The organism is Shewanella sp. 10N.286.54.B9 (assembly GCF_041468565.1).
GTDB lineage: Bacteria > Pseudomonadota > Gammaproteobacteria > Enterobacterales > Shewanellaceae > Shewanella.
The window spans coordinates 110,190-167,860 of the sequence record NZ_JBFRIY010000036.1; the positions used below are offsets into that span (position 1 = coordinate 110,190).

The window sequence follows — 57,671 nt, forward strand, 5'->3', positions numbered from 1 at the left end:
CAGAGCCAGAGCCAGAGCCAAAAGCCGGCACTACGGATTTAACTTGGGCTAACGCTAAGTTATCTAAAGCCGTTTCCGACACCGCTGAAGCTACAGATACCCTTGCTGAATATACCGCAATGTCTGCCGCAGTTGCTGAGTGTTATAAGCAGCGTAAACAGAGTGAGTACGTTGCATATGGCGCCAGTCTTGCTGAACAATACGTTAGTCTGTTTACTCGCTACCTCGCTGAAGCCAAAACTGACGTGAAAGGTATAGGGCTAATGCATATGTCGACACTCCTAAATGACAATGGCGAATTCGATGCGGCTATCGCCATTTGTAATACGGCAATAAAACAGGGCGTGAGTGACGGAACGGTTACCGGCTTTGAAGGACGTATTACGCGTATTGAAAAGGCAAAAGCCAAAGCAAATAAATAATGTAATCACAGTAAAGTTCATCAATTATCACCGAAGCGGTGTAGAATGGGCTTAAGTTGCTTACTAAAAGGCGAACATCTGTTCGCCTTTTTTATTGATAGGATCTTTGGTATGAAATTACGCTTAGTATGCTTGATTACTTTTATAACTCTTGGCTTAACAGCTTGTACCGATTCTCCCGAGTGGACATTACTTTACTATCCTGATGCAGCCACTAAACCGAGTGCCGAGCAATCAGGAGATTTCATTAGTGGCTACTATGCGTCAATTGAGCAGTGCCATGCCAAGGGCAAAGGTTTACTGCGATTGAGCGATGACAGTCATCCAGATTACCTTTGTGGTCACCTATGTGTGGCTGAAGGCAAGAGCTTAATCTGTCAAAATTTAGTCTCGCCTAAGCAATAAGTGAGTGCCATCGCTAGCAGCAAAAATGCAGGACAAGAGTGTAATAGATGAAATTAAATGCTATTAAATTAGATCGACCAACCTTAAGTTTATCGGTGCAGGCCGATATCGATTTTGAACAGTTTGATCAATTTGCAGAGCCATTTGCGCAAGCGATTGATTGCCGAGTGGTTGAGAAACAGTGGGGTGCAGACAGGCATCAATGGTTATTGGAGTTTGAAGGCTCACACTTGCAGCTGCATTATGAATTTTATGGTGATATTTGTTGGCTATCTACCGACCGAGAAGATGAGTTTGATGTATTAGTCTATTTAGCCGAATTGATGAAGCCATATTTAGCGCTGTAACTCTGCCTTGTTTTAGTAGCCAATAAACTGCGGCAATAACAACCGCCCAAGATCTACAGTCCCTAATCGTTAGAGCATAGAAAATGAACCGAGAACAACCCAGTAAAATAATCATCACAGCAGCAGATGAAGAATCGGCATTTCACTACCAAGCATTAACGCCCGATCTAATATTAACTGCTATCGAAACCTTAGGTATTTATCCTGAAACAGGTTTACTCGCACTCAATAGTTACGAAAACCGTGTCTATCAATTTCGCTGTGATAGAGGGCAACGCTATGTGGTTAAGTTTTATCGCCCTGAGCGCTGGAGTAATCAGCAGATCCAAGAGGAGCATGATTTCTCTGCTGCATTGACTGAACAAGAAGTGCCTATTGCGACCCCAGTGATCATTGATGGGCGTTCATTACATGAGTATCAAGGATTTCGGTTTGCGCTGTTTCCCTCAATCGGCGGTCGTGCTTTTGAGGTTGATAATTTAGATCAGTTAGAATCTGTAGGGCGATTCATCGGCCGTATCCATCAGTTCTCTAAGCAAGCTGATTTTATCTACCGTGATACTTTGTCACCACAACTATTGGGTGATGAGTCATTAAAATGGCTAAAAGAATCGGGTCATATACCCTCTGGTTTGGCGTTGCCTTATTTTACAGTAGTAGAGCAGATCCTCGAAAAAGCCAGTGCAATGTGGCAGCCTGAAGATTACACCAATATCCGACTGCATGGTGATCTACATCCGAGCAATATATTGTGGACACCAGATGGCCCTGGTTTTGTTGATTTGGACGACGCCAAGATGGGACCTGCAGTGCAGGATCTATGGATGATGCTTGCGGGAGATAGGCCACAGCAGATTTTACAGTTAGAAGTACTGCTAGAAGCTTATGAGGAGTTTTGTGAGTTCGATACTCGTGAGTTACAACTTATCGAACCTTTACGTGCTATGCGCATGCTGCATTACAACGCATGGTTAAGTCGACGCTGGGCAGACCCAGCATTTCCAATGAATTTCCCATGGTTTGCAGAAGATAAATATTGGGAGCAGCAAATACTTGCCTTCAAAGAACAGTTGGCTGCACTTGATGAGCCGCCACTGAGCTTAATACCCCAGTATTAGTTTGAAACTGGATAGTTGAGAGTATCTAAAAATTCTGTGATGACTCTCATTTTGTAACAGAAAAATGAACTTATGCGCTTGAGGTCGACTCAAAAGGGCATTATGTTATGGTGAAATTATTAAAGGTGCGTGAAGCATCATCAAGGAATTTACATGAAAAAAGCATTACTGGTCGCATTAGCATTTTTAGTTGCCCCTATGGCTGCAATGGCTGCAGATTATAAAGAAGGCGTGCATTACACGGTAGTTAATCAAGGCCCTGCAACTGCTAAGCCTGAAATTACTGAGTTTTTCTCTTTCTATTGCCCTCATTGCTACAACTTCGCTAAATCAGAAGTGCCAAAAATTAAAGCAGGTTTGCCTGAAGGTGTGACTTTTAAACAAAACCACGTTGATTTTATTAATGGCAATATGGGTGTGGAGATGTCTCGTGCTTTTGCTGTTGCGCATCAACTAAAAGTTGATGAGAAAATGGAAACAGCAATTTTCTCAGCGATCCACGACAAGAAGCAGCACTTCACTAACCGTGATGATGTCAAAGCGATATTTGTGGCGAATGGCGTAGATGGTAAAGCATTTGACGCTGCAGCTAACTCTTTCATGGTCAATGCACAAATGTCGCAAATGAAGCGTGCAACCCAAAATGCTAAGATCTCAGGTGTTCCAGCGCTTGTGGTAAATGGCAAGTACCGCGTAGAAACGGGTGCTATCAAGTCTTACGACGAATTACTCGATATTGCTTACTACCTCACTACAATGAAGTAAGTTTAGTCGCGTCACCATCAAGGAGCCTAACGGCTCCTTTTTTATGTCTTTTTTCAGGCATAAAAAAACCGCGCTTCCTGGTCGCAAGAAGCACGGCTACGGAGCTATATAGCTCAACGTTACCCTGAGTAACTATTAAACGGTAACAGGGTGTCAAAAAATTGGCAAGTGGCAATTTATTATTGTTTCTATTTAGGTGACTGATTGGCAAAAAGAATTTACAACTTGTATAAAATTGATTCAAATATTTACAATTTTATTTTCGATCTCATGAAACTCTCATGGTAAAACACCTGTCCAACTAAAACATATAACAACAATCAAAAGTTGTCGGGAGGTCTTGTGAGAGTTTTTCCTGTCTATGCACCTAAACTCATTGTAAAGCATGCGCGCATTTTTCTAACTGGGGTGATCTGGGTTAAAGACCTAGGTCGAATTGAATTTGATAAAGGACGATTTTTATTGCCAAGGAAGAGCTTACCTAAAGTTAAGCAAGCTATATTGGAGCTCAATGAATTAATTGAGTCGCAAAATAGTGAAATGGAAACCGCATAGCCTGAGTGGCTGCACCAATTAGTCGGTTAAAGTTTTATATGATTTTTTGTAAGGCCTAAAGATTGAGGCTGAGCGGCACAACTCTACTTAGTTAATCTCAGTAATCATTTTCGCAGGTGTCGCTATGTACATTAGCGACACGACTGCAAAAATAACGATTACGTCAACTTACCGAAGAGGTTAGCTAACCTCTTCGTTAAGTAAACCTACTAAACCTGTTACTTTTTCATTCCAAGAATTCAATTCTTGCTGTAAGTGTTGGTTTTGTTCTGTCAAACTCGTACTCGTCTGTTTCTCTTCTTCAAGCTCCATTTTTAGTAGCTCGATGGTTTCAAGTGCAGCTTGGATTTTTGTTTCCAATTTCGACAATAGTTCAAGGCTCATGAGGAGTCCCTTTGGTAGCATGATGATAGCCCGATTCTAGCAGTGACGGGGTCTTAGTGAATAGTTAATTATGCTAAATGGACCAAAATCTTATGATAAAAGTCGTGAGATTGGCTTTTTTTTGTACTTGTTACTAAGTCGTTAGTATTCTTCTCATTATTTCTATAGGAATTGCAGCCATGCTGGCCAATATCTTAATGCTTACCCCATTGTTATTAACTTTAGTGTTGGCTTTGGTTTTAAGGCGTACCTTGGTTGCTTTAGGCGTAGGTATTGTTTCAGGTGCGCTTATTCTCAGCGAATTTAATCCACTTAATACGGCGGAGTATTTAGCGGATACAGCCTGGATGCAGCTTTATGCTGATGGGCAGTGGCAAGCTTGGCATTTAAACGTATTGGCTGCGATGGTTTTACTCGGCATGATGACTCAGCTACTAGCCAGAGGTGGTGCGGTAAAATCATTTGCTGACTGGCTATATCATCGAATTCAGAGTGGCCGTCAGGCGCGTGTCGGGGTGGTACTGCTGGGGTGGGTGGTGTTTATTGACGGCATCTTTAGTTGCTTGGCAGTTGGCCATGTTTGTCAGCCTTTGAGTCAGCGCTATAACATGAGTAAAGAGCAGATTGCTTATCTTGTTGATTCAAACGCATCACCCTTATGCGCGCTGTTGCCTTTTTCAAGCTGGGGTCCGTATGTGATGGCTATTCTGGCTGGAATAGCCCTATTGCCAATGTCGCCACTGGAATCCTTTATCGAAATAGCAAAGCTCAATTTTTATGCCATTACCGTTATTGTGTTGTCGTTACTCATTGCCTGGTTTGGTATTGGCTTTGGTTATACCGCAGAAGAAGATCAAGCAATAGAGGAAGTGGACGCTGGCAGCCCATGGCTATTAGGTGTGCCGATGGCAAGTCTGCTGTTAGCGTCGGTCGGCTTTACTTTATGGTCAGGTGCGTCTAATTCGCCATCAATGGATATCACCGACTGGATCACCTCTGCTGATATTGGTACAGCGATGCGCGATGCCTGTATTCTAGCTACAAGCATAGCCTTGCTGATGCTCAAATTATCGGGACGAACGGCAGCATTACTGGCTGTAGATATGCTGGCAGGGGTTAGGGTTATTAGCTTTGCAATTGCCATTTTGCTGTTTACCTGGATGATAGGCGCTGTTATCGGCGACTTAGGTGTAGCCAAGCTGCTGGCGAGTTGGGCAGAGCAGTTTATTTCTAGCAATGTAGTCGTTGCTGGTACCTTTTTGCTCTGTGCAATCATGGCATTTACTACAGGCTCAAGCTGGGGCACCTTTGCGATTATGATCCCTATCGGTGCTGAAATCGCTGTGGCTGTGGATCAGGCTTTGATGTTACCGGTATTGAGTGCGGTGATGGCGGGCTCAGTCTTTGGCGACCATTGTTCACCAATATCCGATACCAGCGTCATCAGTGCGACCAGTTCTGGTTGTCAGCCTCACGCTCATGTTGTCACTCAACTTCCATTTGCAATAATTGCTGCGTTAAGTGCCCTTGTCGGTTTTCAGTTAATTAACCTAGGTATAGCAACTTTGTGGAGTTGGTTAGCAGTACTGCTTTGTGCGTTATTGATGTTAGGGCTTTATCATAAAACTAGCCCGAAACAGCTGCCAGTTGCAGCTAACTAGCAATCTTAACACGCTGGAAACTAGCGCCACTGTCGGTTGGTGTTATGGCAACTATCTGATCTAACCGAATGCTCTCTTGTGTACCGTTATTATCAACAATTAGCCATTCGGTTTTGTCGCTGTGAGTTTCAAGCGTAATGGCTATAGCGGTCAGATCCGCGCGCTGCTTTAGCTCTAACAGCAAACAATAACCTCGCATACAAGCAAGTTCTAAATAGTCATGACAATGACAATTTATAAGTTGATATTGCTGCATACAGCCTCCTTGGTTGATGAATGATTTTTTGGCTTAGTAGGGTCTATTTTAAAAAGCCCACTCGGTATCAGTTTATGTTAGCCAAATTTATACGCTTTACGATGCTCTGTTTTTTGCTGTTTTCAGTCAACGTCTATGCACAAACCATCACTGACTTTGACAAACAAAGCACAGTCAACAAGCCCTACTTTATTGAGCTATATACTTCTCAAGGTTGTAGCAGCTGTCCACCGGCCGAAACTTGGCTATCAGCCTTTAGTAAACAGACCGAGCTTTGGGACAAATACTTTCCGTTAGCGTTTCATGTGACTTATTGGAACTATATAGGCTGGAAAGACCCCTACGGCAAACATGCTTTTAGCCAACGGCAATATGATCACCTCAATGCCAAACATACAGGCCAAGTTTATACCCCTCAGTTTGTGATTAATGGCCAAGAGTGGCGTGGATGGTTTGAGCGTAAACTCGGTGATGTACTTAGCAAACCACAAGCTGAGGTTGGCATTTTGTCGGTTAACATAAAAGATAATCAGCTCAAGGCTCATTTTAACAACCAAACCGGCAATGATGTGCCACTGAGTCTACACCTAGCGTTAGTCGCTGCAGGGCTACAAACCAAAGTCACTCGAGGGGAGAATCGCAATAAGCTGCTAGAGCATGACTTTACCGTGCTTGAGCATCAAGAATTTGAGCCTGAAAAGCAGCATCCACAATCTTTTGTTGGTGAAGTTGTCATTGAAAGCAAGTATATCAACAGCGCAAAAAAACTCGCCTGGGTGGCATGGGTAGAGCAGAGGCATCAACCAATACAAGCTGTTGGAGATTGGTTGCAACCTATCGTTGATTAGTATTGATATTGGGCTCTAGACTCGTCTTAACGTAATTTAGCCGTAGATAAACAAAAGCCCAGCAGTGCTGGGCTTAATTGCAAACAGGAGGTGATTATTCAACGTTTTGGATCTGAATGTGGTTTGATTGTGAATAATCTATATTAATAAGTGCCTTACTGTTTAAAATAGTTATCGATTAAAATTAATGGTACCATTTCTGGTACCATTAATTTTACGTTGTGCAGCTTTAATCAAGGGTGATAGTGTCACCTCTATTAGATTGGTATTTAATCTAAATAGACCGATAAGAGTAAAGCTGAAATATAAACTGCGCTTTAATCTTATCTTCTTATCTACATAACCAAGCGCTTTAAATCATCGTAGTTTTTGACTACATCATACTTAACTTTATCTTTGGCGAACTTTTTGTTCACGGTTTCAAAAAAGCGTTTAGCACAGTCGATTTTTGCCAGTTCAGTGCCTTTTAATTGCATTGACTGCATCGAGCCTTTAGTTTCAGCTACGAAGTAGACATGCTTAACTGACCCCTCTACAAATGCGATGGCCCAGTCGGGGTTGTAGTTGCCAACAGGGGTTGGGATAAAGAAGCCACTTGGTAGCTTGGCATATACGCTGATTTTATCTTTTGCAGTATCTAACTCTTGAACAAACTTTCGTTCAGTTTTTGAGTCTGTAACCACATAGTCGTAAATATGCCGCTCTAATGGATAGCCTGCATTTGAGAAGTCTTGCTTTTGATTCACAGTGAATATATCTGCATTGAACTTATCTTCGAGCGTGTCATATGCAAGGTGCTCAATGACCATAGCCGCTTTTTGCTCATTAATCAGTGATACTGTTCTGGCAATAAAGTCTTCTGGGTTATGCTGAAATTGCTCGAATACATGAGCACCAATGCCAGCTAAAATCTGCGCAACTGTATGTCGTTTTAGCTTTGTATCTTCAGCAACTTTGCCTAGTAGATCATAAGTAACGCTGGAGTTGATAGAAGCTGTATATTCTGGCGTTTCCGATTCTTTAATTTTGAAGCTTTGACCAGACTTAACCTGCTCAGCATCCACATTATCAACTTGTTCACCGCGCACAATATCAAACTGCAGCCGTTCTACCCTTAACTTTTCGTCTAGGACAGGAATCGCATTCTTTATCAGCTCTTGTGAGTCAAATTCAACGTTATAAATAGCTTTGTGATTTATTCTGGCCCATAACTCCTGAAACTCCTTTTTGTCGAAGTTTTGGTTTAATGAGTTAAGCTTAGCTTTTCGGTCATCATTAATCTCAGGCATCTGCGCACTAGAGTAAACGGAGTCAATAAGCTGAAATACCTGTTCAGCATAGGGCTGCAAACCGTCAGGTAGGCTTGCTAATTGATCATCGCGTTTAGCTTGATGATATTCATCAGTAATACGGTCGTTATCATCGCTATAATCATTTTTAAGCAAGTAACGGTAGATCTGCTTAGCTAAGTCTGCAGTAACCTCTACATCGCCATCAGTGGTTACAAAAACTTTTCCAGTGAAATATTTCTCATCAGCCACTTTTGGTCGTGCTGATAATGATTCACTAATATCTCGCTGAAGGGCGCTAACGAAATCTTTATAGCTCTCACTCGCAACAACCGTTAAATGGTTAACCTCATGGACAATTGATGGATGGTCGATACGCTCGCCCGTTTGGTCAACGGCCAAACGTAACCCACGGCCAACTTCTTGGCGTCTTGAGATGGTGTTGTCACTGTGCTTGAGCGTACAAATTACAAATACGTTAGGGTTATCCCAACCCTCTCGTAGGGCTGAGTGGGAGAAGATAAACCGTGTTGGCTCTTCAAAGCTCAATAAGCGTTCTTTATGCTTTAAGATTAAGTCATAGGCGGCGGTAGCGTTTTCATCATTGGCTAAGCCAGCATCATCGCCACGAGTCTTAAATTTAGGGTCGATTAATCGGTTAGATTTTTTATCAATCGAAAAGTAGCCCTTATGAACTTGTGTAGCTGCATCACGTTTGAGGTACTTAGCATAGGGTGTATCACCGTGCTCAGTTGCTAGCGGCATATACTCCTGCACTAAATTGTTGTACTCCTCTTCAAATACACGTGCATATTCACCTTTTTCATCTTCAGCGCTGTAATCTCTGTACTTGGCCACTTCATCAATAAAAAACAGACTCAGTACTTTGATGCCCTTATCAAATAAGCGTATCTCTTTATCTAGGTGTGCTTTAACTGCTTCACGGATTTGCATTCTACGTAGAGCTGCTTCATTTACATCACCACAGGCTTCACCAACATGTAACTCTGTGCCATTTAAGAAGCTAATAGTGTCGGTATTTGCATTGATGTCAGAGATGACAAAGTTGTCTTTATATTGCTCTAGGCCATCAGAAAGGTCATACAAGTTATCCCCTTTGCTCATCTTACGCATGATGCGTTTGATAGCTCCAGATTTAAGCTTTAGCTCAAAGTCGAGGCGAGCTATGGGGGGCTTACTTGGTGATATTTCAATGTTTTCAAGGTATAGGTAGGCATTAGTACCTGACAAACCTTTAGTTGTAATGCCGCGGACGCCAATTTTTTTAACAAGCTTCTGGTTGTAGGCATCGAGTGCATCTAAACGATACACCTTGTTGTGATCGGTTTTATGCGTAGCAGAATAACGAATGATAAACAGTGGATTAAACTCAGCAAAAGACTCAAGGGTCTTTTTACCCTCCATTTTTTGTGGTTCATCCAAAATCATTACTGGGCGGTTAGCCTTAATGACATCGATAGGGCGACGACTTTGAAAGTCATCTAGTTCTTCATAAATACGACGTGCATCTTTACCACGAGCATTAAACGCCTGAACGTTAATGATCATCACATTAATGCCGCCGTCGGATGAAAAGCTTTCTAGCTGGTGCAGTTGTTTAGAGTTATAGGTAAAAAAGCGTGCACGTTTACCGTAATCCTCTAAAAAGTGTTCAGCGGTGATCTCAAGTGATTTATGTACACCTTCACGAATCGCAATGCTTGGCACCACAATGATGAACTTGCTCCAGCCATACAGTTTGTTTAACTCAAAGATAGACTTTACATAGCAGTAGGTTTTACCTGTACCCGTTTCCATCTCAATGTCTAGATTAAGCGCTGCCCCTGGTTGGTAGGTTTTCGGTAGAACTTTACCTTTAAGATCTAGAAACTGACTAAGAGATGGTTTCGTCTCAATATTTTGATGGCGCTGCACCTGATGAAGGTTCGTTAATAGCTGCTCCGCTGAGAGCTGGATATCAGCGTTTTTAAAGGCATTTTCATCGAACGCTGCACTTTGCTGGCGCGCACCAGCATGATCTTGTTTAGCAAGGCCTGGGTCCATCTTATAGCGGCTAGCAGAATCATTAGGGAGCTGTCCCTTAAAGCAATCAACGACTGCTTGAACAGAATCCGCTTGGTAAGCTTGATGTTTAAACTTAAGCTTCATTGGATACCTCTCTGTATCCAACCCTTCGGGCGCACTAATGTGCGTGCAAATTTGAGTCCGATAAAATTTGTCATTATCCCCACTCCTATATTGATTTCACATCTGTATGTGGGGAAAGCTGCTTAAGCACTTGCTCAACATTGATCTTGGCGCTGTCTGAGGCAAAGCCTGCATCACGGAAGACAAGGCGCATAGGTGCATTTTTAGCAAGTGTTTTTACAAAGGCTTCAGTGATACCTGCATTTTTGTCGAAGCAGGCAACTAAGGCGTTGTCTGCAACATAAAATACTGCTTTACCGTCAATGGTTTCACGTTTAATGGGCAGGCTTAAATCGACACCCCAGTCTAACATCACTTGGAAAAGTAGGTCTTCTTCGGTGCGATCCTCTTTGACATTATCCACTTGAGAAAATAGATCTGTTTGAGATATAGCATCAGGCTTGTAGTAAACCTCGGCCATGTTGGAGCTATCGACTTTTAATACCCTAAAGCCAACGTCTAACTGCTCAATACCGTCTTTATCTGCATTGTCAGTTAGGATTTTTTGACCTGCACGGCGAATACGCTCTTTTGATATATCTGATATTGCGAAATATCCCTCTTTAAACTCAGATGATTTCTTATCTGTTTCTTCACGTAATTGCACACATATAAATCGATTTGAGCAACTGTTATCAATGGCATATTCTATGGATGCATGTGCTGTCGTGCCTGAGCCTGCAAAGAAGTCTAATACGATGTCATCATTATCAATGGAAACTAACGTCATTAAATATTTTATTAAGCTTGTCGGTTTAGGGAAGTCAAAGGGGATCCCAAGATCTTTTAACTCTGCAGAGCTGTGTCTACTCTGAAATTTTTCAGTAATATTTCCTGGTAGCTGACCATCTCTCATTCGATCTTTTAGCCAAATACGATAGTACACATTCCAGTTGGCTTTTGTCCCTTCACTAGTCATTAAGGATGTTCTGTCAGATTTAATAAATTCTACATTGCCAGCAGCTCTTTCTTTAGCAAAGCGTTCATGCGTCCACCTCCATACACCATCGCCATCTAATGGAGTAATCTTAGCTCCATCAATTGAAGATGTAGGCATTGAATCACCCGGTGGTATGACAAAAGTACCGTCAGGGCACTCGATAAAATATCGTTGATTAGCTCGCTTATCTAGCATGGCCTGATACAACCCCATAGAACGGTACTTTTCTCCTTTTCTAGGCCCATCAGTACATTCTTTAGTGTATACCTTATCAATTACATTCTGACTTATCTCTTCTCTGAATTGATTTAGCTTTTCAATCTCTTTTGCATAAACAAGTATATAATCAACACATGGAGAGAAATGAACTCCCTTTTGTCCGCCAGTTTTCATTACTCTAGAAATGATAGTTATGAAATTATTTTCACCAAAAATTTCATTTAATAATTGGCAAGAAGTCGAAACCTCTTCCTGTCCAATTGACATAAACAAAACACCGTCTTCGGATAATAAATTGTGTGCTAGTTTCAGTCTTGAGAAAATCATTGATGTCCAATCTGAATGAAATCGCCCATTCGATTCAGTATTTGCGATTAAACGATTCCCCTCTTCATCTTTTTGATTGGAACGTTCAGCGTATGAGTCGATATTCTCCGCGAAATCATCTTTATAAATAAAGTCATTGCCAGTATTGTAAGGTGGATCGATATAGATCATCTTCACCTTGCCAAGGTAGGTCTCTTGCAGCAATTTCAATGCATCTAGGTTGTCACCTTCGAGAAACAGGTTCTCTGTGGTATCAAAGTCAACACTCTCTTCGCGGCAGGGGCGTAGGGTTTTAGCAATAGGGGCATTGGCTGTTAGCAGGGCTTCGCGCTTTCCTGGCCAGTTAAGCTGATAACGCTCTTGCGGGCCTTCGACTATGTTACGAGATAGTTCTTGCTTGAGTAAGTCAAAATCGATGGCTTTCTTTAGCTTGCCATCCTCTCCACGGGACTCGGTTACACAACTTGGAAACAGCTGAGCTAACTTGTCAATATTCTGGTCAACCAGGTTTGGGCTATGCATTTTTAGTTGGTCCATCTGTTGTTCTGCCTCTTTCTCTTAAGCTTTAAGAGTTTCTTAATTCGTTTTAAATTCTGTTATTAAGCTGCCTGTATCGGGGGCAAGCCTAGATTGTTTGATATTGCTTTAGTCGCTTTAAAAGCTATTGCCAGATTTGACGTTGTTGCCAGTCTGCAGGGAACCCCATTTTACTAGTATCTATTTGGTGGTTCTGGATTAGATCAATTAGCCTTTGCTTCCAGTGGTGACCTGGGTTCATGACGTTCATCAGGTGAATCAACATCACTAAAGTGTTGTAGATCTTTCGTTGGGCACGACCTTGTTGTTGAGAGCTATCCAGCCCTGCAACTAAGTCTTTTGGTCCTCGCCGAGGAACTGTCATTGTTAAGGTGAAGCCACGGTTCCATAATCTGGCATGGTGAGCGCTATAGTTACGTACGTGTGTTAAATGCTGGCAGAATGAGGTCAAAATTTTTTCATCGATTTGGTAAACGTTTGCGATGCTTCTTCTATCCGCTCTTGACTCAATATTGCTATACCATTTTGAAAGTTGTCCCATTGTCATCAGCTCGACAGATGCCCAGATTGGAGGTAAAAGCTCTTCATAACAAGATGTTAGGTGTTTAATGAAATCTTCTTTACTATACTTTACATCACTAGCCAGTTTATTAACTGAAGCACCGTATGTCAGTGGATTATGAAATAGCATAGGGTTCAAATGTGGATGAGCAGTATTGTGATTATGACTTAGATGATATGCCATTTGAGTTCTTATAGAGACCTCAAAACGCTCAATAGCGTCTAGTACCAAGAGTCTTAGCTCACGGTCAAAAATGTATAAGTTAAGAACATCATCAAAACTGGTACCTTGGCACAGAGTATGAGTCGCATGATTTTGTTCAAACGGTAAACAGTAGGCAGCAAATCGGTAATAATTTAGCTGGCTTAAATAAAATTCTGCCTTTTGTATATCTGGCACCAACATACCATGCAGTTGTAACTTCTGAACTTGAGCAGCGAAACTTAATGGTGGTTTATTAAAGGGAATTGATGGTGCTTTAGCCAACACACACCTCCATGCTTAAGTTAGTGTGTAGGTCGCACAATGTTACCTGATTAAAGTATTTTCCAGAGGCCCAGAAACGAGTAACCCCTCGCGGTGCGCTGTATCCATTCTCGAAAGAAAGGCAGGAAGCGGGAGGGGTATTGTTAGAGCTGATTATAGGCATTTTTATGGGTTTTTCAAGTGAAAGCGCCGATGTTTTACTATTTATTGTGTAATATTGCTTTGTACATTCACTTCCATATATAGCCATAGATCTTCCTTGGGAACTAACTCTACTCACCCTTGATACATCAGTAGCAATAGGTTTTCGGCTATTGTGTATCACTCCAAGCTGACTAGTAAGTTGAGTCATTTTTTTGCTCCAATTTTGCGTCATGCGACCTTAGGGCTGTGACTTGAGTTTTTAGCTGATTAGCTTGCTTGTTTAGCTCAACTTTACGGTTAAATTGCTTCTCTTTCCTTAATCGAGTGTGAAGTTTTTCTAGTTTTGCTGATAATAATCGAATCTGCTCAATACGAGAAAGTTGCTCTTGAAAGCTTTCATTTTCAAGCGCAGGCTCTGTGACTAGGTTCCGGATAAGAGCTGTATATAGCCCCTTAATATCCAACACCATTGGCAGTGAGCAAGCTTTGTCTGGTGTACTTGCTACCCAGTTTGACTGGAAATACTGCTCTACTACCATAGTCTCGCTGTCACGCTTATTACTGCGTTTGTATGCCATTACATATTTGATCTTTGGGCGACTGTTATTAGAGTCGAATACCCGATAAAGCAAAGGAGAGGGTATTGCTTTATCAAGGGTTTCAAAGATCTGCTGGTCGGGCTCTGGTACATCTTGCTTCAGGTAGATATCGAATACTTGTATTTCGGAAACATCTTCATGCGCAGCTAAGTTTAATGTGTCACTAGATAGCTTATAACGCCATACGATCTGTTCTATCTGTTTTACAAATAGCTGTTTGACTATTGTTGTTGGCTGGACTTGCTGGTAGATCGTCTCTTTTGGGAGTTTCTGACCATTTTTGTCACTGCCTAGTGCACAGCTGCTTGGGAATGTAAAAAGCTGAAAGCTCACTTTAAGGCCCTTCAGTTTTGCTACTTGCAGGGGAGCTATTTGCTCTTACTACAATGAAGTTTATGAGCTCAAAGTCATCTAATCCTGAGATATCATTAGTTAACGCCGTTGTTGAAGTGTTACCAAAGAGGCTTGTTAAATCACCACTGGCTTTAACTTCCACCATAGAGGCAATTGCTTGATCTAGTAGGTCTGAATAGAAGTGCATATTGCGGCCGTCTTGAGTTGCATGATTAAACTGCTCACACACTGTAGCCTCAGGTTCTGTTTTGCCCTTACAGGCTGCTCTGATGCGATCTAACAGTGGTTTTACCTGCATGTGATTGATAATCACCTCGCCACTATCAGCCATATAGATAAGATAATATGGGTGCAGTCGGTTGAGCTGGTTAATGTTGACACTGTGATTACGGTTACGGAGTGCAAAGATTGCTCCAGGTGCTAGCCCTATCTCTGGATTTGCTGCAACTACAGTATGCATGCCATTGGGCTGTGAGCTTAAGTCACCATTATTTTTGATGTAATTAAGCAAGTCCATGCGAAATTCATTAAGACCCAGATCTGTAATAGATACACCGGTTTTTACATCTTCAAGATCGATGACTTCTTCTTGCAACTTGGCTAATTGCTCTTTGCGATATGCGACATCATTTGCTTCAGCGCTTAGGACATTATCATCACCTGTGGCAGTGATATCTGATATCACCATACGATTTTCTACACGTTCTTTGAGGTTAATGTATTCATCTAGGCTGATATCGGGCCAATAGTTAACAAGCTGGATTGCCGCATTTGTTGAGCCAATACGGTCCACTCGACCAAAGCGCTGAATAATACGAACGGGGTTCCAATGGATATCGTAGTTAATTAAGTAGTCGCAATCTTGTAAGTTTTGGCCTTCGGAAATGCAGTCGGTGCCGATTAGCAGATCTAGCTCTAGAGCTTCATTAGGTAAAACCTGAGTTTTCTCTTTTGATTTTGGTGAAAACAGCGTTAGCAAACTCTGAAAGTCGTAACCTTTACCTATGGTTGATTTAGCCGCACTACTCCCTGTTACTTTTCCTGTATGAATATCAAAGTCTGTTTGAAACTCGTTAGCCAAGTTGTCGTATAGGTAGTCTGCTGTATCGGCAAAGGCTGTAAAGATAAGTATTTTTTTATTGCCAGGGTTTAACGGTGTACGCCACTTATCTTTTATATGCTGTTTTAAGTGTTGTAGTTTAGCGTCATGCTCTGGTGTGAGTTTTTGCATCTCATTGAGTAATGCTGAAATGACTTCGAGATCATTGCTTAGATGATGCTCCCATGCTGGAAGATCCATATCAGCTAAGTTGATTTTTACCTTTCCACCCGTTGAGAACGGTTCGTCAACATCAGCTAAGTCCTCATCCCAATCGGCGCCATCATATTGATTAGCATTGTCATTAAAGCCTTGATCTAATCCACTTCGCTTAAATGAATCAATATTAGATAACGCAGTAGCTAACGTTTTATGCAAGCCTTTAAGGGTTAGCTTAAAAGCATGAACAGAGCTTTCTAACCGTTTTAACAAGTTGATTGTCATAAGACGCTGCAGCGCTTTTTCACGATCGACTTGACGTAGAGTGCTTTTACCGCCACTTACGGAGGTATCGTACATCTCTTCATACTTTGTTATTCGGCTTGGCAGTATGTAGCTAATAGGAGCGTACACAGCCATTTTTAGCTTGGAAAGCTCTTCAAATATGTCATTAAACCCAATAACATCGGTGCGCATTGTCAGTGGTGGGTGAAATGATTTTGGTTTCATTCTTTCTGGGAATGGACCTATATCGGAAGTATCGTAAAAAGTCTGAATGTGCTTTCTTGAGCGAGCAATCGTTACGCTATCAAGTAGCTGAAAGAAGTCAAAATCAAGTGAGTCAAGTAATCGAGATGCCGTTCTATCTTCTGGTGCTAAGTCTGCCCAGTCATTAAATGATTTTTGAGCACGTTTAAAGATCTGCTCGATACTGTACTGGGTACCAACCTGCTCTTGCAGAACGTGAGATTCTCCTTCGTAAGCCAGTGCAAGCTGGTTTCTTAGGTCTGCAAACTTATTATTCACGGGAGTTGCTGAAAGCATCAAAACCTTGGTTTTTACTCCGGCACGGATAACCTTATTCATCAATGCCTGATAACGTGTTTCTTTGTCCTTATACACTTGGTTATTTCTGAAGTTGTGGGACTCATCAATAACAACTAGATCATAGTTGCCCCAATTGATGCGGTTCATTGGAATACCAAATGATTCACCAGATGTTCTTTGAAGGTCTGTATGGCAAAGCACGTCAAAGTTAAATCGATCTTTTACAAAGGGGTTAGTGACTAAGTTACGGTTATAGTTTAACCAGTTATCGGCGAGTTTTTTAGGGCATAAAACAAGTACTGATTTATTACGGAGCTCGTAGTACTTTACTACAGCCAATGCAGTAAAAGTTTTACCTAAACCTACGCTGTCTGCCAAGATGCAGCCACTGAAAGTCTCAAGTTTATTTATGATGCCTGTGGCAGCATCTCTTTGATAGTTGAATAACTTGTTCCAAATAAGGCTGTCTTGGTAGCCCGTTCTATCATTGGGTAGTACGTCTTCATTGATGTCTTCTAGGAACTCATTAAAAATATTATAAAGCAGCTGAAAGTAGATGCGTTCGGGTGAGTTTTCTTGGTAGACGGAAGAGATATGATCAATTAGCCGCTGCGTGACATCTTCAACTTTGTCTTGATCGCTCCATATTTGATTAAATAGCCCCAAAAATGTGCTGGTTGTAGCTGGTTCATCCATGCAGTTAACGATATTAGATACGGCATTACCTTGCTGATAGCCTAGATCAACGGCGGTAAAACCTTGCAAAGGCATATAGATAGACTCTTTAGCGTTATTCTCAACACCAGCGAATTGTTGCATAGGTGAGCCCGTGGTATTGGAGCTAAACTTTGCTTTTCTAATAATCCAGTTAGAACACTCTTTAGCGATGGCTTTTTGAGTTAGCTTATTTTTTAGCTGAATCTCGAATTCAGTACCATAAAAGCTACGCTCCCGTTGCTCTTTAGGTATATGAAACTCACGCTTCTCTTTTTTAAACTTGTCAGAGACTTCAGACTCAACAAAGGTTGGAGAAGTGAAGATAAATTCTAAAGAGTCGAGCTGTTCAAGTTCTTCCTTTAATGCCTCATAGGCATATATTGAGAAACAAGAGGCTGCTACTTTCAGTTTTGCACCAGGCTTTAAGGTTGATTTTAAATCGTCACCGAGAAGGTTATTTAAATTATCAATAATATGCATAGTTAGCCCCATACCTTTTGCCAACGGGCAAAAGCACTGCGGTGGCGGTCTGTCCATTGAGTGCAAATCACGTAAACCTGACCGTTAACTCTTGCGACTCTAGTCGTTGAGTATCGGTTTCTACCTTTTGAGTCTTTTACTGCGATACGTATATCTTCTAAAGATTCGCTTTTGGCTTTTTTGATCACAGGAAATGAAATACCAAAGGTGTGTTTGCTGTACTCTAATTGAGCTAGGTTATGCAGTTCTTTAGCAGGGAGCTCAGACTGAATGATACTTCTGATGGACTCTGTAATTTGTGAGTTGGTTATGTCACTTTGAATGTCATCTGGTTCCCCTTCTAGGGATACAGCGAATGGAAAGCCCTTTTGCTCAATAGATTTTGCCAAGAAAACGTTAATAGCAACATCAATGGGAACTTGTAGTTCCTCATAAGTTTTTGCGGCCTTTTCAAGTAACTCTTTATCTAGTTGAGTGAGCATTCTTCACCATACAAATTTACAAATAGTAAGTGTTGTAACTTAGCATGATTTTTCACCGTATCACATTGAGTAGATCAATACTTATTATAAAAAGGCTCAGTTATTACGATTTAAGGCATTAATATGAGGCAAATTTATCACAGCCGCGTTCATCACATAGATCTTGCCATGTTTGTACTGAAATCAGTTTACTTGCCCAGCCGTAATAGCCCCATGTCTTAGCTAAGTCTTCTTGCCAACATGCGTCACAGGTTAATGCATGATAATGGACTTTGTTGCTGATGATGTCCTTGTAGATCTCATGAAGACTCTTGGGGTTATTACAGTAGCACTTAAACTTTTTATCTCTAATTCTTGCGTTCAGTGGTCCCACAAGGCGCTGATAGGTTTTTGGAAAGCATTTTTTTAGACGCTGGTTTACCGCATCGAGAACATCTTTTCTCTTTCTGTCGAGTGCATTATCACGCAAGGTTAGTAATTGCTTTTCAGTGTCGTAGCGTCCTTGGTGTATTTTTGAGACAATGTTGTTCATAGCTGCTCTTATGTAGTTAGCTGAGTTCTCTAACCTTTATTGGGTGAACTACTTAGTAGTTATAAGGCATACCTGATTATTAGTTAAACAGTTCTGTTCATTGGGTAGATATAATTGAGATGTTGATCAACACATTTGTAGATATATCGCTCTCATTTAATATAGTAACAGCCTTTTTGCATAAGGCTGTTAACATAGGAAAGCAGCGAAATTTTTCGCTACCTGAAAAGGACTAAGACTTACCTTATTAAAGCCTAGCTCTAAAGTATCCGATGAGTATTACTGCAGAAACCCATCTCCTCCCATATTTTGAATATCCCTGATAATGTCGCTGAGTAAGTGTTTTTCTCCCTGATTAGCCTGCTTCTCTAGTGCATCAGCTTGGAGCTTCCTTAGTCTTATTTCTTGCTCTAGTTTCCCCTCTTTAAATATGGATAAGCGATGACTTTCTATCTGCTGTTGGATCTTTAGTAAGTGGGACTCAGCTGTAACGAGTCGTTTGTCGTTAGCAATGAGTAACTGAGATAGCTCTTCGATGCTATCGTTAGAGGCCCTTATTCGAGTTTCAATCTGGGTGATTTCTTGTTTTATATGGTGCCTATACTCAAGGCATTCAAAGTACAGTGCTTGTAAAGCAAATAGCTCCTGCTCACGTTGCAGACCCTCTACAGCATCTAAGAACTCTGGGTTAATATAGCGTGAGTAGAAACCATGGGTTCGAGCGTTTTGATTGCCTAATGGGGCTCCACCTGGATGTTTTACAGGTAGTTGTTTCTCATTATTTTGATTTCTTGATTTTAGTTTCTGTCTTATTAGTATTTGATAATCAGGATTAATTTCTATTTGCGCAGCGGCGTAATCTGCTGCGTATTGCGCAGTTAGATGCCTTCTTGCTGTGTTATAGTTAATGTGCTTTTTCTTGCAAAAGTCTTTAATTGTTATACCCGTTTTCAAATGTTCATCAGCCCACTTTGCTTTGGTCTTAGGCCAGTTAGTTCTATTCTTTTTAATCATAACGCCCTCTCAAAGACACATAATCGTGACTAAGATATGTTAATTTATAAAAGTGTGGTTCAACCCCTACAGCCCCACCATTCCCTACTGAATTATGCTGACAGCAGCCTTAGGAAGGTGGGAATGAAATTTTGGGTTACGATTGCATCCATTCAGGTTGGGAATCGGTGTTTGTGTGGATAGCTACGCCTTTAAAAATAGACTTACCATTTATTTTACTCCTACAGACTTTACCGAACCTCTTCGCTGCTACTTCAAATGCAGAGCTAAACGTTCTCTGAGTAATTCGCGTTTCATAGTTATAAAACTCACAGTATCTCAGGTAAGCATGAAACAGGTATCGCTGTGGTGATGATGGTTGTTTAGCATTAGGGACTCCACCAACTTGGCATTTCGCCTCATCAGAGTAATGGAGATCTTTTGCAAAACCTGTCATAGGATCAGAATCTATCAATATATCTCTAGCATCTTCACCATTGGTTGCGTCTATCAGGATTTTCCTGACTTCAGCAATTCCACCTATCTCTTGTGTCCATGCATTCAGGTACTGAATTATGGCGGGTACCTCTTTTCTTAATTTTGAGCTGAAATTAGGATCTTGTTTATTACTAGGTACTATCTGCCCTAAATGTATTAAAACTCTTCTGCGTGATATAGCGCCACCCTGATCAGTAAAGCGCATTGGACTGTTATTTACTGCGAGTATGATGGCTCTGATATGCGCAGAAAATGATGGCCCGTATAGCCGCCTACAAGATACTGGATCTCCACCGGTGATCTTTTTAAGGCCTGAGCCATCGCCTTGGTAGGTTTCCATATCAGGTAAATACAGAAGCGCAGCATTTAGAATATCTACACGACGCTCGGGTACCTCCAGGTCTTTAGCTTCAATGGTTTTTACACTTGATAGCCCCACCAGCAGACTAATCATGGTTGCAAATGTGCTTTTACCAGTGCCACCAGGACCAACTACTTCTACAAAAAGTTGCCAGTCATACTTCCTTAGTAAAACCATGACCAGAACAGCTTTCAGTACTCTAACCCTATTCGCTGAACGCTGTTGTAAAGTGTTAGGGTCGTCACTACCACTAATAAAATTAATGTAGTCGATGAATACAGGACAAAAATCGGCACTACCGTCCGTTTCAATGTAGTCAACACCAGTGCTGTACCTTGCATATAGGTTCTTTACTAAGCGAGGAGTAAACGTTCCACTAACAGGTTCTAATATGCCATTTTTGAAGATTATGTTACTGGTGTTTGGTTGTGGCATTTTCTTCAAGGTGTATTGAAGCATACCTGCTACAGAGCTTACTTTTCCGGTGTTAAAGCCCTCGCTCCCTAGATGTTGTTTTAGCTGTTCGAAAACAATATTTTCAAGGCTCTGTGCTTTTGTTCCGTTTTGTACCCAAAAACCAGCATAGTTATCCCAGCGGTAAACCTCTGCCTCTTCGGTACTAATCGCATATATACCGTTAAGTTCTTCGGCTATAAATGATGCAATTTTACTATCTCTATCCGAAGCCGTTATTGTAGAGGTGGGGTTAGGCGATATTGATTTGTCTTCTACGCTCAACGGAACCTCGGTATTTTCATTGTAAACTCTGTCACTTACACTGCCACCGGTGGGAATGGTAGGGTTGTAGCTAGTCAAATGCTGTAATTCAGCTCTTTGCTGGCTTGATTCATTTTCATTAGGTGGCTGTTTCATAGGTTTAACGCCTCTAAAGTGCGTCTTTCACCATAAATTGAGCAGTAGTCATTCCAATCAGTTAGTACCCGCTTTTCACTGGAATCTGCTGGTAGCATATGTTCTGGATTGAAAGGAGGGATTTTGATTCTAATATTACTATCACTAGCGGCTAAACGCGCAAACTTAATTCCCACCGGGTCATCATCTGCAGCAATCGAAATTGTAACTTCACGCATATAGAGGAGTGATGAAGTTACGTGAATTAAATTATTTGCAGTAAACGCTACCACCACTGGCTCATTTGTCAGTTCATGGATAGTTGCCCCTGTAGCGAACCCCTCTACGATCCAAATGTGTTTTGCAGACTCAATATCTCCAATAATAAATCTGCCATTTTTTCTCATTCCACCAGCTAAGCCGTGTTTCCTTCCATTATGAATAAACTCCAGACTTATCAGATTGTTTTCATCATCTTTTATTGGAATAACGAGGGTCCCGATGGGGAAGCAAGTTTTGCCATTTTGTACTGGAGTTACTAGTTGCCTAATACCGTGAGGTTTGACTTTTTTAAACCTTAAGTAGAACTGTTTCGGTGAGGCGGGTATAGATTCTTCCCAAATATCAGCAGCTCTTTTAGCTGCTGATATTTGTTGTTCTCGAAGTTTGTTAGCTTCAATATTTCTCTGCCTACTGAGTTGAATCGCTTGCATGTTTTCTTCATTGACCGTTAAATCGGATGGCTCTACATTGAGTAACTCCGCAACCTTTTTAGCCGCATTATATAGAGTTATATTTAATACCTTGCTTACAAGGTCTAAGCCGTCTCCGTAGTTTTGGTCGTCACACTGACGGCAAATCCATGTACCTTTGCCGCCTTTATTATCGAAGTGAAATCTATCTTTGCCACCGCATACAGGACATGGCCCATGTTTACCTGAACTCGGAGCATCTATACCTAAGCGTGAGAAGATAGATGGCCATTGACCATTGGCTGAATAAACAACTTTCTGTATAAGTCCTGTCATGATCAAACCTCGCTATTTCTGTCAGCAGATACTTCATCAATCCAGGCCATGACTTCAGAGAGTCGCCATGCAACTGTTCTTTCACCTAAGTGTATTCGTTTAGGAAACTGACCTAGGTGCTCAAGTTGCCAGCGGCGTTGGCGAGATAAAGTTGTACGGTGAGCGCATTCTTTTTCGCGGATTAATCTATCGGTTTCGATTTTTGTTTCTTGCGTAGTTTGCTGGGGTGACATATGTCCTCCGGTTGTTATATTTAACTTACGGAGGGATTATTGCTGAGAAGAGGAGTCGTTTATGTGCAGCGCTTGATGTGCTCAGTGTATGTAGCAGATTCTATTTAAAAACAAGCCTGAAGTAACTTTTTGCCTTTGGTTTAACATCTGAGCTTTTATATACATCTTTAAGCCAATGAGTGCGTATGGTTTCTTCTGATGGGATTTCCTTTTCAAACTCATCAGCAAGGTATAAATAAATCTCCTTAGCCAAGGCACTCTTCGATACAAAAGGATATTTGGCTAAAGTTGCCGAGGCTACTTCTTGCACTAAACTTCGGTGTCTATTGGCGCTTAACTTGCCTGATTCCGATTTCTTGTTACTTTCAACTTTCCTACGTTTTGTTACTTCATTTGCAATTGCTAATGTAATCCTAGCTTTTGTACCAAGAGATTTAATTTCATCTTCTTGCTTAATTATGGTTTGATTTTTTGTTGTAAGCTCATCCTGGGTCCGATTGTTGGCACTGAAGCGTTCTATGGATTTATCTTTTAGCGAATATATATATTCCCATAGAAAGTCGACTTGAACTTGCATACCAACAGCTTCCATCAGATCTAAGGTCTGATGCAGTAGTATCTCATTAGGGTCAAGATCTCTTAAACTGTGAATACGATCCTTTCTTTTAGTCATTTTATAGGCCTTAAATTTGATGCACTAGTCTTCAGTGTGGTTAATAAGAGGAGATATAAGGGCCGCTAATTTATCTAAAGCTTCTCTACGCTCATCCATATAATCATGTCGGTTATATATACCTTCTACGCCCTTGAGTTTATGGTTGAGGCATCGCTCTGCAATATGGCTTGAGACACCAAGGTAGGCTAATAAACTTCGGCAGGTACGTCGTAAATCATGCACAACGAAGTGATTGACATCCTGCTCTTCAAAGTGATTGTTGGTTGGCTGCTTGTTGCTATCTACTTTTTTGCCGAATAGTTTAGCTAAAGCATGATTTAACGTATCGTCAGAAATGTAGCCACGCCTGACGCTCGCGCGACGTGAAGGGAAGACGTAGATTGATCCTGCAGATCTAACTTTAAGTTCGTTTAGCCACTCTATGACATCTGCAGGTAAAGGGATTGATATTGCGATGCCTGTTTTACTGCGCTCTGAGGGTAAGTGCCAAACCTCATTATCAAAATCGATTTCTTGCCACTGTGCAGCGATTAATTCACCCTTTCGTACGCCAAGAGTTATCAAGAGTGCACAAGCTAAATAGTTATCTCTGGTGAACGTATGTGCTTGAGAACGCAGTACAGAGAACATACGGCTGATTTCATCTAGATCTAAGGCCCTGTCTCTACTTTTTTCTGCGCCACCAGCATCGGACATGGTAAAAGCTAAGGCTGGATTGTTTTCAACTAACCCCAATTTTGCAGCATGCCGGAAGAGTTGCTTTGTATACATCAGCGTATCATTAGCTGTTGCTGGTCGGTTGCTTTCAATCACTTTGTGGATGATCGATCTAACCTGAAGAGCTGTTACATCTTTAAGTCTTAGTTCACCGATAAATGGCGCGATTTCTTTGGTATAAATGCGGTGCGGGATCTCAGGGTGTTTAAGTCTCTTGTTGATATCAGTCTTAAACCAATCATCAAATAGCTGGTGGACGGTTACTATCTCTTCCTGTAGCGCATTCTTTTTTTCTAGTGCTGGATCTTTTCCATGTTTGACATCTCTAAGTAGTAATACTGCATCATGCTTCGCGTCAGCGATGGATAAGTGAGGATAGCTATCGAGTAAGGTAAACCATTTACGTTTGTTATTAATCGTGTAACGGACTTGCCAGCTACAAGTGCCACTTGTCGATAACCGAAAGTATAATCCCCCGCCAATAGCTGTTCGACCTGGGACACCATCTTTGATTATTTTGTTTAATTGCTTGTTGTTCATAGCTGCACCTTCTAGTGGTACCAAGAATGAAGAATAACAAGTGCTTTAGAATTCTCATTCAAAATGGTACCACTCTTGGTACCAGTTGGTAGGTGACAGTGTGATACATTAATTTACTGTAGGCAACAAAAAAGCCCCTAATTAGGGGCTTCGTCATATTTATCTAACGTTATTTAACTAGGGTTTACACTACTCTACGTTCTGGATCTGCTCGCGCATCTGCTCAATAAGTACTTTGAGTTCTACTGCAGCAGCAGTCACTTCTGCGCTGATAGATTTAGAGGCTAAGGTGTTTGATTCACGGTTAAACTCTTGCATCATAAAGTCCAAACGACGACCTTGGGCACCGCCTTTTTTCAAGATTAGACGCGTCTCGGCAACGTGTGCATCAAGCCTATCCATCTCTTCGGCAACATCCATTTTTTGCGCCATTAAGACCATCTCTTGTTCCATGCGTGCAGGATCAAGTTCGCCGGTGATTTCAGCTAGGCGGTTAGTTAGCTTATCGCGTTGCCACTGCATCACCGCTGGCATGTGTTCACGAACAACTGCTACTTGATCCACAATTTGGTCAAGGCGTGTTTGTAGCATGGTATTGATTGCTTCGCCTTCACGGCCACGGGCTTCGATAAATTGATCGATGGCTAAGTTGAAAGCGTTCAGTAGGTCTTTGCCTAAGGCATCCATATCCTGCTCTGAGCTAGACATCACGCCAGGCCAGCGCAGTACGTCAACGACGTTGAGTTCACCCTGTTTGGCTTCATCTTTTACCCAGTTAGCCGCATTGATGATCTGCTTAGCCAGTTCTTGGTTTAATTGCAGCTCGCTGCTATCACCTTCATTAAGGTCATAACGCAGATTAACTTCAACTTTACCGCGGTTTAAGCGTTTACGTAGACGATCTCTAAGCACGGGCTCTAAGCTGCGGAAATGTTCCGGAAGGCGCAGGTATGTTTCAAGATAGCGCTGATTAACTGAACGGATTTCCCAAGAGGCGGTGCCCCAATCTGCTTTGTGCTCAATGCGAGCATAGGCTGTCATGCTTTGGATCATGGATGGTTTCCAGTGTAGTTCGTCTAAGTGAGCTGTGATTATATACCCAAACGGCTTGAAAATGCAGGAAACAGAGGTAAATTAATGAGCTCTAGAGCCGCTGAGCGATAAACGTTTAAATAACGAAAATAGCAGCCATAGGCATCGCTTATATGGATGATGCCTTGAATGAAATTAACGCAATAAGTGGAGCTGCTACCGCAGTTGATTGAGCGGCCATGGGCGACGGCTATTAAACGCTGGTGACAGTTCACTCTTATTTGAGCTTTAGCTGTTTCAAGGTTTTTCATTGTTAGAGAGTGGATTGAGATGGCATAGTGGCTCACATGTCCCTATAATATGCAGCCAAATTACCCCTTAGCTGTTAACTACAGGAATTCACCATGCGCCCAAGCAACAGAACTCCAGCACAATCTCGTCCAGTGACGATTACCCGCCAATTTACTGCCCATGCCGAAGGTTCGGTATTGGTTGAATTTGGTGACACTAAAGTACTTTGTACTGCCAGTTTTGAAGAGGGTGTACCGCGTTTTCTTAAAGGCCAAGGCCAAGGTTGGGTAACCGCTGAATATGGCATGTTGCCGCGTTCGACTCATAGCCGTATGAACCGTGAAGCGGCTCGTGGTAAGCAGTCAGGTCGTACTCAAGAGATCCAACGTTTAATCGGCCGTTCATTACGTGCTGCTGTTGATATGAAGCTGTTGGGCGAAAACACAATTGTTATCGATTGTGATGTGATTCAAGCTGATGGTGGCACGCGTACCGCTGCTATTACTGGGGCATGTGTTGCACTAGTTGATGCGTTGAATTGGGCTCGTGGTAAAGGCATTTTGAAAACGAATCCGCTTAAGTTCATGATTGCTGCTGTGAGCGTTGGCATCTACAAAGGTGAGCCAATCTGCGATTTAGAGTATATCGAAGACAGTGCTGCTGAAACTGACATGAACGTTGTGATGACAGAAACCGGTAAGATGATTGAGATCCAAGGCACTGCCGAAGGTGACCCATTTAGCCATGAAGAGTTGTTAAGCCTGCTTGATCTCGCCAAGCATGGTATTCGCGAAATTGTCGATGTACAGAAAGCGGCATTGAGCTAAGACGTTATCAAGGGCCCTGCGGGGTCCTTTTTGTAAGTGTTTTTTGCTTGCACTTACAATGAATAGAGTTATAAAAATAATTGAGTCACCCCTACATATTTAAGGAGATATTGTGAAAGCCTATCAACGTGAGTTTATTGAGTTTGCCCTTGAGCGTCAGGTACTAAGATTTGGCGAATTTACGTTAAAATCAGGCCGTACTAGCCCTTATTTCTTTAATGCTGGCCTGTTCAATACTGGTCGTGACTTAGCGCGCCTTGGACGTTTTTATGCCGCTGCCTTGGTTGATTCTAAAATAGAATATGACTTGTTGTTTGGCCCAGCTTATAAAGGCATTCCAATTGCAACCACTACCGCAATAGCTTTATGTGATCACCATGATATAGACATGCCTTATTGCTTCAACCGCAAAGAGAAGAAAGATCATGGTGAGGGCGGCAGCCTAGTGGGCAGCGAATTACAAGGCCGAGTAATGCTAGTTGATGATGTGATCACTGCTGGTACTGCAATCCGTGAATCAATGGAAATTATCGCGGCTCATAATGCTAAGCTTGCTGGTGTGTTGATTGCACTGGATCGCCAAGAGAAAGGCAAAGGTGAATTGTCGGCTATTCAGGAGGTTGAGCGTGATTTTGGTTGTGATATCGTTTCAATCATTAAGCTAGAAGACTTGATTAACTACTTGTCTGAAAAGCCAGGTATGGAAGCACAGCTGGCATCGGTGAGTGCTTATCGCGATCAATACGGCATTTAAAAGATAAGTTTAGATGACTAGAGCGTTCGCAGGCTCACAAGTTCACTTCTAGAAAAAGCAAAAGCTATTAGATTGGCTTTTGCTTTTTTGTTTTAAGTTCTTCGAATCTGCTTTAATACTTTAGAACCTAGAACCTAGAACCTAGAACCTTTAGTTACTAAGGAACTCTGCCCGTGTCGCAGGGTTAGATTTGAAAATCCCGCCTAATGCGGTGGTCGTGGTTGAACTGGTAGAATCCATCACGCCGCGAGACTTAACGCAGTAATGTACCGCATCCATTTTCACCGCTACATCTTTAGTCTCAAGCAGGGTTTGCAATGCAACCAGTACTTGTTGAGTCAGACGCTCTTGCACCTGTGGACGCTGAGCAAAGAAGCGCACAATACGGTTAATCTTGGATAAACCAATAATGTTCTTACGTGGCAAGTATGCAACGCGAGCTAAGCCATCGATAGTCACCAAGTGGTGCTCACAAGTACTGGTTAGACTGATGTCATTCACCTTAACCATCTCATCGAAACCCATCTTGTTTTCAATGACGGTGATCTTGGGGAAGTTGGCGTAATCGAGACCTGAAAAAATTTCATCAACGTACATTTTGGCAATGCGTCGTGGGGTTTCTTCTAAACTGTCATCACGTAGGTCGAGTGACATTAATGTCAAGATCTCGCGCATATGATGTTCTATTTTGTCTTTACGCTCTTCGCGAGTGAACTCACTGGGTAGCATCGGAGTTTCAAGCCCACGCTCAAGCAGAGCTGTTTGAACCAGTTGTGCTGATTCACTGAGGATAGCTTCTTTTGATGTCATAAGGTCCTCCACTGTAATGGGTAGTGGTACTGTCTCAGTGTTCTTAAGTGGCGACACGCATTTTTACTGGTATCGCTGAACAGAAATAATAGAGCATTAACGCGTTGCCTTGGCTCTAAGAAGCACGGAGGATACAGCGATTTGCTGTAAATATACACCGAAAAACGTATTGGGGATAAGAAAAACCGACTAAATTAGTCGGTTTTTCTATTTGTAGCATTACAGCTTAAGATTGGTTTTTAAGAAGCTCAGCATTTCGCTGTAGTATTTAGCCTTATGCGCATCGTCATAAAAGCCATGACCTTCATCATCCATAACCAGTTTCTTAAACGGATAATTATGCTCTTCTAAGGCATCTTCGAGCGCTTCAAACTGCTCGATAGGTGCTCTTTCATCTTCGCCGCCATGGACTAGCATAATGTTAGCCTTAAGCTTATCGACATTGTGGGTTGGTGACATTGACTTTAGTAAGCTTTCATTTTCGCCGAGTACCTCTTTTAAGTAGCGCTTTCCTGCACGGCGTCCTTGCACATCACCTTCATCGAACATCAGCTGTAAATCGTAAACTCCGGCGAAACCAATAGCACATTTAAACAGATCTGGTTCTATCGCTGAGCTTTGAATTGCTGAGTAGCCACCGAAGCTGCCACCCACAATACAGATGCGGTCCTTATCTACCATGCCCTGTTCGATAACATACTTAGTAGCATCAATAATGTCGTACTGAATGTTGGTGCCCCATTTTTGATGGCCTGCATTTTCAAACTCATTCCCGTAGCCGCCAGAACCGCGGAAGTTGACTTGCAGTACTGCAGCTCCTTGGCTGGCGATCATTTGGTTTTGTGGGTCAAAGCCCCATCGGTCTCTTGGGCCGTGAGGTCCACCATGAGGGTTGACGACTAATGGTAAGTTTTTAGCTTCAACACCATGGGGTAAGGTTATGTAGCCATGTATTGTTACGCCATCTCTGCTGGTAAACTTAACCGGTTTAATTTCGGCCATTTTGTCAGGGTCTAGCCATTTCTTCTTTGATACCAGATACTCTAGTTTTTTAGTCTTCGTATTAAATAGATAGTAGTCGCCTGGATTACGGTCGTTGAAGGCTTTGATAATGATTTTGTCGGCATCGGTTGTTTGGCTAACTAAGTGGATCTGATGCCCAGGTAGAGCCGCTAAAAGTTGCTTGATGAGCTTAGCCGAGGGATCTTTTGAATCGACAAACTCGTAAGTTGGGTAGCCGTTTTCATACTCGATAGCGTAGAGTTTTTTGGTGACAGCGTTAATCCATACATTACTTGGGTCTACCACTTTATCTTGGCTGACGAGCTTTTTATCGCCAGTTTTGATGTTCACTAAGTATACGCCAGCTGGTTTACCTGCTTCGCTTGCGGTGACATATAAGCTGTCTTTGTCATCGCTAAATGCAATTGGCTTTATTGCGTCTAAGCCAAGATTTAGCTTATCGGTATCTGTCCAGTTTCCGTCATTTCGGTAGTATAACTTAGAGTTGACGTAATCTCGGGTGCCACTGACAAAGCGCACGTTGCCATCATGATCGGTTAAAAAATTTGGGTAGGTGATTGGCGCTGTTGCTACCTTTTTGCGTCGGCCTTTGTAAACATCAACGCGATACACTTTTTGAGTGTTTTCTGCCATGTTGCTACCGCCACTCCCCCAAGGAAGGGCTTGAACGAGCATATAACGATCATCTTCTGGCAGTGGATCTAAAATATAAGCTGTTGCGCGAATCGGGGTGTTTTTCTTCAGGTTTGAGCCTGTTTGTTGTTCACCTCCTTGATAACCAAACAGGTAAGTTGCTTTAGAGCCGTCAGCATTTACGGCCATTAATTCGCCATAATAGAGCGGGTGGTCGCTCCAGCCTTTTAAATACTCTTTTTGCATCACTAGTCGTTCATCATTGACCCACTCGTAATGGCCTACCTGTGCATTACTTCCAAAGAAAATGGCATGTACATAAGATCTATCTGCAGCTTTTAGGATAAGTAGCATGTCTTTACCATCTTTCTTGGTAATCACACTTAGATAATCTCCTGCTGGAGATATTTTGACTTGCGAGAATTCAGCCGAACGGCTGAATAAATTGGCTGCATCATTGGTTTTTGCTGATGCGTAGCAACTTAGCCAAGCTAGGCATACTAGGCCAATGGTTTTAATGAGTTTCATACAACTTCCTTGTGAAAACAAATGTTAGCTTTTATAGGTATTTGCAATAATTAGACACGAGGAAAGTAAACCAAAAGTAGTAGAGAGGCAATGATTTTGTATCATTAGGCAGCATGATGCCGCTGCCTTTTTTGGGGGGATGGTTAGCTTTGTAACAACTGCTGCTGCACGAATGTCCACTGTTCGTTAAAGTGCTTGGTGGGTTTTAGCTTAAATTCACTGCGCACAAACTGGGCAATCCGACCTTCGGCAATCGCCATTAATAGGTTGGCTAACACCGCTTCATCGATGCTAAATGCTTGCCCTTCGCGCAAGCTTTTCTCGCGTAAAATTTGCTTTAAGTGGGTTTCGATTTTCGAGAATAGCTGACTAATTCTACTGCGCAAACGCTCATTCTCACCCAATAATGCATCACCATTGAGTACCCGTGAAATCCCTGGATTACGTTCGGCAAAAACCAACAGTAGTTGCAGTAACTGCTGGCAGCGTTTCATGGTGTCTTTCTCTTCATCCATGATGAGATTGATACGAGACAGTAATGACTCTTCGATAAACTCAATAAGGCCTTCAAACATCCTTGCTTTGCTCGGAAAGTGGCGATAAAGCGCCGCTTCTGACACACCGACTTCCGCTGCTAATTTGGCGGTAGTGATACGTTGTCCTGGGCTTGTCTCTAACATGGTCGCTAAACATTGTAGGATGTGTTCGCGGCGATTAATCTTTGGGCTTGCAGCCATTTATCAGTCCTTCACTCGATTACTACTGAGCGAGACGGCAAGGAAACAAGGCTCCGTGCTGTCTATAAAATGTAGTGGTGTGCTTAAATGTGGTTATTATTTTGTGCCTGAATGGCCAAAGCCGCCAGCACCGCGATCTGAGCTATCAAACTCATCAACAAGCTTAAACTCTGCCTGCACAACGGGAACAAATACTAATTGTGCGAGGCGGTCACCGATTTCAATCGTGAATGGCTCACTGCCGCGATTCCAGCAAGAGACCATTAACGGACCTTGGTAATCTGAATCAATCAATCCGACTAAGTTACCGAGTACGATGCCGTGCTTATGGCCCAAGCCCGAACGAGGCAGAATAATTGCCGCCAAGCTCGGATCTGCTACGTGTACAGCAATACCTGTTGGAATGAGTACGGTTTCACCTGGCTGTATGGTGAGTGCGGTATCAGTAATTGCACGTAGATCCATTCCTGCGCTGCCTGGAGTCGCGTAGGCAGGTAACGGAAACTGTGTGCCAATGCGTGAGTCGAGAATTTTCAGTTCGATCGGTGTTTTCATTTCGTTTTTACTTTTTCCGCGATTAGGCTCAGTAATTGCTTGGCTAGAGTTAGCTTGTCGACAGCGGGGAGGTGAGTTACACCATCGTGCCAAAAGACGCTAAGTGCGTTATCGTCGCTATTAAAACCAATGCTGCTATTCGACACATCATTGGCGGCAATCATATCAAGTTTTTTGCGCTCAAGTTTACCTTTTGCGTATTGCTCAACATTATTGGTTTCTGCTGCAAAACCAACCGTAAATGGACGTTTTGGATGACTGGCAACGCTGGCTAAGATATCAGGATTTCGCACTAGCGCAAGTTGCATCTGCTCGGCTGATTTTTTGATCTTACTTTCTGCCACATCAGCAATTCGATAATCAGCTACCGCAGCGCAACCGATAAAAATTTGGTTTTTTTCGACTTCTGGCAGCACAGCATCAAGCATCTGTTGTGCAGACTCCACATCGATGCGGTTGACGTTAGCTGGTGTTGCTAGATTTACTGGGCCGGTAACCAGCGTAACTTTAGCGCCCATTGTTGCTGCGGCACTTGCTAGAGAAAAGCCCATTTTTCCTGAGCTATGGTTAGAAATATATCTAACAGGGTCGATGGCTTCGCGTGTTGGCCCTGCAGTTAACAGTAAAGAGATACCTGCTAATAATTTTGGGCCAAAGAACTGCACGGCTTTTTCAGCGATATCCACCGGCTCTAACATTCTACCGGGACCGACTTCTCCACAGGCTTGTGAGCCTGAATCGGGCCCCCAAATTGTCATGCCTCGCTGAGCGACAGTGACTAAGTTGGCTTGAGTCGCGGCATTGCGGTACATCTGCTGGTTCATTGCAGGACAAAGTACGATAGGCGCTTCGGTGGCTAGGCAAGTGGTGGTGATGAGTTCATCAGCCATGCCGTTACTGATACGTGCAATCAGATTTGCGGTAGCTGGTGCCACAATCACTAAGTCTGCCCAACGAGCTAATTCAATATGGCCCATGGATGCTTCAGCGCTTGGGTCAAGAAGATCGGTCGAGACTGGATAGCCTGATAATGCTTGCAGAGTGAGTGGGGTAATAAATTCTTGTGCGCTTTGGCTCATAACGACTCTAACATCGGCGCCGCGATCTTTTAGTTTGCGGACTAAGTCTGCTGATTTATAGGCTGCAATACCGCCGCCAATTCCTAAAAGTACTTTCTTGTTTTTCAAACCCATAGCAACTCTTTCCATTATCATTTTTACAGATCAAAATATTATCCGCGCAGCCGTAAGATATCACACTCACTCCGCAGTTGATGAACAAGTTATTAAATTGTCGACCATACTCAACTAGAAATAATGACAAGGAGGTTGTTGTGGGAATTAAAGATTGGCCGCAGGGTGAAGGACCAAGAGAAAAGCTATTGCTTAATGGCGCAGCGCAGCTGTCGGATGCAGAGTTACTTGCTGTACTGCTCAGAGTTGGATTAAAAGGGTTAAGTGCTGTTGAGCTTGCTCGTATGATGATTACAGAGTTTGGCGGGCTTAGAAGCTTGCTGACAGCCTCTCAAACGCAAGTGTGTCGCTTAGACGGGATCGGCCCTGTTAAGTTTGCTCAATTGCAAGCTGCGGTAGAGATTGGCAAGCGAATTTCGCAGGAAAACCTAAAAAGAGGTAAAATTTTATCGGATCCTGATTTAACTCGAGACTATTTAATGAGACAATTGGGAGATCGTGCCTACGAAGTGTTTGCTATTTTACTACTTGATAGCCAACATCGGGTGATTCAATTCGTTGAATTATTCAGAGGTACCATTAACTCAGCGTCGGTTTATCCACGAGATGTGGTGAGCTTGGTGCTTGAGAAAAAGGCTGCGGCTGTGATCGTGTGTCACAATCATCCCTCTGGAATTGCAGAGCCAAGTACAGCCGATAGACGAATTACTGAGCGATTGAAACAAGCACTACAAACCATCGATGTTTCCTTGCTGGACCATATGGTTGTAGGCGATCGAGAGATAGTTTCTTTCGCTGAACGAGGGTGGATAGATTAATCTAACCCTTGATCTTTGATTTTAGATCCTGTATAAAATGCGCCCTCTGTTGTGTGCCTCAGGCGACGGCCGTGTTCGAGGTACATTAATGCTCGAGCGTTATATATATTGTTTTGGAGAAGTTTGACATGTCAAGAGTATGCCAAGTAACTGGCAAGAAACCAATGGTTGGTAACAACCGTTCGCACGCGAAGAATGCTACGCGTCGTCGTTTTTTACCTAACCTACAGAATCACAGATTCTGGTTAGAAACTGAAAAGCGTTTCGTTAAGCTACGTATCTCTACTAAAGGTATGCGTATCATCGATAAGAAAGGTATTGAAGTTGTTGTTGCTGAACTTCGTGCCCGCGGCGAGAAGGTATAATAAACCATGGCTAAATCTAAAGGTAATCGTGAGAAGATCAAGCTAGTATCTAGCGCTAAAACTGGTCACTTCTACACGACTGAAAAGAACAAGCGTAACATGCCTGAAAAGATGGAAATCAAGAAATTTGATCCTGTTATCCGTCAGCACGTTATGTACAAAGAAGCTAAAATCAAGTAATAACTTGTTTAAAGCATCTTCAAAAGCCTCTATTTTTAGAGGCTTTTTTTTTGCCTTAAAATTGCCGCACCACTAATACCAATTAGTATAAAGATTTGATCGCTCAGCGAGAGTTTAGCGGCTTTGAGGTAAGGTCATTAAATGCTCCTCGGTAACTGCTCCTGCGTTACTCTCGATAATTGCTCCTGCATTATTCTACCTTCGACCATCCTTGGTCTCGTACCTCCTATATCGGACCTCCAAGGAGGGAGGGAATGCCTTAAGCATGTCAGGAACATGCTAGGCCATGTGGTTCGCAATGAATGAAGAGCATAGTTAAACTAGGTTCAAGTTCATTAACGCTGCATTAGAGCCGCTAAAACCCTCTGAGTAGATCAACTTCTTATACTGATTGGTATAATACCATTGGTATAAACTCTCGCTGAGGCGAGCAATCTGATAACCATCTAGTTTCTGCAGTTTGACTGATAGCCATTTATCACCCTAGTCTTCACCTCCGCACTTTGAATTAAAGGTCTTAGTCATTTCTGAATTGATGACATTAATCAATGCCACCACCAGTAGGGTGTATTTTGCAACACTATGCACTTTTGTGTTTTTGTTAATATAAGCTAATTCTATTTGATTATCTCGCTTTTACTTGATATCACTGTTACATAACAATGAGAATAAATGCTTTTTAAATGAATTAAAATGCAATATCATGGTGGCGTTATTAATTAATCAGATTGTTGCGACTGTCTATTTAGACTTAAAGGTGAATTTAGCGTGCGTACTACAGAACTCGTCGATGGTTTTCGTCATTCAGCTTCCTATGTTAACGCCCATAGAGGCAAAACCTTTGTGGTAATGCTTGGTGGTGAGGCGCTTGCTCAGCCGCAGTTTAAGGCCATTATTAACGATATCGCGTTATTGCATAGCCTAGGGATTAAAATCGTCCTAGTGCACGGCGCACGCCCGCAGATTGATGAAGCACTGGCACAGCAGAGCTTAACTCCTGAATATTACAATGGTGTGAGGATCACTGAAGAGGATACCTTTAAAGTGATTAAGCAGGTTGTCGGTGCATTACAACTTGATATTACCGCTCGGTTGTCGATGAGTTTGAGCAACACGCCTATGCAAGGGGCACAAATCAATGTGGTTAGCGGTAACTTTGTTATTGCACAGCCGTTGGGGGTAGAAGACGGGGTTGATTACAGTCTCAGTGGCAGAGTGAGACGTATAGACACTCAAGGCTTAAAGCGTCAGCTGGATAATGGCGGCATTGTATTGTTAGGTCCTGTTGCTGCGTCAGTAACAGGCGAGAGCTTTAACTTAACGGCTGAAGAGGTCGCCACTCAAATTGCGGTCAAACTTAAAGCAGATAAGATGATTGGCTTTAGTGCCCATAAAGGGATTATGGATGAGGATGGCGAAGTCCTTGCCGAGCTGATGCCAACAGATGCACAAGCAATCCTCAATAATCTGCCAGAACAAGCGCCACTTTGTTTAAGCACCAAGGCATTCTTACAAGCCAGCATTGATGCTTGTAGAAATGGCGTCAGTCGTTGTCACTTTGTTAGTTATCTAGATGATGGCGCGCTGCTGCAAGAGCTTTTCTCCCGTGATGGTATTGGTACGCAAATTGTGACCGAAAGTGCCGAGCGTCTGCGCCGTGCATCTATTCGAGATATCGGCGGCATACTCGATCTCATTCGTCCATTAGAGGAGAAAGGTATACTGGTTCGGCGCTCAAGAGAGCAACTCGAGGTCGAGATTGAACAATTTATGCTGATTGAGCGTGACAGTTTAGTGATTGGTTGTGCGGCCTTTTATCCGTTTGAAGAGGATAATGCAGGTGAATTCGCGTGCTTGGTGGTCCATCCTGAGTATCGAGATGCGGATAGAGGCAGTTTGCTGCTGCAAAATATTATTAGCCAAGCACGGGTGAGAGGTTATTCAAGGTTATTTGCGCTAACAACGCGCAGTATTCACTGGTTCTTAGAGCACGGTTTTAATATTGTTGAAGTTGATGAGTTACCTGGAAAGAAGAAACAACTCTACAACTACCAACGTAAGTCGAAGATTTTAGCTTTGGATCTGTAAACTTGTATCCGACAAACCTAGCTTGACATAATATGTCATGTGGTCAAAGATAAGGTTATCTTATTGACAGGACTAGATGATGACTCAAACTTTTGCGCTTACTCCGCTAGGCTCAACGGGGACGTTGAGCTTTATTGCCTTACTCATTGGCTTAATTGGGGTCGGTGTTTATATTTATTACAAAGCGTTACCGCAAACCAGTAAGGTTGTTATTGCGGCAGTGTTGCTGCCAATGGTCGTCGCATTCAGCTGGATGTTTTATAAAGTTAATGATGCCAAACTGATCGTGACAAAAGATTCGATTAGTGTCGATGTGCCATTTTATCAGTTTAGCCTACCGATAGCAGAGATAGATGTCGCTGGAGTACGTCAGTTAAACTGGTCTGTTGGAGCGGATACGACATTTAAACCCGATCTGCGGGTTAATGGCGTGGGCATGCCTGGATTTCAGTTAGGCTGGTTCAGTTTAGTGGGTCAGTCAAAAGCATTTGTTGCGGTCACTGAAGTTGACAATGTGGTGCTTATTCCAACGGCCAAGGGTTATCCGCTACTATTAAGCCTAGAGCAACCACAGGCACTGTTGAGCCACTTTAAGCAATAGCGACATTTAGGCTAGATAATAAAAAGCGAACCGATTAGGCTCGCTTTTTTGCATTTCAAAAGGTTATTTTTTCTGTTTACGCTTATAAAACATGTCGGCGGTAAACAGTGCTAATGCAGCCCAAATAAAGCCAAAAGTAATGCCTTTTTCAATATCGAATGGCTCATTAAACAAGCTTATAGCAAGAATGAACATGATACTGGGGCCGATATACTGGAAAAAACCCAGCATCGTAAATGGGATCCGTACTGCTGCAGCGGCAAAACATAATAACGGTACTGTAGTGATGACGCCTGCTGCGAGTAACAATGTGTTTAGATGCATATCGTTACTCATAAGGTGCGTCAGTGAGTCACCCATATTGCTAAGCAGGTAGAATAACGCGACAGGCATTAAGATAGCGGTTTCTACTAATAGGCCGGTTTTTGCATCAATGTTAACCTTTTTGCGCAATAAGCCATAACAGGCAAATGATCCCGCCAAGCCCAGCGATACCAGTGGTATTGAGCCGAATGAAATAAGCTGTATTGCCACACCAATAGCCGCTAAAGATACTGCTGCCCACTGTAGTTTACGTAATCGCTCCCCCAGAAACAGCATGGCTAAGAACACGTTAACCAATGGGTTGATGAAATAGCCTAGGCTGGCATCTAACATATGATCGTTATTGACTGCCCAGATGAATAACAGCCAGTTAGCGGCGATTAAACAGGAAGTGACGCAAAGTACTGCCAGTTGTTTAGGCTTTTTAAGTAACTGTCTGGCACGACCAAACCCACCGAAAAAGCTCATTAGTAATCCCATAAAAAGGAACGACCAAAGTACACGATGCAGTAAAATTTCGGCGGCAGATACATCTGTCAGTAATTTAAAGTACAGCGGCGCGAAGCCCCACAGGGTATATGCGCAAATGGCAAATACTATGCCTTTGCGTTGTTCAGTATCTTGCATTGAAATAGACTAAGAAGAGAAAATAAGCGCTGATTGTAATCCTGCCTAAGCACAGACTCAAGCTAACCGCGCTGTTTATCTGCACTGGTGGGCGCGCCAGTTCAATGGAACAATAGAGCACCCACGGTAAAAACGCCGCTAATAACGGCATTTTAATGGTAACCAATGCTATCAACCAACCATGTAAGTGCCTGTGCCAAAAGCGATATGGTCACCTTTTTCATTGTGCAGTTCCATTCTTGATACTGAGACTCGGTTTCCAGCACGGATCACCGTACCTGTACCGGTAAAAATTTCGCCGCGGCCTGGGCGCAAATAGTCCACTCGAAGATCTATGGTACCTAAAGTTAGGATACGCTTTTCTAACTCCTCAAGGCTCCAGTCGTCACGACTAGCGACTAAGCCTGAAAAAGCGGTGAGACCGCCAACGACGTCCAGCACTGTCGCTGTCACGCCTCCATGCAGTATTTGCTGATGGATGTTGCCAATTAACTCAGACTTCATTTTCACGACAACTTCAACGCCATCGACATCGTAACGCTTGATATCCATTCCAAGTAAGTTGTGAAAAGGCACATGTTTGTCAAAAACCTCTGCAACCCTACGTAATGTTTCCTGCTGAATAATATTACTCATAACGCTCCCTGTGTGTTCCTAGTAGGATCAATCGCTTAGTATTAGAGCATTTAATCTATCGCTAATGGAGCTTATGTTGCAAGTTTAAATTTTAATCGATAAACAGTTTGAGGAGAGACAAGAGAGGTTTGCTCCATTAGAATGGTCGGCCTTATTATTAATACAGGTTCACTATGGATCAGGCGGCACTCGAACATCCGGTCGATCAATTATCAGCAAGCCTTCAGTCGGTATTTGGTTACCGTACATTTAGGGATGGCCAACGTGAAGTAATTGAACAGATCTGTGCTGGCCAAGACTGCTTGGTGATCATGCCAACTGGCGGTGGTAAAAGCCTGTGTTACCAGCTGCCTGCGCTGCAGTTACCTGGTTTAACTGTTGTGGTTTCACCATTGATCTCGCTAATGAAAGATCAGGTTGATAGCCTTATTCAGACGGGTGTCCCAGCCGCTTACCTTAACTCTTCTCAACCAAGAGAAGAGAGCCTAAAAATCTTGCAGCAGATGCGCTATGGCGAACTAAAGTTACTGTACGTATCGCCAGAAAGGTTGTTGCAAGCCAGCTTTATCGAACGTTTGCATGAGTTGAATATTTCGCTATTTGCCATTGATGAAGCGCACTGTATTTCGCAGTGGGGCCATGATTTTAGACCTGAATATGCGGCGCTTGGTCGTTTACGTCAGCAATTTCCGCAAGTGCCTATTATGGCACTGACCGCAACGGCAGATAACGCTACTCGTGTTGATATCTGCGAGCGGTTAACCATTAAACCATTTTCGCTATTAACCAGTTTCGATAGACCCAATATTCGCTATACCGTTGCCGAAAAGCTTAATGCTGCCAACCAGCTACGACAGTTTATTGATGCGCAAAATGGTAATAGCGGTATTGTTTATTGCAGTAGTCGTCGTCGAGTGGATGAGGTGGCTGATCGACTACGTATGCAGGGGCATCAAGCTGAGGCATACCATGCTGGTAAAACCCAAGAAGAGCGGGCAGATGTTCAAGACCGATTTCTAAAAGATCAACTGGATATTGTGGTGGCAACGGTCGCTTTTGGTATGGGGATCAACAAATCAAATGTGCGTTACGTGGTGCATTACGATATCCCCAAAAGTGTCGAAGCCTACTACCAAGAAACCGGCCGAGCAGGCCGTGATGGTTTGGACTCTGAAGCTTTGATGTTGTTTGACCCTGCAGATATTGGCAGAGTTAGGCATCTTATTGAACAGTCTGAGCCCGGGCCACAGCAGCAGGTAGAATTCCATAAGCTGAATACCATGGCAGCTTTCGCTGAGGCGCAAACCTGTCGTCGCCAAGTATTGCTGCACTATTTCGATGAAAGTGCGTTAGAGCCGTGTGGCAACTGTGATATCTGTTTAGATCCGCCTAAAAAATATAATGGCATTCAGGATGCACAAAAGGTGCTGTCGTGTATCTATAGACTTGGGCAGCGTTTTGGTGTCAATCACCTTATCGAGGTGCTACGAGGGTCAAAAGCCGCTAATGTGATGGATAGAGGTCATAATAAACTTTCAACTTGGGGCATTGGCAAAGAGAAAAGTCATGAGCATTGGTTGAGTGTCATTAGGCAGTTAATCCATCTAGGGCTTGCTAATCAAGATATTACTCGAGGTTCATCGGTGACACTCAATCCTTCAGCGCGCACTGTGTTAAAAGGTGAGGTGGAATTACTGCTCGCTGAGCCAAGAATAGTGATTCAAACTACCAAGCGCCGAGGTCATAATCCGAAAGCACCGCTTAACTATGATCGTAAACTTTTTGCGCGATTGAAGTTACTGAGACGTACCCTAGCTGAAGAACTAGACGTACCACCATACTTAGTGTTTAACGATGCAACCCTGGCAGAAATGGCTGCCATACTGCCAACGAGCCCTGGTGAGTTATTGGCTGTAAATGGAGTTGGTGAACGTAAGTTGGAGCGTTTTGGTGGTGAGTTTTTGGATGAAATTGAAAACTACCTAGCAGAAAGTTAGCCGTTAGTATTAGTTAACTTTTAGTTTTCTCAGCTCACTTATATTGGCGCGCTTGATCATCGATTCCAAATTATCAAATTGCTGCATACAGGCAAGGCCAATGTTGACTTTGGAATCTTCTTGCCAAACTTCAATGGTGCTCGCTAATTGATCTATGACGTTTATTGCGCCTTGCTCTGATGTGTGCGGTAGCATAATCACAATCTGCTGATCTGATTGCTGTAACAATACGTCTTGCTCCCTTAGCTTAGTTTTCAGTTGCTCGATAACTATCGGCACATCAGCTTTAAAAATGTGGTTAGGATTGAATACTAATAGCGACAATGGGTAACCTGCCTGTTTGCTAGTATTTAACAGATCTTCAAGTGACTTCTTTTTATCAGCTTTAGTATCAAGATTTAATACTATTTGCTCTGGTTGCGTAGTTTTCGGCGCTTTCTTTTGATACCAAGTGATGAATACGATTAGACTGATTATTATTAGTGCAATAGGGAAAAGTGAACTGGGAATAATACCGTTTACTGTTGTTGCCGCAATCAGGGAGTGATTAGGAGTAGCTATCTGCTGCTCACGGCTTAAACCAGACTTGAGTTGTGATAACCAAATATTTTTAATCGATAGTGTTTCATTTTCCAGCGCTTGCAGCTGTTTGAGCTGGTATTGATAAGCCAGTGAGAATTTTCCCTGCTTGGCGAAATAGTCTGCCAAGGTGGCATAGCTATGTTTTAGATCTGAGTAGCGTGCCTTTTCCTTCGCCAAGGATATCGCCTGCTCCATCAACGTGAGGCCGGCAGCTTCACGATACTGTTTCAATTTAATTTGAGCATTGAGCGATAAGGCGCTGATGGTGCCAATGGAATCAGCTTCTTTGCGAAAAGTCGCTAAACTGAGGTTAATTAATTGTTCTGCACTGCTATATTTCCCACTATCAAAATCAATTAAAGCAATTGCATTGTAAGCAACCGCTAGCTCAAGTGGGGTACTGAGTTCAGCGAGCGTCACTCTGGCAATTTGAGTATATTTATCTCGTAGATTCGGCTGTTGATTTTGCTGAGCGAATCGAGCCATATCAAGTGCGACAAAAAGCTTAACTTTACCTAGCGTTGTGGGTTCATCCAATGCTTTTTTAAGATTGTTCTCCGCCTCTTTTAGCTCACCAATATTGGCGAGCTGTTTTGCCATAGAGCTGTAGAGGTAACCTTTTGGCGGCCAAGTCCAGCGTTGATCTTGCAAAGTGATCTCGGGATAAATATCAAGTGCAAGTCTTATATCTTCAATTGCAGCATTGTTGTGTTTTACGTCGGCATTGAGCTTACTTCTGAGCCATAAGCCCCCGATCAGGGCTTGAGGTTGTTTTAGCTGGCGCGACAATGAAATGGAAGAATATAAAAGAGGCAGTGCTTGTTGGTAGTCATGAAAGCTTGCATAAGCTTGTGCCATGCAATTAAAAAAGTAGGGCCTAGCATGCTCAAGTTTTAACTGCTTGGCTTTAGCATCATTTAGGCGAGCCAGATTAATCGCAGCAGCGTTTTCACCCAGTTGAATATAGGACTCACATTTGAGTGCGTTTAGGCGCATCAAAATAGTGTCTGATCTTGATACACCCAAATAGTGACGCTCAAGCGCATTGATCTCTGACAATGCTTTGCTTGGATATTGGTAGACGAGTGTATTTAATTGGTCTAGTTGTTCCAACGTACTGCCAAACACTGGGGAAACCCAGAATGCTAGACAAAGTACGATGCTCCTAAAATCCATTTTTAGCTCCAGTGATGACTCTATATCCGCTTTCCATTAGCAGAGTGGGGCTATTATAACCATTTTATCTAAAATTATGCATAAAAAAGCTAAACAGTTGAGAATATTGCGACTTAACATCATTATTAGATGTGCTGCGCAATAATATCTTCTATTAAAGTTTTTTTGTAGCGCTTATCATCAAAATTGTGATTTCTGTGAGCAATGTTAGGTTTGTGAAATGCGTATGTTGAGCAATTTAGGCTTGACATAAATGGCTGCTCGCGTTAAAAATTAACCGAAGCAGCAGAACACGCTGACATAGTTATATAAAAAAGTTGAATAACAATTTATGAAGCATGCAAGCACATTACTCATACTCCTCAGTCTCATTCTCGCAGTCCCTGCGCGGAGGATATAGTGCTACACGCTTAAGAGAGCCAGCATTTATAAACCCCGCGAACAATACGCGGGGTTTTTTGTATTTAAATTGCCTGAAAGCATAACTGAACGTTTGAAGTTCAATGGAGAGATTAGATGTCTGACCGCGTAATAATATTTGACACCACACTGCGTGATGGTGAGCAAGCACTAGCTGCCAGTTTAACGGTTAAGGAAAAACTTCAAATAGCACTAGCCTTGGAGCGATTAGGCGTTGATGTCATGGAAGTTGGTTTTCCAGTTTCTTCTCCTGGTGATTTTGAATCGGTGCAGACGATTGCTAGAACGGTAAAGAACAGCCGAGTTTGTGCCTTATCAAGAGCGCTTGAAAAAGACATTGATGCCGCAGCTCAGGCATTATCAGTGGCGGATCAGTTCCGCATCCATACTTTCATTTCTACATCGACCATTCACGTTGAGAGCAAGCTTAAGCGCTCATTCGATCAGGTATTAGAAATGGCAGTTGGTGCGGTTAAATATGCGCGCCGATTTACCGATGATGTTGAGTTCTCTTGCGAAGATGCAGGTCGTACTCCTATCGATAACTTATGCCGTATGGTAGAGGAAGCGATTAAGGCTGGCGCTCGTACGATTAATATTCCAGATACCGTGGGCTACACAGTACCTAGCGAATTCGGCGGTATTATTCAGACTTTATTTAACCGAGTTCCGAATATCGATCAGGCAGTTATATCAGTGCATTGTCATGATGATTTGGGGTTGTCCGTAGCTAATTCTATTACTGCAGTGCAGCATGGTGCTCGTCAAATAGAATGTACAGTTAATGGTATTGGTGAGCGTGCTGGCAATTGCTCCTTAGAAGAGATTGCGATGATCCTATCTACTCGTAAAGGGGAGTTAGGTTTAGAAACAGGCATTAATGCTAAAGAGATCCACCGTACCTCTAGTTTGGTGAGTCAGCTATGTAATATGCCTGTGCAAGCGAATAAGGCGATTGTAGGGGCTAATGCTTTTACTCACTCTTCAGGTATCCATCAAGATGGCATGCTTAAAGCTCAAAATACCTATGAGATCATGACGCCTGAAAGTATTGGTCTTAACCGTAACAACTTGAATATGACCTCGCGTTCAGGTCGACATGTTATTAAGCATCGCATGAGTGAGCTGGGTTATGGTGAGCAAGATTATGATATGGATGTTCTCTACGAAGACTTCCTTGTACTTGCAGACAAGAAAGGTCAGGTATTTGATTATGATCTTGAAGCATTGGCCTTTATGGAAGCGCAAGCTGAAGATGATGATCACTTCAAATTGCAGCAACTAGTTGTACATTCAGATTCAACAGAGGGCAGCGCGACTGCTACCGTGAAAGTTGAAATCAATGGCGAAACAGTTACCGAAGCTGCCATTGGTAACGGGCCTGTCGACGCGGCTTACAAGGCGGTTGCTCGCGCCAGCGGTTGTGAAATTGACATCACCAGTTACCAACTTGGCGCGAAAGGCGAAGGGCAGAATGCGCTTGGTCAAGTCGATATTACAGCCAGCTACCGCAATCAAAATTTCCACGGTGTTGGGCTTGCAACTGATGTGGTTGAAGCATCAGTAAAGGCCTTAGTCCATGTGATGAACTTAACTTGGCGCGCGGATAAAGTTGCCGATTGCAAACAAAAGATACAACAAGAGAAGCGCGTGATAGGTGGTGTTTAGGCTTTAGGCATCCCAGCGTTTCATGTATCCGATTTAAAGAATATAGAAGAAAATTAAAGGAGTTAGTTGTCGTATGAGTTATCAAATAGCAGTATTAGCTGGAGATGGGATTGGTCCTGAAGTTATGGCAGAGGCCCGTAAAGTACTTACGGCTGTAGAGGAACGTTTTGCTCTTTCTATTGAATATACTGATTACGACGTTGGTGGCGCAGCAATTGACAGTCAAGGCTGTCCACTACCAGAGGCGACACTAAAAGGCTGTGAGGCGGCTGATGCGATTCTTTTTGGCTCCGTAGGCGGCCCCAAGTGGGAACATCTAGCACCAAACGATCAACCAGAGCGCGGTGCACTACTGCCACTGCGTGGGCACTTTGAGTTATTCTGCAATATGCGCCCAGCAAAACTGCATGCAGGCCTTGAGCATATGTCACCACTGCGCAGTGATATCTCATCACGCGGTTTTGATGTGCTTTGTGTGCGAGAGCTCACGAGTGGTATTTACTTCGGTAAACCAAAAGGGCGACAAGGCGAAGGCGAGAATGAAGAAGCGTTCGATACCATGCGCTATAGTCGCAAAGAGATCACCCGTATTGCCAAAATTGCCTTTGAGACTGCTCAAGGTCGCCGCAAGAAGGTGACCTCTGTCGATAAAGCCAACGTGCTAGCCTGTTCTGTACTTTGGCGTGAAGTGGTAGAAACGGTTGCTAAAGACTACCCAGATGTAGAGCTTGAACATATCTATATCGACAACGCGACCATGCAACTATTGCGTCGTCCAGATGAATTTGACGTCATGCTTTGCTCAAACTTATTTGGCGATATTATTTCAGACGAAATTGCGATGTTAACAGGCTCCATGGGGCTGTTATCTTCTATCAGCATGAATAGCTCTGGTTTTGGTTTGTATGAGCCAGCCGGTGGCAGTGCGCCAGATATCGCTGGCCAAGGTATCGCTAACCCTGTCGCACAGATTTTATCTGCTGCACTGCTACTGCGTCATAGCCTAAAGCAAGAAGCGGCCGCGACTGCGATTGAAACCGCAGTGGGCAAAGCACTAAGTGATGGCTACTTGACTGGCGAGTTACTGTCGAGTGCAGAACGTCACAATGCAAAATCAACCAGTGAAATGGGCGATTATATTGCCAAGCTTGTAAAAGAAGGTGTTTAACAATGGCTAAGACATTATATGAAAAAGTATGGGATGCCCATGTTGTGGTTGCCGCCGAAGGTGAAGCACCAATTATCTATGTCGATCGACATTTAGTGCATGAGGTGACATCGCCTCAAGCGTTTAGTGGTTTAGAGGTGGCAGGGCGTAAAATGCGAGCGCCTGAAAAAACTTTCGCCACCATGGATCACAATACTTCAACAACCAGCGCGAGCCTAGATGCACTTAGCCCTATGGCGCGAACTCAAGTGCAAACACTTGAGCGAAACTGTAAAGAGTTTGGCGTCAGACTTTATGATATCCATCATAAAAATCAAGGCATTGTTCATGTCATGGGCCCTGAACTGGGTATTACCTTGCCTGGAACTGTGATTGTATGTGGTGATTCACATACCGCGACTCATGGTGCTTTTGGCGCACTGGCCTTTGGTATTGGTACTTCAGAAGTTGAGCATGTTATGGCGACGCAAACCTTGCGTCAGTTAAAAGCCAAAACCATGAAGATCGAAGTGCGCGGCCACGTGGCTGAGGGCATTACCGCCAAAGATATCGTACTGGCGATTATTGGTAAAATCGGCATGGATGGTGGTACTGGTTATGTGGTTGAATTCTGTGGTGAAGCGATTGAAGCGCTGACAATGGAAGGACGCATGACGGTATGTAACATGGCGATTGAGATGGGTGCTAAAGCGGGCATGATCGCCCCTGATGCAACCACTGCAGACTACTTAAAAGGCCGCGAATTTGCCCCTAAAGCTGATGACTGGCAACAAGCGATAGCAGCATGGGCTGAATTGAAATCTGATGCGGACGCCGTATTTGATGCAACAGTGGTGTTGGATGCGAGTGACATTGCGCCGCAGCTGACTTGGGGAACGAACCCAGGGCAAGTGGTCGCGATCGATCAACTGGTACCGAATCCTGCTGAAGAGGCTAACTCAACGGTTCGCTCAAGCATCGAAAAAGCGCTTGAGTACGTTGATTTAAGCGCCGGTACCTTAATGACTGACGTTGGCATCAATAAGGTGTTTATTGGTTCATGCACTAACTCACGTATAGAAGATCTACGCGCTGCGGCTGTGCATGCCAAAGGTCGTCAGGTTGCTGAGGGCGTAAAAGCGATAGTAGTGCCAGGTTCTGGATTGGTTAAAGAGCAAGCTGAAGCTGAAGGCTTAGATAAAATATTTTTGGATGCCGGTTTTGAGTGGCGTCTACCGGGTTGCTCAATGTGCTTGGCGATGAATGACGATAAGTTAGAAGCAGGTGATCGCTGTGCATCGACAAGTAACCGTAACTTTGAAGGTCGACAAGGACGTGGCAGTCGCACTCACTTGGTGAGCCCTGCTATGGCCGCAGCAGCAGCTGTTGCTGGGCACTTTGTTGATATCCGTAAACCTTACTAGAGAGTTAAGTTATGCAACCATTTATTGCACACACAGGGCTTGCGGTTATCATAGATAGCGCAAATGTTGATACTGACCAGATCATTCCAAAACAATTTTTATCGAAAGTCACTCGTGATGGTTTTGGTATTCACCTATTCCATGATTGGCGCTATCTAGATGATGCTGGCGACCAGCCTAATCCAGATTTTAATTTGAACAAACCGCGTTATAAAGGCGCTTCCATTTTGATCTCGCAAGAGAACTTTGGTTGTGGCTCAAGCCGTGAACATGCGCCATGGGCTTTAGCTGACTTCGGTTTAAAAGCGATTATTGCGCCAAGCTTTGCTGATATTTTCTATGGTAACTCGATTAATAACGGTTTATTGCCGGTTAAGTTAACGGATGTCGAAGTTGAGCAAATTATGGCTGAAGTTGAAGCGTTACCAGGTGCTGAAGTGACCGTCGATCTGCAAGCATTAACAGTAACTTCACCATCTGGCGCAGTGTTTAGCTTTGAGATAGCCGAATCGGCTAGGCATAACCTACTTAATGGACTTGATGCTATTGGGCTAACGTTGGCTCATGCCGATGCAATCAGTCTCTATGAGGCAAACCTTCCTGCTTGGAGAGCTTAGCGCGAATCCTAAGTAACATTATTTAAGCGTACACTTGTACCATGCTGTAGATATATTTAAGCCACTTAGCGTTAAAGCTAGGTGGCTTTTGTTTTAATTGCAGGTGCTACCGATTTAATTTGTTGTATTAAAAGGTTATTTTTTACATTTGTTAGTGAGGCTCTTAATTTCGATTTCGCACTAGTTATTCATGCTGTTTATTGCCCTCGTTTTGAGTGAACACCTGTTTACTTGGTTTCTTTGTGTAAGGTATTGTATTTAATGCTTTTGATTTGCTTTTCTCTATACTTTTGATTTCTACTTAGCGAGCTTTTTTACTGATATGTATTCTGTTTTTAATTTTAAAACGTGATCTGTATTTTATTCCTACTGCCTTCGCTATGTTTTGCCAGTGTTTTACGCTGTTTTTATTAAAACACTTGTAAAGATATTCTGTGGTTGTAAAATTCGCTCCACTTTTAAGTGGAGTAATTGCTCTACTTGTTGTAATTACATAATTAGAGAATACAAATGAATAAGCGTTTATTAACACTTGCCGTTAGTACGGTACTTTTGGGGAATGTAACACAGGTTCAAGCTGCTGGATTTCAGTTAGCGGAATACTCGGCTACGGGACTTGGGCGTGCGTTTGCTGGTGAAGCGGCAATGGCTGATAACGCAGCGGCACAGTTTCGCAATCCAGCAATGCTTACTTATTTAAATGGTACTCAAATGACAGCGGGTGCCATTTTGGTTATGCCGAATATTGATATCAATGGTGAAGTGACTTATGTCGATGGCACTAATCCGACATCTGCTCATGATATTGCCGATGACGCTGTTATTCCGAATTTCTATGTTTCTCACCAGATAGATGACAACTGGTTTGTGGGTTTAGCACTTGGCAGTAACTTTGGCATGGCGACTGAACTGGATGACAATTTCCGTGGTACTCAGTTTGGTAATGAAGCATCTGTTACCACCATTGAGATCAATCCTAATGTGGCTTACCGCATCAATGAGCAGTTTAGTATCGGTGGCGGTGTACGTTTTGTCATTGGTGAAGGTAGTATTGGCGCGAAAAGCTCAGCTGACACCGTTCTGCCTACACCAATTGGTAACTTACCAGTACCGAAAGGCACCACACTGAAGTACATGGAAGGTGATGACACCGCTTGGGGATGGCAATTAGGCGGTGCATGGCAGATAAATGCCGACAACAGAGTTGGCTTTAACTACCGCTCAGCAGTGGATCAAAATCTTGAAGGTGAAGCTAATGGTTTGGCCTTTAACCCAATGGATCCAAACTTAAAGATGGCAGGCTCTATGGAGCTGTCATTACCTGCAACGGCGGAGCTTGCTTCTTACCATCAATTAAGTGAAAAGCTTGCCATTCATGCCAGCATTAACTGGACCGATTGGAGTTCATTCGAAAAATTAGAAGCGGTTATTCCTGCGCTTTCTGAGCCCACTCAATTGGTGAAGCAAGAGAACTGGGAAGATAACTACCGTTTTGCGCTGGGTACCACTTATCAGTTGAATGACGCTGTAAGTATGCGAGCGGGTATCGCTTACGATAAGTCAGCAGTATCTGATGCAAACCGTACTCTGACGATTCCAGAGATGGATCGTCTATGGTTGAGCGCAGGTATGGGTTACCGTATTAGCGAAAACTTTGATATGGATTTTGGTCTGACTTACATCTTTGCGGATGAATCTCCAGTGGTTGAACCGCGTCCAGGTATCCCATCTGATGACTCTTCTGCTCATTTCGGCGGAACTTTCACCGGTACAACAAGCGGTAATATTTTGTTAATAGGTATTCAAACAAGCTACCGTTTCTAAATTGAATAGATAGCCTTTAAGTTAAACATAAACATAAGCATAAGCATAAGCTTAACTTAACCATTACTGAAAGCCTCGCATTAGCGGGGCTTTTTACTTTGTTAGCCATTGGGTTATTATGTGGGTTTCATGGTAAAAGAGTTAACTTGCAGTGGTATAGAGCGGCTGATTTTCAAATTCAGTACTCGACATAAACCCGTATTTTTGCTGGAACTCACTTTAACTAAAAATAGAGGTTTCAAATGAATATTAGATCTCTGAACTTATCGGTTTGTTTGCTGTTAATCAGTTTTGTCCCTGCCTATTCTAGTGCCGATGATGTAATGCCAAGCAATACTAATGCTTCGATTGAGGTTGTTGAGCAGTTTATACAGGCTTTTAACGAACACAGTATTGAGCAGCTGCTATCGCACACAACCGACACTGTGCATTGGTTCAATATATCTGGCAGTAACATGTTGATAGAGACCTCGTCGAAAAATGAGTTGGGTGCGGCGATGGCTGACTATTTTCAAACACTGCCGGATGCCAAAGCCACGTTGACGCAGGCGATGAGCTCAGCCAATTATGTGAGCACTGTAGAAAAGGTGACTTGGAGTCATGACGGTGAGCAAGATAGTCAATGTAGCATCGGCGTGTATGAGTTAAAGCAAGGTAAAATTAATGCTGTGTGGTATTACCCTGCCCATGCCTGTGACCCTGAGCCTAACAACAGCAACATAGTGCAACCAGAAATCGGTTTACTAAAAGATACACGTCAATAAGGAAGTTTTTGTGTCAAAGAAATATGTCATCGCATTGGATCAAGGTACCACCAGTTCAAGAGCTATTGTTTTTGATCATGACGCGAATATGGTGGCGAGTTCGCAACGAGAATTTGGCCAAATCTATCCACAACCAGGTTGGGTAGAGCATGATGCTATGGAGATCTGGGCATCACAAAGCTCAACCTTAATTGAAGCGTTAGCACGAGCAGATATCCATAGTGAAGATGTCGCGGCGATAGGGATCACTAACCAGCGTGAAACAACGGTTATCTGGGACAAAGAGACTGGCAAACCGGTGTATAACGCCATTGTGTGGCAATGTCGAAGAAGCAAATCGATTTGTGATGACTTAAAGGCTCAGGGGTTAGAAGAGTATGTTAAAGACAGCACAGGTTTAGTACTCGACCCTTATTTTTCTGGCACTAAAATAAAGTGGATCTTGGATAATGTTGATGGCGTCAGGGCGCGTGCTGAAAAAGGAGAGCTGCTATTTGGCACTATTGACAGCTGGTTAGTGTGGAAGCTTACCGAAGGTAAGGTACATGTTACCGACCCAACGAATGCCTCACGCACTATGTTGTTTAATATTCATCAACAAGACTGGGATGAAAAGCTGCTTAAAGCGCTAGATATTCCGCGCTCTCTTTTACCTGAGGTTAAAGCCTCTTCTGCAATATATGGGCAAACTCGCATTGCTGGTGAGGGTAGCAGCATTGCCATTGCAGGTATCGCTGGCGATCAGCAGTCAGCGCTTTTTGGTCAGTTGTGTATTGACGAAGGGATGGCGAAGAATACCTATGGGACGGGCTGCTTTTTACTGATGAATACCGGTGCAGAGGCAGTAAAGTCTCAGCATGGCTTATTAACAACGATTGCCGTGGGCGCTAAAGGTGAAATCAACTATGCACTTGAAGGCTCAGTATTTATGGGCGGAGCAACGATTCAATGGCTGCGTGATGAACTGGGGTTGATCCGAGATGCGCAAGATACCGAGTACTTTGCTTCAAAAGTCGACGACACCAATGGCGTATATCTAGTGCCAGCTTTTGTTGGTTTAGGTGCTCCGTATTGGGATCCCGATGCGAGGGGGGCTTTAGTTGGCTTAACTCGAGGAGCTAATCGCAATCATATTATCCGCGCCGCATTGGAAGCGATTGCTTATCAAAGTCGGGATCTGCTTGATGCTATGAGTAAAGATAGCGGGGTAGAGCTAAAACAGATAAAAGTCGATGGTGGAGCGGTTGCCAATGACTTTTTAATGCAGTTTCAAGCCGATATTACCAATGTGGATGTGTTGCGCCCAGAGCTAACCGAAACTACAGCAATGGGGGCCGCTTTTCTAGCTGGACTCGCGGTAGGTTTTTGGAACTCTACTGCAGAGCTTAAACATAAAGCGGTCGTTGAGCGACGCTTTAAACCACAGCTTAATGATGCGCAAAGAGCAACACTTTATAACGGCTGGCAAGAAGCCGTGGCGAGAACGCGCTAAACATTGATGTCTATATGCCCAAAAGGCGAGTCATCCTCGTCTTTTTTATCAGTTGATGTTTGCTCATCTTCTCTTCTGTCTTCAACATAATTCTTTCGCCTTTCTAAGCTAGGATCCAGTTGATAGAGCGTTGAGGAGGTTTTACGTCTATCTTCACGGGACTGACGCCTTTCTAAGTGTGGGGGCAGCTGAGCTTGGGGCTGTTCATGGCTATCAGCGGTAATGGCTGCGCTGCTATTAACGGGTTTTACGCCGTCTTTCTGCTTAATCTCACGTAGAGGTGGCCGAGCTAGCATGGCATAAACACTATCTAAACTAATCATAGAGCCCCCAAGTTGTTATACCAATCAGTATAAAGATGTGATCGCTCAGCGAGAATTTAGCGCTTATGAGGCAAGGTCTTTAATTGCTCCTGCTTTAAAGACATTCACAACGTCCCTGTTGTTTGCAGCGAGTGAAGAGCATAGTTGTTCTACGGTCAAACTCGTTAACACTGCATCAAAAGCGCTAAAACTCGCCTGTTAGGCGCATTTTTTTACCTGCCTACTTCTGTGTTGAGCGGCCTCAAAAAGGGGCAATCATTCCGTCGCCCATTCGACTTGAATTAGTTGCTGAAAAACACGCTGAGTAGATCACTTTCTTATACTAATTGGTATTAGTTATTGATTACTTATATATCGGCAGCAGTAGCTTAAAATTTAGTCAAATATGCCCTGATTGATAGAAACTATCAACAGATGACACTGTTTATCGCTATAGAAGCTTGGTGCTAGCTGAAGGTACGACTTTCAAATGAGTCGTTTTGTGGCAGTATGATTGTTAGTAAACTCTGCGATGGGTTAAAAATTGTTAACCTAATTTTAGTTTTGAGAGATTGAATCTAGCTTTTTACGCTATAGCGAGTGTAATTTAGGCTTCATTAATGGAGGAAGAAGGGGAATAAACTCCACTTAAGTGTTACTGGAAAACCACTCTACGACTCTCTTCTGTCTGTTTTTCCTACTTTTTAGATAGTTCGAATAACTCATCTCCCACAAAAATCCCTATTTGTGCACTCGATAGCATTTAGTTTAAAACTCGCTGCTAACCCGCTTGGTTACTGGATTTTAAATAACGTCGGCCCCTTGACAATTCTTGCATTGTATCCCTAAACTTAGCTGTTGTGGGGAAATGTGGATATTTGTGGATTTTTGATAAATTAACAAGGACGACATAACGTGTTTTCTGGGGCGAGCGCTATCAATTTAGATGCGAAAGGACGAATTGCGATGCCAAAACGGCACCGTGAGCCTTTGCACGCCCATCATAACAGCCAGTTAGTGATTACTGTCGATATTCAATCGCCCTGCTTACTGCTCTATCCGGTGCAAGAGTGGCAGCAAATAGCGGCTAAGTTATCCCAATTATCAGATACCCAACCTGCAGAACGAGCCATTAAACGTATGTTGCTTGGTTATGCCCATGAGTGTGAATTGGACGGTAATGGCCGAGTGCTTTTACCGACGCCATTGCGTCAATACGCCAATCTAGAAAAAAGGGCGATGTTAGTCGGTCAACTTAATAAGTTTGAGTTGTGGGACGAAGCGGCATGGCAACAACAGATTGAAGAGAGTCGTATTGCGATTCTTAATGAAGATTTAGCAGCTAACCAACGTTTAGCTGATTTTTCGCTCTAATGAGTGATATTAACCAAATAGAAGATAAACATGACGCAATCATTTGAACACCTATCGGTTTTGCTAACAGAAACCGTAGCAGGCCTAAATATACGCGAAGATGGCATCTACATAGATGGTACTTTCGGCCGCGGTGGTCACTCGAGAAAAGTGCTTGAGCAACTCGGACCTAATGGTCGTTTGATTGCAATTGACAGAGATCCACAAGCCATTTTAGCGGCAGAGCAGTTTAAAGACGACAATCGCTTTCAGATTGTGCATGGTGGCTTTGGTCAGTTAGCGCAGTATGTAGAAGAGCTTGGTCTAAAGGGCAAGATTGACGGTGTATTGCTCGATTTCGGTGTATCTTCGCCTCAGCTCGATGACGCTGAACGTGGTTTTAGCTTCCTACGCGATGGCCCGTTAGATATGCGTATGGATAACTCTCAAGGTCAAACCGCAGCGCAGTGGATTGCTCGTGCAGAAATTGAAGATATGGCTTGGGTATTCAAAACCTACGGTGAAGAGAAAAACTCACGTCATATTGCTCGCTGTATTGCTGCTGATCGTGAGAAAACGCCATTCTTACGCACTAAAGATTTAGCAGATTTGATTGCCCGTATTACCAAGAACAAAGAACGTAATAAGCACCCTGCAACTCGTGTGTTCCAAGCCATTCGGATCTATATCAATAGTGAGCTTGAGCAGATTGATCAAGCACTAGAAGGTGCGTTGACAGTGCTTGCTCCTGCAGGTCGTTTATCAGTCATTAGCTTCCATTCACTGGAAGACCGTATGGTGAAACGCTTTATTCGTCGTCATAGCCAAGGTGAAAGTGTGCCGCATGGGCTACCGATCACCGAAGCCGAAATCAACAAGTCACGTAAGTTGAAAGGCTTAGGCAAAGCGATTAAACCGTCAGCAGAAGAGATAGAGCGCAACGCTAGAGCAAGAAGCTCAGTGCTGCGTATTGCTGAACGCTTACCTTATGATCTTGAGTCAGTGTAGAGGCTTAAGTGAGTAAGTCGCAGCTAAATCTAACCCGTATTGTGTTGCTAGATCTATGGCACCACAAATGGGTCATGGTAGTGGCATTGCTCGTCATGCTCAACGCGGTCGCAGTGGTTTACACCAGTTACGAAGGGCGTAAGTACACCAGTAAGTGGGAGCAATTGCTGCAAGAGCGTGATCGATTAGATATTGAATGGCGAAACTTGCTACTTGAAGAGCAGTCTCGCTCAGAACACAGCAGAGTAACCCGGATGGCGACTAAAGAACTCAATATGAGACGTCCTTTACCCAAAGAAGAGGTGGTAGTTAGAGTCCCATGAGTAAACAAGCAAAGCGTAAGCAGAAACCACAACTGATTCAATGGCGTTTATACGTTGTTGTGGCGTTTGTTTGCATGCTATTTACCAGTCTTATCGGTCGAGCGGCTTATATTCAGATTATTGAGCCTGAGAAGTTACGTCATGAAAGTGATATGCGTACCTTAAGGACTACGAGCCGTGAAGTGCAACGTGGCCTCATTACCGACAGAAACGGTGAAATGCTAGCGGTCAGTGTGCCTGTTAAAGCAGTTTACGCTGACCCTAAAGTGGTGCATGACGAAAATGGTTTTGTCGATATGCGCCGCTGGCAAGCGCTCGCTGATGTGCTGCATGAACCAAAAGATAAAATTCTAAAACGAGTCCAAAGTAATCCGCGTAAACGCTTTACCTACTTAAAACGTCAAGTTACCCCGGCTGTTGCTGACTATATTAAAAAACTCAAATTACCCGGTGTTTACCTCAAGCCTGAATCACGTCGTTACTATCCAACCAGTGAGATCTCCGCGCAGCTCGTTGGTATTACCAATATTGATGATCGAGGTATTGAAGGGATAGAGAATACCTATAACGACTGGTTAACGGGTACGCCGACTAAACAGAAGGTGCGTAAATCTCGAGATGGCCACGTCGTTGAGAGATTAGACATGGTGCAAGAGGGTGAAAGCCCTAATGATCTTGTTTTAAGTATCGACCAACGTATTCAACAGTTGGCATACCGCGAGATAAAAAAGGCCACTGAAGCTAACCAAGCTACATCAGCATCGATCGTGGTACTAGATGTGAATACCGGTGAAGTGTTAGCGATGGCTAATACCCCCTCTTACAACCCAAATTCTCGTGAGAACCTGCAGAGCTATCGCATGAGAAACCGTGCGCTTACTGATGCTTATGAGCCCGGCTCAACCATAAAACCTTTTGTTGTTGCAGCAGCGCTTGAAGCGGGCACGATTAAGCTCGACGACATCATTAAAACCAACCCTGGCCGAATGCGTATCGGCGGTAAAATCGTGCGTGACACCCGCAATTATGGCGACCTGTCGCTAGCCGGTATCTTGGTGCATTCAAGTAACGTCGGCATGACAAAAATAGCGTTGTCGATGCCAGTACAAGAGTTGTTAGGCTCCTATCAAGCGATGGGGCTGGGTAACTACTCAGGGATTAACCTTGAGGGCGAGAGTGCCGGTCTAATTCACGACAGACGCCGTTGGTCTGAGTTTGAGCGAGCCACATTATCGTTTGGTTACGGCTTAATGGCTACGCCATTACAGATCGCCAGAATGTACGCCACCCTTGGCAGTAAAGGGGTGCTTTATCCAACCTCTATTCTAAAGCTTAAGCAAAAGCCTGAAGGTACCCAAGTTATCTCTGCTGATGTCGCGCAGAATGTGATGGAGATGCTAGTTGGTGTCACCGAGAAAGGTGGCACGGCGCGTAAGGCACATATTGAAGGTTATCCTGTTGCCGGTAAAACAGGTACTGCCCGTAAGGCCGTCGCCGGTGGCTATGGTGAAGATTACGTGGCTATTTTTGCTGGTGTGGCGCCAGTGCATAACCCCAGACTTGCTATCGCGGTTGTCGTTAATGAACCTAAAGGCGATAGATACTACGGCGGTGATATTGCAGCCCCCGTATTTGCATCAGTGATGTCTGGTGCCTTGCAAATGTTGAATGTTGAACCCATTTCCAGCCGCGAAAAAGTTCGTTTGGCTGCTTTATCCAGGAGTGCAGAATAATGTTAATTCGAGATCTCCTTGCTCCCTGGTTTCACTATTCAGGAATAGAAGCTTTCAATGATCTCTCGCTTGATAGTCGTGCGCTAAAAGCGGGTGATCTTTTTGTCGCAGTACCGGGTTATCAGGTAGATGGACGACAGTATATTCAAGCTGCGCTGGATAACGGCGCTGCTGCAGTGTTGGTGCATACCGACTCGCCAGAAGAACATGGCAATATTAGTAGCGAAAATGGTCTGCAAATTGCTTTTTTCCAACTAAATCGACAAGTGTCAGCACTCGCTGCGCAGGCATACCCGTTGTCGAGCCAACGTCCACGGATTATTGGTGTGACAGGCACTAACGGCAAAACCTCGGTGACCCAGTTAATTGCTCAGCTACAGCAGCTGCAACAGAAGAAAACTGCTGTGATGGGGACACTTGGTAATGGTTTATGGGGCGAACTTGTCGACAGTGGCAACACCACTGCCGACGCTATAACTCTGATTAAGCAGTTACAAAATTTTGAAAAAAGTCATGCTGATACCTGTGCTATGGAAGTGTCTAGTCATGGCTTGGTACAAGGCCGCGTAGAGGCGGTGCCTTTTGATGTGGCGGTATTTACCAATTTGAGCCGTGATCACCTTGATTACCATCATACGATGGAGGCATACGGCGCTGCTAAGCAACGCCTGTTTAGCTTTAGTTCATTGCGTGCTGGCTTGGTTAATTGTGATGACGAAACCGGTGCAGCTTGGTTAGCACAAGCGACAGCAACTAAAACGTTAGGTTTCAGTATCAAAGGTGATACAAAAGCAGACATTTATGCCAAACAGTGCCAATACCATGATGGTGGCGTATCGTGCACGTTAGTCTGGCCCGAAGGTGAAGCTAAGCTGCAGTCACCGTTATTAGGTGACTTTAACCTTTCCAATTTAGTGGCGGCTCTAGGTGCACTTTACCTTGTGGGTGAAGATATGGCAGCACTGGTCAGTCTTGCCTCTGGTTTGACTCCTGTTGCTGGCAGAATGGAGCGCTTTACCACTCGTGGCGATGTGACATTGGTCGTCGATTACGCCCACACGCCAGATGCTATCGAGCAGGCTCTGCAGGCATTAAGAGTGCACTGTAAGGGCGAATTATGGTGCTTATTTGGTTGTGGTGGCGATAGAGATTCAGGTAAAAGGCCTATGATGGCAAGCAGCGCTGAACAGTATGCTGA

General features: G+C 43.3%; 52 protein-coding genes and 1 pseudogene (1 of these 53 only partly in view). 28 read left to right on the top strand and 25 right to left on the bottom strand.

The window, feature by feature from the left end:
• From AB4135_RS12815 to AB4135_RS12840, 6 genes and pseudogenes are all read left to right on the top strand, one after another.
• Positions 1 to 422 (top strand): annotated as a pseudogene (locus AB4135_RS12815) (hypothetical protein); the annotation flags it as partial.
• A gap of 111 nt (positions 423 to 533) precedes the next feature.
• Positions 534 to 827, top strand: a complete 294-nt coding sequence (locus tag AB4135_RS12820; RefSeq protein ID WP_371993398.1) for a hypothetical protein — start codon at positions 534 to 536, stop codon at positions 825 to 827.
• Positions 828 to 874: 47 nt separating this feature from the next.
• Complete coding sequence (locus tag AB4135_RS12825; RefSeq protein WP_371993399.1) at positions 875 to 1,174, top strand: DUF3630 family protein; 300 nt, start codon at positions 875 to 877, stop codon at positions 1,172 to 1,174.
• Positions 1,175 to 1,257: 83 nt separating this feature from the next.
• The gene (locus AB4135_RS12830) at positions 1,258 to 2,292 is read left to right on the top strand and encodes a serine/threonine protein kinase (protein WP_371993401.1); all 1,035 of its coding nucleotides are present in this window, start codon (positions 1,258 to 1,260) and stop codon (positions 2,290 to 2,292) included.
• A gap of 153 nt (positions 2,293 to 2,445) precedes the next feature.
• Positions 2,446 to 3,057, top strand: a complete 612-nt coding sequence (locus AB4135_RS12835; protein ID WP_371993403.1) for a thiol:disulfide interchange protein DsbA/DsbL — start codon at positions 2,446 to 2,448, stop codon at positions 3,055 to 3,057.
• 342 nt (positions 3,058 to 3,399) lie between these two features.
• Entirely contained in the window at positions 3,400 to 3,612 is a 213-nt protein-coding gene (locus tag AB4135_RS12840) for a DUF1107 domain-containing protein (RefSeq protein ID WP_371993405.1), read from the top strand.
• A 180-nt stretch (positions 3,613 to 3,792) separates the two neighbouring features.
• Here AB4135_RS12840 and AB4135_RS12845 read toward each other — a convergent pair whose 3' ends face one another.
• Entirely contained in the window at positions 3,793 to 3,996 is a 204-nt protein-coding gene (locus AB4135_RS12845) for a cell division protein ZapB (protein WP_220738239.1), read from the bottom strand.
• 179 nt (positions 3,997 to 4,175) lie between these two features.
• Between AB4135_RS12845 and AB4135_RS12850 the strand changes: the two genes are divergently transcribed.
• Positions 4,176 to 5,657, top strand: coding sequence for a Na+/H+ antiporter NhaC family protein (locus tag AB4135_RS12850; RefSeq protein WP_371993407.1), 1,482 nt, complete (start codon positions 4,176 to 4,178; stop codon positions 5,655 to 5,657).
• On the opposite strand, the gene AB4135_RS12855 is transcribed toward AB4135_RS12850, so the two are convergent.
• Positions 5,650 to 5,913, bottom strand: coding sequence for a Rho-binding antiterminator (locus tag AB4135_RS12855; RefSeq protein ID WP_371993409.1), 264 nt, complete (start codon positions 5,911 to 5,913; stop codon positions 5,650 to 5,652). The genes AB4135_RS12850 and AB4135_RS12855 overlap by 8 nt on opposite strands.
• A gap of 74 nt (positions 5,914 to 5,987) precedes the next feature.
• Between AB4135_RS12855 and AB4135_RS12860 the strand changes: the two genes are divergently transcribed.
• Positions 5,988 to 6,761 (top strand): DUF1223 domain-containing protein, encoded by a 774-nt coding sequence (locus AB4135_RS12860; protein ID WP_371993411.1) that lies wholly within the window; start codon positions 5,988 to 5,990, stop codon positions 6,759 to 6,761.
• 335 nt (positions 6,762 to 7,096) lie between these two features.
• On the opposite strand, the gene AB4135_RS12865 is transcribed toward AB4135_RS12860, so the two are convergent.
• The 14 genes from AB4135_RS12865 to AB4135_RS12930 form a co-directional block, all read right to left on the bottom strand.
• The gene (locus tag AB4135_RS12865; RefSeq protein ID WP_371993413.1) at positions 7,097 to 10,219 is read right to left on the bottom strand and encodes a type III restriction-modification system endonuclease; all 3,123 of its coding nucleotides are present in this window, start codon (positions 10,217 to 10,219) and stop codon (positions 7,097 to 7,099) included.
• A gap of 85 nt (positions 10,220 to 10,304) precedes the next feature.
• Positions 10,305 to 12,281, bottom strand: coding sequence for a site-specific DNA-methyltransferase (locus AB4135_RS12870; RefSeq protein WP_371993415.1), 1,977 nt, complete (start codon positions 12,279 to 12,281; stop codon positions 10,305 to 10,307).
• A 124-nt stretch (positions 12,282 to 12,405) separates the two neighbouring features.
• Positions 12,406 to 13,332 (bottom strand): Abi family protein, encoded by a 927-nt coding sequence (locus tag AB4135_RS12875; RefSeq protein ID WP_371993417.1) that lies wholly within the window; start codon positions 13,330 to 13,332, stop codon positions 12,406 to 12,408.
• Between the two features lie 332 nt (positions 13,333 to 13,664).
• Positions 13,665 to 14,405, bottom strand: coding sequence for a DUF4391 domain-containing protein (locus AB4135_RS12880; RefSeq protein ID WP_371993419.1), 741 nt, complete (start codon positions 14,403 to 14,405; stop codon positions 13,665 to 13,667).
• A 1-nt stretch (position 14,406) separates the two neighbouring features.
• Positions 14,407 to 17,709, bottom strand: a complete 3,303-nt coding sequence (locus tag AB4135_RS12885) for a helicase-related protein (protein ID WP_371993421.1) — start codon at positions 17,707 to 17,709, stop codon at positions 14,407 to 14,409.
• A gap of 2 nt (positions 17,710 to 17,711) precedes the next feature.
• Positions 17,712 to 18,191: an addiction module antitoxin gene (locus tag AB4135_RS12890; protein WP_371993423.1), complete on the bottom strand. Its 480-nt coding sequence runs from the start codon at positions 18,189 to 18,191 to the stop codon at positions 17,712 to 17,714.
• Between the two features lie 118 nt (positions 18,192 to 18,309).
• A complete protein-coding gene (locus AB4135_RS12895) occupies positions 18,310 to 18,723 on the bottom strand; it encodes a hypothetical protein (RefSeq protein WP_371993425.1) in 414 nt (137 codons plus the stop codon).
• Positions 18,724 to 19,002: 279 nt separating this feature from the next.
• Positions 19,003 to 19,737 carry a hypothetical protein gene (locus AB4135_RS12900; RefSeq protein ID WP_371993426.1) on the bottom strand — a complete coding sequence of 245 codons (735 nt, stop codon included), beginning with the start codon at positions 19,735 to 19,737 and terminating at the stop codon, positions 19,003 to 19,005.
• A gap of 136 nt (positions 19,738 to 19,873) precedes the next feature.
• Entirely contained in the window at positions 19,874 to 21,448 is a 1,575-nt protein-coding gene (locus AB4135_RS12905; RefSeq protein ID WP_371993428.1) for a DUF5906 domain-containing protein, read from the bottom strand.
• Entirely contained in the window at positions 21,445 to 22,455 is a 1,011-nt protein-coding gene (locus tag AB4135_RS12910; protein WP_371993430.1) for a primase-helicase zinc-binding domain-containing protein, read from the bottom strand. The genes AB4135_RS12905 and AB4135_RS12910 overlap by 4 nt, the downstream gene beginning before the upstream one ends.
• Before the next feature lie 2 nt (positions 22,456 to 22,457).
• Positions 22,458 to 22,688: a helix-turn-helix transcriptional regulator gene (locus AB4135_RS12915; protein ID WP_371993432.1), complete on the bottom strand. Its 231-nt coding sequence runs from the start codon at positions 22,686 to 22,688 to the stop codon at positions 22,458 to 22,460.
• Between the two features lie 100 nt (positions 22,689 to 22,788).
• Positions 22,789 to 23,361 (bottom strand): hypothetical protein, encoded by a 573-nt coding sequence (locus AB4135_RS12920; RefSeq protein WP_371993434.1) that lies wholly within the window; start codon positions 23,359 to 23,361, stop codon positions 22,789 to 22,791.
• 24 nt (positions 23,362 to 23,385) lie between these two features.
• Complete coding sequence (locus AB4135_RS12925; RefSeq protein WP_371993436.1) at positions 23,386 to 24,621, bottom strand: tyrosine-type recombinase/integrase; 1,236 nt, start codon at positions 24,619 to 24,621, stop codon at positions 23,386 to 23,388.
• Between the two features lie 189 nt (positions 24,622 to 24,810).
• Complete coding sequence (locus tag AB4135_RS12930; RefSeq protein ID WP_044555825.1) at positions 24,811 to 25,674, bottom strand: YicC/YloC family endoribonuclease; 864 nt, start codon at positions 25,672 to 25,674, stop codon at positions 24,811 to 24,813.
• A gap of 383 nt (positions 25,675 to 26,057) precedes the next feature.
• Here AB4135_RS12930 and rph point away from each other — a divergent pair, with 383 nt between their 5' ends.
• Together rph and pyrE are read left to right on the top strand one after the other, a co-directional pair.
• Positions 26,058 to 26,771, top strand: a complete 714-nt coding sequence (rph, locus tag AB4135_RS12935; protein WP_371993438.1) for a ribonuclease PH — start codon at positions 26,058 to 26,060, stop codon at positions 26,769 to 26,771.
• Between the two features lie 112 nt (positions 26,772 to 26,883).
• On the top strand, positions 26,884 to 27,525 hold the full coding sequence (gene pyrE / locus AB4135_RS12940; RefSeq protein ID WP_371993440.1) for an orotate phosphoribosyltransferase: 642 nt from the start codon (positions 26,884 to 26,886) through the stop codon (positions 27,523 to 27,525).
• Between the two features lie 150 nt (positions 27,526 to 27,675).
• On the opposite strand, the gene folE is transcribed toward pyrE, so the two are convergent.
• From folE to coaBC, 5 genes are all read right to left on the bottom strand, one after another.
• A complete protein-coding gene (gene folE / locus AB4135_RS12945) occupies positions 27,676 to 28,335 on the bottom strand; it encodes a GTP cyclohydrolase I FolE (RefSeq protein WP_020912310.1) in 660 nt (219 codons plus the stop codon).
• 219 nt (positions 28,336 to 28,554) lie between these two features.
• Complete coding sequence (locus AB4135_RS12950) at positions 28,555 to 30,519, bottom strand: alpha/beta hydrolase family protein (RefSeq protein ID WP_371993441.1); 1,965 nt, start codon at positions 30,517 to 30,519, stop codon at positions 28,555 to 28,557.
• Positions 30,520 to 30,662: 143 nt separating this feature from the next.
• Positions 30,663 to 31,256, bottom strand: coding sequence for a nucleoid occlusion factor SlmA (gene slmA, locus AB4135_RS12955; RefSeq protein WP_020912312.1), 594 nt, complete (start codon positions 31,254 to 31,256; stop codon positions 30,663 to 30,665).
• Between the two features lie 96 nt (positions 31,257 to 31,352).
• Positions 31,353 to 31,811, bottom strand: a complete 459-nt coding sequence (gene dut / locus AB4135_RS12960; protein ID WP_371993443.1) for a dUTP diphosphatase — start codon at positions 31,809 to 31,811, stop codon at positions 31,353 to 31,355.
• A complete protein-coding gene (gene coaBC, locus AB4135_RS12965) occupies positions 31,808 to 33,004 on the bottom strand; it encodes a bifunctional phosphopantothenoylcysteine decarboxylase/phosphopantothenate--cysteine ligase CoaBC (RefSeq protein WP_371993445.1) in 1,197 nt (398 codons plus the stop codon). Before coaBC ends, dut begins: the two co-directional genes overlap by 4 nt.
• 140 nt (positions 33,005 to 33,144) lie before the next feature.
• Here coaBC and radC point away from each other — a divergent pair, with 140 nt between their 5' ends.
• The 5 genes from radC to AB4135_RS12990 all read left to right on the top strand — a co-directional run bounded on the left by radC (position 33,145) and on the right by AB4135_RS12990 (position 37,056).
• Positions 33,145 to 33,822, top strand: a complete 678-nt coding sequence (gene radC, locus AB4135_RS12970) for a DNA repair protein RadC (RefSeq protein ID WP_371993446.1) — start codon at positions 33,145 to 33,147, stop codon at positions 33,820 to 33,822.
• A 128-nt stretch (positions 33,823 to 33,950) separates the two neighbouring features.
• Positions 33,951 to 34,187 carry a 50S ribosomal protein L28 gene (rpmB, locus tag AB4135_RS12975; protein ID WP_020912316.1) on the top strand — a complete coding sequence of 79 codons (237 nt, stop codon included), beginning with the start codon at positions 33,951 to 33,953 and terminating at the stop codon, positions 34,185 to 34,187.
• 6 nt (positions 34,188 to 34,193) lie between these two features.
• Positions 34,194 to 34,367 carry a 50S ribosomal protein L33 gene (gene rpmG / locus AB4135_RS12980; protein WP_011494790.1) on the top strand — a complete coding sequence of 58 codons (174 nt, stop codon included), beginning with the start codon at positions 34,194 to 34,196 and terminating at the stop codon, positions 34,365 to 34,367.
• A 768-nt stretch (positions 34,368 to 35,135) separates the two neighbouring features.
• A complete protein-coding gene (gene argA, locus AB4135_RS12985) occupies positions 35,136 to 36,455 on the top strand; it encodes an amino-acid N-acetyltransferase (protein ID WP_371993449.1) in 1,320 nt (439 codons plus the stop codon).
• A 79-nt stretch (positions 36,456 to 36,534) separates the two neighbouring features.
• Positions 36,535 to 37,056: a PH domain-containing protein gene (locus tag AB4135_RS12990; RefSeq protein WP_371993451.1), complete on the top strand. Its 522-nt coding sequence runs from the start codon at positions 36,535 to 36,537 to the stop codon at positions 37,054 to 37,056.
• A 63-nt stretch (positions 37,057 to 37,119) separates the two neighbouring features.
• Here the strand turns inward: AB4135_RS12990 and rarD are convergent, their stop codons facing one another.
• Entirely contained in the window at positions 37,120 to 38,007 is an 888-nt protein-coding gene (gene rarD / locus AB4135_RS12995) for an EamA family transporter RarD (RefSeq protein WP_371993453.1), read from the bottom strand.
• Between the two features lie 171 nt (positions 38,008 to 38,178).
• Positions 38,179 to 38,643 carry a thioesterase family protein gene (locus tag AB4135_RS13000; RefSeq protein ID WP_371993455.1) on the bottom strand — a complete coding sequence of 155 codons (465 nt, stop codon included), beginning with the start codon at positions 38,641 to 38,643 and terminating at the stop codon, positions 38,179 to 38,181.
• Positions 38,644 to 38,816: 173 nt separating this feature from the next.
• On the opposite strand from AB4135_RS13000, the gene recQ reads away from it, so the two are divergent.
• Positions 38,817 to 40,640, top strand: a complete 1,824-nt coding sequence (gene recQ / locus AB4135_RS13005; RefSeq protein ID WP_371993457.1) for a DNA helicase RecQ — start codon at positions 38,817 to 38,819, stop codon at positions 40,638 to 40,640.
• 9 nt (positions 40,641 to 40,649) lie between these two features.
• Here recQ and AB4135_RS13010 read toward each other — a convergent pair whose 3' ends face one another.
• Positions 40,650 to 42,398, bottom strand: coding sequence for a histidine kinase (locus AB4135_RS13010; protein ID WP_371993459.1), 1,749 nt, complete (start codon positions 42,396 to 42,398; stop codon positions 40,650 to 40,652).
• 516 nt (positions 42,399 to 42,914) lie between these two features.
• Between AB4135_RS13010 and leuA the strand changes: the two genes are divergently transcribed.
• From leuA to glpK, 7 genes are all read left to right on the top strand, one after another.
• Entirely contained in the window at positions 42,915 to 44,486 is a 1,572-nt protein-coding gene (gene leuA / locus AB4135_RS13015; RefSeq protein ID WP_371993461.1) for a 2-isopropylmalate synthase, read from the top strand.
• 73 nt (positions 44,487 to 44,559) lie between these two features.
• Complete coding sequence (gene leuB, locus AB4135_RS13020; protein WP_371993463.1) at positions 44,560 to 45,654, top strand: 3-isopropylmalate dehydrogenase; 1,095 nt, start codon at positions 44,560 to 44,562, stop codon at positions 45,652 to 45,654.
• Between the two features lie 2 nt (positions 45,655 to 45,656).
• Positions 45,657 to 47,057, top strand: coding sequence for a 3-isopropylmalate dehydratase large subunit (gene leuC, locus AB4135_RS13025; protein WP_371993465.1), 1,401 nt, complete (start codon positions 45,657 to 45,659; stop codon positions 47,055 to 47,057).
• Between the two features lie 11 nt (positions 47,058 to 47,068).
• The gene (leuD, locus tag AB4135_RS13030) at positions 47,069 to 47,674 is read left to right on the top strand and encodes a 3-isopropylmalate dehydratase small subunit (protein WP_371993467.1); all 606 of its coding nucleotides are present in this window, start codon (positions 47,069 to 47,071) and stop codon (positions 47,672 to 47,674) included.
• A 510-nt stretch (positions 47,675 to 48,184) separates the two neighbouring features.
• Positions 48,185 to 49,498, top strand: coding sequence for an outer membrane protein transport protein (locus AB4135_RS13035; RefSeq protein ID WP_371993469.1), 1,314 nt, complete (start codon positions 48,185 to 48,187; stop codon positions 49,496 to 49,498).
• 242 nt (positions 49,499 to 49,740) lie between these two features.
• Positions 49,741 to 50,262: a nuclear transport factor 2 family protein gene (locus AB4135_RS13040; RefSeq protein WP_371993471.1), complete on the top strand. Its 522-nt coding sequence runs from the start codon at positions 49,741 to 49,743 to the stop codon at positions 50,260 to 50,262.
• A gap of 10 nt (positions 50,263 to 50,272) precedes the next feature.
• Entirely contained in the window at positions 50,273 to 51,754 is a 1,482-nt protein-coding gene (glpK, locus tag AB4135_RS13045) for a glycerol kinase GlpK (RefSeq protein ID WP_371993472.1), read from the top strand.
• Here the strand turns inward: glpK and AB4135_RS13050 are convergent.
• On the bottom strand, positions 51,751 to 52,077 hold the full coding sequence (locus AB4135_RS13050; RefSeq protein ID WP_371993473.1) for a hypothetical protein: 327 nt from the start codon (positions 52,075 to 52,077) through the stop codon (positions 51,751 to 51,753). The genes glpK and AB4135_RS13050 overlap by 4 nt on opposite strands.
• An 894-nt stretch (positions 52,078 to 52,971) precedes the next feature.
• Between AB4135_RS13050 and mraZ the strand changes: the two genes are divergently transcribed.
• The 5 genes in view from mraZ to murE are tightly spaced (at most 30 nt apart) and all read left to right on the top strand, a layout consistent with a single transcriptional unit that may run on beyond the window.
• Positions 52,972 to 53,430, top strand: a complete 459-nt coding sequence (mraZ, locus tag AB4135_RS13055; protein ID WP_371993475.1) for a division/cell wall cluster transcriptional repressor MraZ — start codon at positions 52,972 to 52,974, stop codon at positions 53,428 to 53,430.
• A gap of 30 nt (positions 53,431 to 53,460) precedes the next feature.
• On the top strand, positions 53,461 to 54,417 hold the full coding sequence (rsmH, locus tag AB4135_RS13060; protein WP_371993477.1) for a 16S rRNA (cytosine(1402)-N(4))-methyltransferase RsmH: 957 nt from the start codon (positions 53,461 to 53,463) through the stop codon (positions 54,415 to 54,417).
• An 8-nt stretch (positions 54,418 to 54,425) separates the two neighbouring features.
• Positions 54,426 to 54,740, top strand: a complete 315-nt coding sequence (gene ftsL, locus AB4135_RS13065) for a cell division protein FtsL (protein ID WP_371993479.1) — start codon at positions 54,426 to 54,428, stop codon at positions 54,738 to 54,740.
• On the top strand, positions 54,737 to 56,473 hold the full coding sequence (locus AB4135_RS13070) for a peptidoglycan D,D-transpeptidase FtsI family protein (protein ID WP_371993481.1): 1,737 nt from the start codon (positions 54,737 to 54,739) through the stop codon (positions 56,471 to 56,473). The genes ftsL and AB4135_RS13070 overlap by 4 nt, the downstream gene beginning before the upstream one ends.
• Positions 56,470 to 57,671 carry the 5' portion of a UDP-N-acetylmuramoyl-L-alanyl-D-glutamate--2,6-diaminopimelate ligase gene (gene murE, locus AB4135_RS13075; protein ID WP_371993510.1) on the top strand. 268 nt of this gene lie beyond the right edge of the window, so only the first 1,202 of its 1,470 coding nucleotides appear in the window; it begins with the start codon at positions 56,470 to 56,472; the stop codon falls past the right edge of the window. The genes AB4135_RS13070 and murE overlap by 4 nt, the downstream gene beginning before the upstream one ends.

Excerpts from the sequence above, each read along its gene's own strand:
- AB4135_RS12820 (WP_371993398.1), top strand. The coding sequence starts at position 534 with ATGAAATTACGCTTAGTATGCTTGATTACTTTTATAACTCTTGGCTTA.
- AB4135_RS12825 (WP_371993399.1), top strand. The coding sequence starts at position 875 with ATGAAATTAAATGCTATTAAATTAGATCGACCAACCTTAAGTTTATCG.
- AB4135_RS12830 (WP_371993401.1), top strand. The coding sequence starts at position 1,258 with ATGAACCGAGAACAACCCAGTAAAATAATCATCACAGCAGCAGATGAA.
- AB4135_RS12835 (WP_371993403.1), top strand. The coding sequence starts at position 2,446 with ATGAAAAAAGCATTACTGGTCGCATTAGCATTTTTAGTTGCCCCTATG.
- AB4135_RS12845 (WP_220738239.1), bottom strand. The coding sequence starts at position 3,996 with ATGAGCCTTGAACTATTGTCGAAATTGGAAACAAAAATCCAAGCTGCA.
- AB4135_RS12850 (WP_371993407.1), top strand. The coding sequence starts at position 4,176 with ATGCTGGCCAATATCTTAATGCTTACCCCATTGTTATTAACTTTAGTG.
- AB4135_RS12855 (WP_371993409.1), bottom strand. The coding sequence starts at position 5,913 with ATGCAGCAATATCAACTTATAAATTGTCATTGTCATGACTATTTAGAA.
- AB4135_RS12860 (WP_371993411.1), top strand. The coding sequence starts at position 5,988 with ATGTTAGCCAAATTTATACGCTTTACGATGCTCTGTTTTTTGCTGTTT.
- AB4135_RS12865 (WP_371993413.1), bottom strand. The coding sequence starts at position 10,219 with ATGAAGCTTAAGTTTAAACATCAAGCTTACCAAGCGGATTCTGTTCAA.
- AB4135_RS12870 (WP_371993415.1), bottom strand. The coding sequence starts at position 12,281 with ATGGACCAACTAAAAATGCATAGCCCAAACCTGGTTGACCAGAATATT.
- AB4135_RS12885 (WP_371993421.1), bottom strand. The coding sequence starts at position 17,709 with ATGCATATTATTGATAATTTAAATAACCTTCTCGGTGACGATTTAAAA.
- AB4135_RS12890 (WP_371993423.1), bottom strand. The coding sequence starts at position 18,191 with ATGCTCACTCAACTAGATAAAGAGTTACTTGAAAAGGCCGCAAAAACT.
- AB4135_RS12895 (WP_371993425.1), bottom strand. The coding sequence starts at position 18,723 with ATGAACAACATTGTCTCAAAAATACACCAAGGACGCTACGACACTGAA.
- AB4135_RS12900 (WP_371993426.1), bottom strand. The coding sequence starts at position 19,737 with ATGATTAAAAAGAATAGAACTAACTGGCCTAAGACCAAAGCAAAGTGG.
- AB4135_RS12905 (WP_371993428.1), bottom strand. The coding sequence starts at position 21,448 with ATGAAACAGCCACCTAATGAAAATGAATCAAGCCAGCAAAGAGCTGAA.
- AB4135_RS12910 (WP_371993430.1), bottom strand. The coding sequence starts at position 22,455 with ATGACAGGACTTATACAGAAAGTTGTTTATTCAGCCAATGGTCAATGG.
- AB4135_RS12915 (WP_371993432.1), bottom strand. The coding sequence starts at position 22,688 with ATGTCACCCCAGCAAACTACGCAAGAAACAAAAATCGAAACCGATAGA.
- AB4135_RS12920 (WP_371993434.1), bottom strand. The coding sequence starts at position 23,361 with ATGACTAAAAGAAAGGATCGTATTCACAGTTTAAGAGATCTTGACCCT.
- AB4135_RS12925 (WP_371993436.1), bottom strand. The coding sequence starts at position 24,621 with ATGAACAACAAGCAATTAAACAAAATAATCAAAGATGGTGTCCCAGGT.
- AB4135_RS12930 (WP_044555825.1), bottom strand. The coding sequence starts at position 25,674 with ATGATCCAAAGCATGACAGCCTATGCTCGCATTGAGCACAAAGCAGAT.
- rph (WP_371993438.1), top strand. The coding sequence starts at position 26,058 with ATGCGCCCAAGCAACAGAACTCCAGCACAATCTCGTCCAGTGACGATT.
- folE (WP_020912310.1), bottom strand. The coding sequence starts at position 28,335 with ATGACATCAAAAGAAGCTATCCTCAGTGAATCAGCACAACTGGTTCAA.
- AB4135_RS12950 (WP_371993441.1), bottom strand. The coding sequence starts at position 30,519 with ATGAAACTCATTAAAACCATTGGCCTAGTATGCCTAGCTTGGCTAAGT.
- slmA (WP_020912312.1), bottom strand. The coding sequence starts at position 31,256 with ATGGCTGCAAGCCCAAAGATTAATCGCCGCGAACACATCCTACAATGT.
- dut (WP_371993443.1), bottom strand. The coding sequence starts at position 31,811 with ATGAAAACACCGATCGAACTGAAAATTCTCGACTCACGCATTGGCACA.
- coaBC (WP_371993445.1), bottom strand. The coding sequence starts at position 33,004 with ATGGGTTTGAAAAACAAGAAAGTACTTTTAGGAATTGGCGGCGGTATT.
- rpmB (WP_020912316.1), top strand. The coding sequence starts at position 33,951 with ATGTCAAGAGTATGCCAAGTAACTGGCAAGAAACCAATGGTTGGTAAC.
- rpmG (WP_011494790.1), top strand. The coding sequence starts at position 34,194 with ATGGCTAAATCTAAAGGTAATCGTGAGAAGATCAAGCTAGTATCTAGC.
- AB4135_RS12990 (WP_371993451.1), top strand. The coding sequence starts at position 36,535 with ATGACTCAAACTTTTGCGCTTACTCCGCTAGGCTCAACGGGGACGTTG.
- rarD (WP_371993453.1), bottom strand. The coding sequence starts at position 38,007 with ATGCAAGATACTGAACAACGCAAAGGCATAGTATTTGCCATTTGCGCA.
- AB4135_RS13000 (WP_371993455.1), bottom strand. The coding sequence starts at position 38,643 with ATGAGTAATATTATTCAGCAGGAAACATTACGTAGGGTTGCAGAGGTT.
- recQ (WP_371993457.1), top strand. The coding sequence starts at position 38,817 with ATGGATCAGGCGGCACTCGAACATCCGGTCGATCAATTATCAGCAAGC.
- AB4135_RS13010 (WP_371993459.1), bottom strand. The coding sequence starts at position 42,398 with ATGGATTTTAGGAGCATCGTACTTTGTCTAGCATTCTGGGTTTCCCCA.
- leuA (WP_371993461.1), top strand. The coding sequence starts at position 42,915 with ATGTCTGACCGCGTAATAATATTTGACACCACACTGCGTGATGGTGAG.
- leuB (WP_371993463.1), top strand. The coding sequence starts at position 44,560 with ATGAGTTATCAAATAGCAGTATTAGCTGGAGATGGGATTGGTCCTGAA.
- leuC (WP_371993465.1), top strand. The coding sequence starts at position 45,657 with ATGGCTAAGACATTATATGAAAAAGTATGGGATGCCCATGTTGTGGTT.
- leuD (WP_371993467.1), top strand. The coding sequence starts at position 47,069 with ATGCAACCATTTATTGCACACACAGGGCTTGCGGTTATCATAGATAGC.
- AB4135_RS13035 (WP_371993469.1), top strand. The coding sequence starts at position 48,185 with ATGAATAAGCGTTTATTAACACTTGCCGTTAGTACGGTACTTTTGGGG.
- AB4135_RS13040 (WP_371993471.1), top strand. The coding sequence starts at position 49,741 with ATGAATATTAGATCTCTGAACTTATCGGTTTGTTTGCTGTTAATCAGT.
- AB4135_RS13050 (WP_371993473.1), bottom strand. The coding sequence starts at position 52,077 with ATGATTAGTTTAGATAGTGTTTATGCCATGCTAGCTCGGCCACCTCTA.
- rsmH (WP_371993477.1), top strand. The coding sequence starts at position 53,461 with ATGACGCAATCATTTGAACACCTATCGGTTTTGCTAACAGAAACCGTA.
- AB4135_RS13070 (WP_371993481.1), top strand. The coding sequence starts at position 54,737 with ATGAGTAAACAAGCAAAGCGTAAGCAGAAACCACAACTGATTCAATGG.